Annotated in this window: 54 protein-coding genes (2 of these 54 running past the window's edge); 23 read left to right on the forward strand and 31 right to left on the reverse strand. The window is 35.5% G+C overall.

Annotated features, from left to right (window positions below):
• Positions 1–313: the 3' portion of a DoxX family protein gene (locus LC457_RS15610; protein ID WP_223600716.1), read on the forward strand. 86 nt of this gene lie to the left of the window's left edge; only the last 313 of its 399 coding nucleotides appear in the window; its start codon lies off the left edge, out of view; it ends in the stop codon at positions 311–313.
• 134 nt (positions 314–447) lie between these two features.
• Positions 448–1,002 carry a DUF4256 domain-containing protein gene (locus tag LC457_RS15615; protein WP_223600717.1) on the forward strand — a complete coding sequence of 185 codons (555 nt, stop codon included), beginning with the start codon at positions 448–450 and terminating at the stop codon, positions 1,000–1,002.
• A gap of 25 nt (positions 1,003–1,027) precedes the next feature.
• Here the strand turns inward: LC457_RS15615 and LC457_RS15620 are convergent, their stop codons facing one another.
• Positions 1,028–1,987, reverse strand: coding sequence for a hypothetical protein (locus LC457_RS15620; RefSeq protein ID WP_223600718.1), 960 nt, complete (start codon positions 1,985–1,987; stop codon positions 1,028–1,030).
• 220 nt (positions 1,988–2,207) lie between these two features.
• Between LC457_RS15620 and LC457_RS15625 the strand changes: the two genes are divergently transcribed.
• Entirely contained in the window at positions 2,208–2,867 is a 660-nt protein-coding gene (locus tag LC457_RS15625; RefSeq protein WP_223600719.1) for a hypothetical protein, read from the forward strand.
• Positions 2,868–3,029: 162 nt separating this feature from the next.
• Positions 3,030–3,533, forward strand: a complete 504-nt coding sequence (locus LC457_RS15630) for a hypothetical protein (protein ID WP_223600720.1) — start codon at positions 3,030–3,032, stop codon at positions 3,531–3,533.
• Positions 3,534–3,690: 157 nt separating this feature from the next.
• Here LC457_RS15630 and LC457_RS15635 read toward each other — a convergent pair whose 3' ends face one another.
• A complete protein-coding gene (locus LC457_RS15635; RefSeq protein WP_223600721.1) occupies positions 3,691–4,725 on the reverse strand; it encodes a low specificity L-threonine aldolase in 1,035 nt (344 codons plus the stop codon).
• A gap of 85 nt (positions 4,726–4,810) precedes the next feature.
• On the opposite strand from LC457_RS15635, the gene LC457_RS15640 reads away from it, so the two are divergent.
• Entirely contained in the window at positions 4,811–5,464 is a 654-nt protein-coding gene (locus LC457_RS15640) for a metal-dependent transcriptional regulator (RefSeq protein ID WP_223600722.1), read from the forward strand.
• A gap of 117 nt (positions 5,465–5,581) precedes the next feature.
• Here the strand turns inward: LC457_RS15640 and LC457_RS15645 are convergent, their stop codons facing one another.
• Positions 5,582–6,496 carry a DMT family transporter gene (locus LC457_RS15645; protein WP_223600723.1) on the reverse strand — a complete coding sequence of 305 codons (915 nt, stop codon included), beginning with the start codon at positions 6,494–6,496 and terminating at the stop codon, positions 5,582–5,584.
• 112 nt (positions 6,497–6,608) lie between these two features.
• On the opposite strand from LC457_RS15645, the gene LC457_RS15650 reads away from it, so the two are divergent.
• The gene (locus tag LC457_RS15650; protein WP_223600724.1) at positions 6,609–7,082 is read left to right on the forward strand and encodes an Lrp/AsnC family transcriptional regulator; all 474 of its coding nucleotides are present in this window, start codon (positions 6,609–6,611) and stop codon (positions 7,080–7,082) included.
• A gap of 171 nt (positions 7,083–7,253) precedes the next feature.
• A complete protein-coding gene (gene blaIND, locus LC457_RS15655) occupies positions 7,254–7,994 on the forward strand; it encodes an IND family subclass B1 metallo-beta-lactamase (RefSeq protein ID WP_223600725.1) in 741 nt (246 codons plus the stop codon).
• 80 nt (positions 7,995–8,074) lie between these two features.
• On the opposite strand, the gene LC457_RS15660 is transcribed toward blaIND, so the two are convergent.
• From LC457_RS15660 to LC457_RS15670, 3 genes are read right to left on the reverse strand one after another with little or no spacing between them, the layout of a single operon-like run.
• Positions 8,075–9,214, reverse strand: coding sequence for a hypothetical protein (locus LC457_RS15660; RefSeq protein WP_047374599.1), 1,140 nt, complete (start codon positions 9,212–9,214; stop codon positions 8,075–8,077).
• Positions 9,215–9,240: 26 nt separating this feature from the next.
• Positions 9,241–10,143, reverse strand: a complete 903-nt coding sequence (locus LC457_RS15665; protein ID WP_223600726.1) for a TssN family type VI secretion system protein — start codon at positions 10,141–10,143, stop codon at positions 9,241–9,243.
• 54 nt (positions 10,144–10,197) lie between these two features.
• Complete coding sequence (locus LC457_RS15670; protein WP_223600727.1) at positions 10,198–11,115, reverse strand: type VI secretion system baseplate subunit TssG; 918 nt, start codon at positions 11,113–11,115, stop codon at positions 10,198–10,200.
• Between the two features lie 495 nt (positions 11,116–11,610).
• Between LC457_RS15670 and LC457_RS15675 the strand changes: the two genes are divergently transcribed.
• From LC457_RS15675 to LC457_RS15710, 8 genes are all read left to right on the forward strand, one after another.
• The gene (locus tag LC457_RS15675; protein WP_223600728.1) at positions 11,611–12,402 is read left to right on the forward strand and encodes a S1/P1 nuclease; all 792 of its coding nucleotides are present in this window, start codon (positions 11,611–11,613) and stop codon (positions 12,400–12,402) included.
• Between the two features lie 509 nt (positions 12,403–12,911).
• Positions 12,912–13,778: an RNA polymerase sigma factor RpoD/SigA gene (locus LC457_RS15680; protein WP_002979276.1), complete on the forward strand. Its 867-nt coding sequence runs from the start codon at positions 12,912–12,914 to the stop codon at positions 13,776–13,778.
• 216 nt (positions 13,779–13,994) lie between these two features.
• The gene (locus LC457_RS15685) at positions 13,995–14,603 is read left to right on the forward strand and encodes a hypothetical protein (protein ID WP_223600729.1); all 609 of its coding nucleotides are present in this window, start codon (positions 13,995–13,997) and stop codon (positions 14,601–14,603) included.
• A gap of 15 nt (positions 14,604–14,618) precedes the next feature.
• A complete protein-coding gene (locus tag LC457_RS15690; protein WP_223600730.1) occupies positions 14,619–15,119 on the forward strand; it encodes a GNAT family N-acetyltransferase in 501 nt (166 codons plus the stop codon).
• A gap of 15 nt (positions 15,120–15,134) precedes the next feature.
• Entirely contained in the window at positions 15,135–16,253 is a 1,119-nt protein-coding gene (locus tag LC457_RS15695; protein ID WP_223600731.1) for an FAD-dependent monooxygenase, read from the forward strand.
• Positions 16,254–16,327: 74 nt separating this feature from the next.
• Entirely contained in the window at positions 16,328–18,358 is a 2,031-nt protein-coding gene (locus LC457_RS15700; protein WP_223600732.1) for a S9 family peptidase, read from the forward strand.
• 285 nt (positions 18,359–18,643) lie between these two features.
• The gene (locus LC457_RS15705; protein ID WP_223600733.1) at positions 18,644–18,937 is read left to right on the forward strand and encodes a hypothetical protein; all 294 of its coding nucleotides are present in this window, start codon (positions 18,644–18,646) and stop codon (positions 18,935–18,937) included.
• Between the two features lie 60 nt (positions 18,938–18,997).
• Entirely contained in the window at positions 18,998–19,834 is an 837-nt protein-coding gene (locus LC457_RS15710) for a GLPGLI family protein (protein ID WP_223600734.1), read from the forward strand.
• Positions 19,835–19,943: 109 nt separating this feature from the next.
• Here LC457_RS15710 and LC457_RS15715 read toward each other — a convergent pair whose 3' ends face one another.
• From LC457_RS15715 to LC457_RS15760, 10 genes are all read right to left on the reverse strand, one after another.
• Positions 19,944–20,396 (reverse strand): heme-binding domain-containing protein, encoded by a 453-nt coding sequence (locus LC457_RS15715; RefSeq protein WP_223600735.1) that lies wholly within the window; start codon positions 20,394–20,396, stop codon positions 19,944–19,946.
• A gap of 26 nt (positions 20,397–20,422) precedes the next feature.
• On the reverse strand, positions 20,423–21,049 hold the full coding sequence (locus tag LC457_RS15720) for a DUF3347 domain-containing protein (RefSeq protein ID WP_223600736.1): 627 nt from the start codon (positions 21,047–21,049) through the stop codon (positions 20,423–20,425).
• 28 nt (positions 21,050–21,077) lie between these two features.
• Positions 21,078–23,816, reverse strand: a complete 2,739-nt coding sequence (locus LC457_RS15725; RefSeq protein ID WP_223600737.1) for a multicopper oxidase domain-containing protein — start codon at positions 23,814–23,816, stop codon at positions 21,078–21,080.
• Positions 23,817–23,905: 89 nt separating this feature from the next.
• The gene (locus tag LC457_RS15730; protein WP_223600738.1) at positions 23,906–24,379 is read right to left on the reverse strand and encodes a DUF3347 domain-containing protein; all 474 of its coding nucleotides are present in this window, start codon (positions 24,377–24,379) and stop codon (positions 23,906–23,908) included.
• A 120-nt stretch (positions 24,380–24,499) separates the two neighbouring features.
• Positions 24,500–24,880, reverse strand: a complete 381-nt coding sequence (locus tag LC457_RS15735) for a hypothetical protein (RefSeq protein WP_223600739.1) — start codon at positions 24,878–24,880, stop codon at positions 24,500–24,502.
• 153 nt (positions 24,881–25,033) lie between these two features.
• The gene (locus tag LC457_RS15740; protein ID WP_223600740.1) at positions 25,034–27,271 is read right to left on the reverse strand and encodes a TonB-dependent siderophore receptor; all 2,238 of its coding nucleotides are present in this window, start codon (positions 27,269–27,271) and stop codon (positions 25,034–25,036) included.
• Positions 27,272–27,314: 43 nt separating this feature from the next.
• Positions 27,315–28,124: a 3-deoxy-8-phosphooctulonate synthase gene (gene kdsA / locus LC457_RS15745; RefSeq protein ID WP_047385197.1), complete on the reverse strand. Its 810-nt coding sequence runs from the start codon at positions 28,122–28,124 to the stop codon at positions 27,315–27,317.
• A gap of 277 nt (positions 28,125–28,401) precedes the next feature.
• Positions 28,402–28,926, reverse strand: a complete 525-nt coding sequence (locus LC457_RS15750; protein WP_223600741.1) for a DUF1697 domain-containing protein — start codon at positions 28,924–28,926, stop codon at positions 28,402–28,404.
• A 113-nt stretch (positions 28,927–29,039) separates the two neighbouring features.
• Positions 29,040–30,533 carry a hypothetical protein gene (locus tag LC457_RS15755; protein WP_223600742.1) on the reverse strand — a complete coding sequence of 498 codons (1,494 nt, stop codon included), beginning with the start codon at positions 30,531–30,533 and terminating at the stop codon, positions 29,040–29,042.
• Positions 30,534–30,610: 77 nt separating this feature from the next.
• On the reverse strand, positions 30,611–34,096 hold the full coding sequence (locus tag LC457_RS15760) for a DUF2723 domain-containing protein (protein WP_223600743.1): 3,486 nt from the start codon (positions 34,094–34,096) through the stop codon (positions 30,611–30,613).
• A gap of 222 nt (positions 34,097–34,318) precedes the next feature.
• Here LC457_RS15760 and LC457_RS15765 point away from each other — a divergent pair, with 222 nt between their 5' ends.
• The 5 genes from LC457_RS15765 (at position 34,319) to LC457_RS15785 (ending at position 41,049) form a co-directional block, all read left to right on the forward strand.
• Entirely contained in the window at positions 34,319–35,356 is a 1,038-nt protein-coding gene (locus tag LC457_RS15765) for a PLP-dependent cysteine synthase family protein (protein WP_223600744.1), read from the forward strand.
• A gap of 84 nt (positions 35,357–35,440) precedes the next feature.
• Positions 35,441–36,712: a pyridoxal phosphate-dependent aminotransferase family protein gene (locus LC457_RS15770; RefSeq protein WP_223600989.1), complete on the forward strand. Its 1,272-nt coding sequence runs from the start codon at positions 35,441–35,443 to the stop codon at positions 36,710–36,712.
• Between the two features lie 63 nt (positions 36,713–36,775).
• Positions 36,776–37,654 (forward strand): DMT family transporter, encoded by an 879-nt coding sequence (locus LC457_RS15775; RefSeq protein WP_223600745.1) that lies wholly within the window; start codon positions 36,776–36,778, stop codon positions 37,652–37,654.
• Positions 37,655–37,900: 246 nt separating this feature from the next.
• On the forward strand, positions 37,901–38,662 hold the full coding sequence (locus LC457_RS15780; protein ID WP_223600746.1) for a hypothetical protein: 762 nt from the start codon (positions 37,901–37,903) through the stop codon (positions 38,660–38,662).
• Between the two features lie 197 nt (positions 38,663–38,859).
• A complete protein-coding gene (locus LC457_RS15785) occupies positions 38,860–41,049 on the forward strand; it encodes a radical SAM protein (protein WP_223600747.1) in 2,190 nt (729 codons plus the stop codon).
• 407 nt (positions 41,050–41,456) lie between these two features.
• On the opposite strand, the gene LC457_RS15790 is transcribed toward LC457_RS15785, so the two are convergent.
• From LC457_RS15790 to atpD, 3 genes are all read right to left on the reverse strand, one after another.
• Entirely contained in the window at positions 41,457–42,275 is an 819-nt protein-coding gene (locus LC457_RS15790) for a hypothetical protein (protein ID WP_223600748.1), read from the reverse strand.
• Positions 42,276–42,353: 78 nt separating this feature from the next.
• On the reverse strand, positions 42,354–42,635 hold the full coding sequence (locus LC457_RS15795; protein WP_223600749.1) for a F0F1 ATP synthase subunit epsilon: 282 nt from the start codon (positions 42,633–42,635) through the stop codon (positions 42,354–42,356).
• An 88-nt stretch (positions 42,636–42,723) separates the two neighbouring features.
• Positions 42,724–44,232, reverse strand: a complete 1,509-nt coding sequence (gene atpD, locus LC457_RS15800) for a F0F1 ATP synthase subunit beta (RefSeq protein ID WP_149832333.1) — start codon at positions 44,230–44,232, stop codon at positions 42,724–42,726.
• Between the two features lie 216 nt (positions 44,233–44,448).
• On the opposite strand from atpD, the gene LC457_RS15805 reads away from it, so the two are divergent.
• Complete coding sequence (locus LC457_RS15805) at positions 44,449–45,375, forward strand: bifunctional riboflavin kinase/FAD synthetase (protein ID WP_223600750.1); 927 nt, start codon at positions 44,449–44,451, stop codon at positions 45,373–45,375.
• Positions 45,359–46,402, forward strand: a complete 1,044-nt coding sequence (locus LC457_RS15810; protein ID WP_223600751.1) for an acyltransferase — start codon at positions 45,359–45,361, stop codon at positions 46,400–46,402. The genes LC457_RS15805 and LC457_RS15810 overlap by 17 nt, the downstream gene beginning before the upstream one ends.
• A gap of 16 nt (positions 46,403–46,418) precedes the next feature.
• On the opposite strand, the gene LC457_RS15815 is transcribed toward LC457_RS15810, so the two are convergent.
• Both LC457_RS15815 and LC457_RS15820 read right to left on the reverse strand, forming a co-directional pair.
• Positions 46,419–46,910, reverse strand: coding sequence for a YbaY family lipoprotein (locus LC457_RS15815; RefSeq protein WP_223600752.1), 492 nt, complete (start codon positions 46,908–46,910; stop codon positions 46,419–46,421).
• A gap of 83 nt (positions 46,911–46,993) precedes the next feature.
• Positions 46,994–47,347 carry an MmcQ/YjbR family DNA-binding protein gene (locus tag LC457_RS15820; RefSeq protein WP_213279604.1) on the reverse strand — a complete coding sequence of 118 codons (354 nt, stop codon included), beginning with the start codon at positions 47,345–47,347 and terminating at the stop codon, positions 46,994–46,996.
• 117 nt (positions 47,348–47,464) lie between these two features.
• Here LC457_RS15820 and LC457_RS15825 point away from each other — a divergent pair, with 117 nt between their 5' ends.
• Positions 47,465–48,121, forward strand: coding sequence for an NAD(P)H-binding protein (locus LC457_RS15825; protein WP_223600753.1), 657 nt, complete (start codon positions 47,465–47,467; stop codon positions 48,119–48,121).
• A gap of 101 nt (positions 48,122–48,222) precedes the next feature.
• Here LC457_RS15825 and LC457_RS15830 read toward each other — a convergent pair whose 3' ends face one another.
• From LC457_RS15830 to LC457_RS15875, 10 genes are all read right to left on the reverse strand, one after another.
• The gene (locus LC457_RS15830) at positions 48,223–48,738 is read right to left on the reverse strand and encodes a VOC family protein (RefSeq protein WP_308116421.1); all 516 of its coding nucleotides are present in this window, start codon (positions 48,736–48,738) and stop codon (positions 48,223–48,225) included.
• 75 nt (positions 48,739–48,813) lie between these two features.
• A complete protein-coding gene (locus LC457_RS15835; RefSeq protein ID WP_223600754.1) occupies positions 48,814–49,389 on the reverse strand; it encodes a glutathione peroxidase in 576 nt (191 codons plus the stop codon).
• Between the two features lie 35 nt (positions 49,390–49,424).
• Positions 49,425–50,087, reverse strand: coding sequence for an outer membrane lipoprotein-sorting protein (locus LC457_RS15840; protein ID WP_223600755.1), 663 nt, complete (start codon positions 50,085–50,087; stop codon positions 49,425–49,427).
• A 100-nt stretch (positions 50,088–50,187) separates the two neighbouring features.
• Positions 50,188–50,910 (reverse strand): 3-deoxy-manno-octulosonate cytidylyltransferase, encoded by a 723-nt coding sequence (gene kdsB / locus LC457_RS15845; protein WP_223600756.1) that lies wholly within the window; start codon positions 50,908–50,910, stop codon positions 50,188–50,190.
• Positions 50,911–51,050: 140 nt separating this feature from the next.
• Positions 51,051–52,037, reverse strand: coding sequence for a phosphatase PAP2 family protein (locus LC457_RS15850; protein ID WP_223600757.1), 987 nt, complete (start codon positions 52,035–52,037; stop codon positions 51,051–51,053).
• 270 nt (positions 52,038–52,307) lie between these two features.
• Complete coding sequence (locus LC457_RS15855) at positions 52,308–53,093, reverse strand: GLPGLI family protein (protein WP_223600758.1); 786 nt, start codon at positions 53,091–53,093, stop codon at positions 52,308–52,310.
• Between the two features lie 21 nt (positions 53,094–53,114).
• A complete protein-coding gene (locus LC457_RS15860) occupies positions 53,115–53,387 on the reverse strand; it encodes a hypothetical protein (protein ID WP_223600759.1) in 273 nt (90 codons plus the stop codon).
• 410 nt (positions 53,388–53,797) lie between these two features.
• Positions 53,798–55,051 carry a pyridoxal phosphate-dependent aminotransferase gene (locus LC457_RS15865; protein ID WP_223600760.1) on the reverse strand — a complete coding sequence of 418 codons (1,254 nt, stop codon included), beginning with the start codon at positions 55,049–55,051 and terminating at the stop codon, positions 53,798–53,800.
• 22 nt (positions 55,052–55,073) lie between these two features.
• Positions 55,074–55,985, reverse strand: coding sequence for a hypothetical protein (locus LC457_RS15870; protein WP_223600761.1), 912 nt, complete (start codon positions 55,983–55,985; stop codon positions 55,074–55,076).
• Between the two features lie 18 nt (positions 55,986–56,003).
• Positions 56,004–57,671, reverse strand: partial view of a phospho-sugar mutase gene (locus tag LC457_RS15875; protein ID WP_223600762.1) — the 3' portion only. 48 nt of this gene lie beyond the right edge of the window; only the last 1,668 of its 1,716 coding nucleotides appear in the window; its start codon lies off the right edge, out of view; its stop codon occupies positions 56,004–56,006.

The raw sequence follows: 57,671 nt of genomic DNA on the forward strand, positions 1-57,671 counted from the left end.
AGCAATTGTGCAGCTGATGAAAAGTAAAGATGAACTACTAAATTTCACTAATTTGGGTTATCCTTCCTACTTGATGACCATTATCGGAATATGGAAAATATTGGGCGTTATTGCCATACTGATTCCCAAACGTCTGTTGCTAAAAGAATGGGCTTATGCAGGATTTTTCTTCGTGATGTCAGGCGCTGTAATTTCCCATCTTATTGTAGGTGATACAGCAGGAAGAACTTTTCCCGCCGTATTATTATTAGTATTGGTTATTATTTCATGGTACTTCAGACCTGCAGACAGAAAAATCACTATTATTGGTTAATAATTTTTAAGAAAAAAATCAAAAATTTTATCGCAGATAAAATCCTTGCGCCTTAAAAAAACTTTTATTTGTAAAACTTGCGCCTTTGCGATTATCCAACATTACAAACCAATTCAAGTAAAATAAAATCTGATATGAAAAAGAAACTGACACCAGAACAAATCAACGAGCTTTTACAAACATTAAAAGCCCGTTTTGAAAAAAATATGAATCGTCATAAGGACCTGAAATGGGAGAAAATCCAGCAAAAACTCGAAGCCAATCCCGAAAAAATCTGGTCTTTACACGAAATGGAAACTACAGAAGGTGAACCCGACATCGTAAATTACAATAAAAAAACAGACGAGTACTCTTTCGTAGACTGTTCTCCGGAAAGCCCGAAACGCAGAAGTCTTTGTTATGATTATCCAGCCTGGGATGCCCGAAAAGCCAACAAACCGGAAAGCAACGTCATCGACAAAGCTAAAGAAATGGGTATTGAACTTTTAACAGAGAAACAATACAGAAACCTTCAGGAACTTGGAAAGTTTGATCAAAAGACCTCAAGCTGGATAAAAACGCCATCACAGGTAAGAGAACTCGGAGGTGCCCTTTTCTGTGACAGACGATATAATACTGTATTTACTTACCACAATGGTGCAGATTCTTATTATGCAGCAAGAGGATTTAGAGGAATATTAAAAATATAAGGAGAATTATCTTTATCAGAATACATTAGGAATCTCTCAACCAGGGAGATTCCACACTCCAGAAAATAATTTTCACACCAAGATAATGTTCAGCATATTCTACAAATTCTTCTTTGGTAAAAGGCTTTTTAGTTTTTGGATTTGTATAAGTGAGAGTCGGCTCCTGAACTGCCATGGCGACTAAAGGCAGCTTTCCTTTGTATTGATTAAAGAAAGGATAAGAGTTTTTCATCTGGCCTTTTTTATTCGGAACAATATCTGGCCCTCCAAGTCCTATATTATTTTTATAAGCAAAATCAAACAGTCTGGACATGTATTGATGGTCATTGTCCCATTCACAGGGAAAGAAATTAACATACTGCAATACATTGGATTGATGGAAAGCATTTCTCGCAAACTTCAGATTTTCCAGTTCAGCCTGAAAATAACGGTCACAGCTAAAACCGGTTTTATCTGCTTTCATTTCTATATCTATTGATGTTTCGGGAAGATTAATTCCTTGAATTTTACCATCAAACTTTTGTGCCAATGCTCCTATAAGCTTCTGAAATCTCTCCCGGACAGCAGGATTCCATTGCTGGGTAACCCATCCGCTTCCAACAGGTTTATTTTCCCCCGGATTATCATATTGAGAAACCAATCCTCCTGTATACTCTTTATCATTCAACACATAATCAGGAATATATCTGGACTGTGGCTCAAAAAACCTATCCTGAAGCTGAATAAATAGTTTTCTATTGATCGAAGTTAAATATTCCAGGTCTTTTTCAATCATAGAAAAATCATACACGTCCTTTGAGGTTTCCAAAGCTCTCCAGTTATAAACAATCTGTACTCCTCCGATATCCTGACGGGTAATTATTTTTTCTATTTTCCTAAGATCCCCTGATGAAGTGTAAATATAATTCTGAGGCGTCTGCCCTGATATAAAATGCAGACCAAGCATAAGCAATCCCAATCCCAGCGCTTTGGTAATCTTTTTCATTAAAATCAATTTTGCATAGTCAATCATTTTCCGTGCCTAAAAACATCAGACATTTTTAAGAGCATTAAAAAAAGTATTTTATCATGATCAATATTATTAAAATACAAGTAGTATTGTTATTTTTGGAATTCAAAATTTAATTGTATTAATTTTGGGTATGAAAAAAATATTTATTTTTATATCTGTACTCCTATCTACAGTATTCTACACACAAAAATGCATGGACTTACATCAAAGTATAAATTCTAATGGTCATTTCAATATATCTTTTACAGAAAAACTCTTTGATAATTTCTCTGAAACCATTCCCGAAGTAATCAATATAGAAGAAAATAGTCAGGATAATCTTAAGTTATTTCAAAATAAATTCCCAGACATATATGATGGCAAATGTTTAAAAATAAATATAAAAGGAGAATCAAAAGATTTTTTTTTCTGCGACAAAGATCAAAGAGACCAAATTCCCAAAGACCTTCATAGCACTTTAGGAAAATTTAAACTTGTTTCAATAATAGACAACTTTTATTTTTTCAAGTATTCTGGATTTGAAATCAGTGGTTACCAAATGTATAATGCAAAAGATCGTTTATTCTATTTTTTTGGAAGTAAGCCTATAATTTCGCAAGATAAAAAAATCATTTATTCTTATAATAATGATTACTATGCTTTTGAATTAAATATCTTAAATTTAGATAACTATAATGAATTAACCTATCGTCTAATTGGGGATTTTGATATCAAAGATCTTAAACTCACACAATTAAAAAACACTGACCGTTATTCTATAATAATGAGTCTGATACAAAAATTTATAAGCAGAGATCAGGAGAATAACATTACAGGAACACAGTACTGTGATAGAAAAATAAAAATTAATTAAACATACCAAACAATATTTTTAATTAATATTTTTCCTTAAAATTTATTTTCTGAAATATTAATTTTCATCATAAAATCATTATCTCTTCATATCCTATTTTTAATATACAAATACTATTATTATTTTAGCAGAATAGAAATTTGATTTTTAACAATTAAGGATATGAAAAAATTAATCTTATTGGGTGCTGTATCAGCTTTTTTAATCAACTGTAATAAGAAAACTGAAGCTCCGGCTCCCAAGGCAGTGGCAGATACTATCGCTGTTGAAGAACCTGTAATAGATACTCTTGGACCAAAATCGTTCTGCTATATCGGGGTAACAGGAAAAGACAGTGTTTTTGCTTCCATTGATGACAATTTAGGAACTATCACCGGAAAGTTATCTTATAAAAACAGTGAGAAAGACAGTTCAACAGGAGATGTAACCGGTTTCAAATCCGGAGATACCCTGAAACTGACTTACGAATTTGCCTCAGAAGGTAAAAAAAGCAAAAGAGATATTTACTTCATCCAGAAAGATAATGCTTTGACAGAAGGAATTGGAGATCATAAAGAGGAAGACGGACAGTCTAAATATGCAGATGAGAAAAAAATCACCTATAAAGACGGACAGAAGCTAAACACCGCAGACTGTAAAGTAGTGAGCGAAGCTTTAAAGAAATAATACATTATTATAAAACAAAAAGAGGCTGTCTCAAAACTCCAATAGCGGCCTTTTGTCATTCTGACGAAGGAAGGATCTCTATAATAAACAACTATGTGAGATTCTTCACTACATTGTATTTCGTTCAGAATGACACTTTTGAGACAACCTCTTCATTTTATGGTAATTCTGTTTCAATGATTTCAATAAACTGGTTTACTGCTTCATCACCTGTATTCCAGGAAGTAATAAGACGTATTGCCGAAAAATTCTCATCTACTTTTTTCCAGACAAAAAATTCAAAACTTTCAGACAGTACGCTTATAAGTTCATTGCTTACAATAGGAAAAATCTGATTGGTATAGGTATCTGCAAGAAATGCTACTCCTTTTTTCTGCAATGCATTCTTAATTTTCATAGCCTGCTGATTGGCATGTTTCGCCAGATCAAAATACAGATTGTCTTTCATCAGTTCCATAAACTGTATTCCCAGCAGTCTTCCTTTAGCTAATAGCGCTCCTTTTTGTTTGATATTAAAAGCAAAATCTTCCTGAAGAACTGGATTATTAATGACAATAGCCTCTCCTATCAACGCCCCGTTTTTGGTTCCTCCAAGGTAGAAAACATCCGTCAGAAGAGCTACTTTTTCCAGAGTAAGATCACTGATTTCTGAAGTCAGCCCATGTCCCAGCCTTGCTCCGTCCATAAACAGGTATAATTTCTTTTCTTTACAAAATGCTGAAAGCTCTTCCAGTTCTTTTGCCTGATAAATAGTTCCCAGCTCTGTAGAATTGGATATATACACCAGCTTAGGCATCACCTGATGTGGTACATTACTATGTCCTTCCAAAACCGGAATAATGTCCGACGGTCTTAATTTTCCATCTGCTGTTTCAATGCTCAATACCTTATGTCCAGTGGCTTCAATGGCTCCTGTTTCATTATTCAGAATATGGCCGGGAGCGGCAGAAATCGCGCATTGATATGGCTTTAAAATCGCTGAAATAACAATTAAGTTCGCCTGCGTTCCTCCTGAAACCAAAAAAACTTCAGAATCCTGATTGTTGATTTTTTCTTTAATTAATGTTTTAGCTTTTAATGAATACTCATCTTCTCCATATCCGGCCTGCTGTTCAAAATTACTTTTTGTAAGCGCTTGTAGAATATTCGGGTGACATCCCTCTGAATAGTCGTTTTTGAATGAAAATTTCATAGAGTAAAAGTAAAAAAAGTTAAAATAACAAGAGTAAACTTTTCATTTTATTTTGTTAGATTTGTATTGAAAATCATCTAACATTTTGAAAACAACCCTAACAGAAGAGAATTACCTGAAAGCTTTGTTTCATTTAGTTGACAATGAAGGAAAGGTTACGATTAATGAACTCAGCAAATTTTTGAATGTAAAAATGCCGAGTGTCAATAATATGATGAAAAAGTTTGCAGAGAAAAAGTGGGTCATTTATGAAACCTACAAACCTTTAATCGTTACCGAAGGCGGAAGACGTGAAGCCGCTCTGGTAGTCCGAAAACACAGACTTACTGAAATGTTTCTGGTAAAAAAAATGAATTTTGGATGGGAAAATGTTCACGAAATTGCGGAGCAGCTTGAACACGTACACTCTCAAATCTTTTTTGATAAAATGGATGAAATTCTGGATTATCCTAAATTTGATCCCCATGGAGAGCCTATTCCTGATAAAGACGGAAATATTATTTCCCAGGATCTGCAGAAACTGAGCCACTGTGAACCTGGTGAAAATGTTACTTTTGCCTCGGTTACTTTATCTGACGATGCTTTTTTAACCTATCTCAACGATCGGAAATTGCTCCTCAATACCAAAGTAAAAGTCGTTAAAGTAGAAAGTTTTGATAAATCAATGACTATAGAAATTGATGGCAAAACGGAAATTTTAAGCAAAAAGGCGACTGAAAAAATATTAGTTAAGAAATAACCTTAGCACATCTTAAAATAAACCTCACAGATTATAAAAACCTGTGAGGTTTGTCATTTCATAAAACACTATTATAAGATTCTTGAACTATCTCTTTTCAATTTAAAATAATTCAGATCAATTTGCTTCCTCCGGTATTATTTTAACCTTCTTAGGTTTTATGCTCAACAGAAAAACAGTTGAAATAATAAATATACTTCCAATCCAGTCAATTAAAGAATAAGAAACATTAAGCCAAAACACTGCTAAAATTGTAGCAGAAAGTGGTTCCATAGATGCCAGAAGACTTGTTTTCTGACCTCCGATAATCTGAACTGCTGACAGATAAAAATAAAAAGCGATTAATGTTCCGAATAGTACAATAAATGCAGTATAGCCAAATGTCTGCATATCCCATACTCCCTGAATGTCCCATGGAGCTTTTACAAAACTGAATATGATGCCTGCACAAAACATTCCCCATCCAATGATAAGAGAAGATTTGTATTTTGATAAAAGTTTCACCGGCTGTAATGTATAAACAGCCAATGCAACAGCTGAAGCAAGGCCAAAGAACAAAGCTGTTCCGGAGATAGAAAGACTGGATGTATCTCCATGAGTTACCAGTAAAAAAGTTCCTAAAACTGCTAAAACAATTGCTGCTATTTCAACCAAAACAGGAACTCTTTTATTTTTAAAAGCAAGATATACAGCAATTATAACAGGGCCTGCATACTGAAGAACAGTGGCAGTGGCTGCATTAGAATATTTTATAGCCGCAAAATAGGTATATTGAACTGCCAACATTCCTGTTATGCTGAAAATAACAAGCTGTATGGCATCTTTTTTATTTTTCCAGATCTCAAAAAGCTCGGTTTTATCAGAAAACTTTGCATACAGCAAAAGACATATCCCGGAAATGAGTAAACGTATGGTAATCAGCCATTCAATATTAACTCCCCGCTGCTGAAAAAGAAATTGTGCAAATGTTCCGGCAACACCCCAGAATAAAGCGGCTAATACCGCCAAAGAAAAACCTTTTAGTACATTCATAGTGATAAATTCTATTTAAAATGCAAAATTGCATCAAATACTGCTTGATTTTTCACGAAATTTGAGTATTAATTTGCAATTTTGTTTCACTAAACTCCTTAATTCTAAAAAAATGAATGAACTTGACCAATTTGATTTTCAAATCCTTAAGATCCTGCAAAAGAATAATCTTACTCCACAAAGAGATATTGGAGATCATATAGGTCTTTCAGCTGCTGCGGTACAAAGGCGAATCAAAAGAATGCGGGAAACCGGAATAATTAAAGCAGACATTTCCGTCATTGATACAGAAAAGTTAAAGCACTCTGTTACCCTTATTGTAGAAGTTTTCCTGGAAAGGGATAAAATAGATTTGATAGATCAGGCTCAAACACTGTTTACTTCAGCTCCTGAAGTCCAGCAGTGTTATTATGTTACCGGAGAATCAGATTTTGTACTGGTAGTTGTAGTTCCTTCTATGAAAGACTACGAAAAGCTCACACGGAGAATATTTTACAACAATGAGAATATCAAACACTTCAGAACATTAGTATCAATGAACACAGTAAAGGCAGGGCTTGAAATCCCTATTGATATTTTGTTGTGACAATAAAAACCGTTGATTCTCTGAAGCCAATTTTAACAAAAATCGTTAAAAAACGGTTAAACTCCCCTTCATAAAATACCTGAAAATTAATTTTTAATTAGGTTTGCAAAATATTCTACAGACTTTGTCTTTTCTGACAAATCCCAACATTTAATTATTACTAAAAAAATTATGAAAAAAAGCATTCCGTTTTTTATTATTTCGATGCTGTTAAGCCCATTTGCAAACGCTCAGGACACCAAGGTAAGAGATTTTGTGATTGAACCTCAGATTAAACCTAACTTTTATATTTATAAGACTTTCGGAGTATTTGGAGGTAAAGAATATTCTACCAATGCTGTTTATCTGGTTACCAAAAAAGGAGTTGTCTTATTTGATGTGCCATGGCAGAAAACCCAATATCAAAGCTTGTTGGACACCATTCAAAAACGTCATAACCTTCCTGTTATCGCAGTATTTGCAACGCATTCACATGAAGACAGAGCCGGAGATTTAAGCTTTTATAACAATAAAGGAATTAAAACTTATGCAACAGCAAAAACCAATGAACTGTTGAAGAAAGACGGAAAAGCTACTTCTACAGAAATCATCAAAACAGGGAAACCTTACCATATTGGTGGAGAAGAATTTGTGGTAGATTTTCTGGGTGAAGGACATACAGCCGATAATGTAGTGGTATGGTTTCCAAAATATAAAATACTGGATGGAGGATGCCTTGTAAAAAGCAAAGCAGCAGTTGATCTTGGCTATACAGGAGAAGCCAATGTTGCACAATGGCCACAAACCATGACAAAATTGAAAAACAAATATTCACAGGCCACTCTTGTGATTCCAGGTCATGACGAATGGAAAGGAGGCGGACATGTTGAGCATACGCTTGAGCTTTTAGAGAAAAACAAAAAACAGGAATAATAATTTATTTTTATAAACTTCATATACCATAAAAAAATCCCGAATTTTCATTCGGGATTTATATTTTAATGATGGTTGTATTAGTCTAATACACTCCAACCTCTCTTAGGATTTGTATTGGTAGAAACCTCCTGTTCGTTAACAATGATGTTTTCTTTTCTCTGACCGATGTAATCAAGTTCGCTTAGTTTAGAGAAAATGGTTTCAAGGCTTCTCAGCATCTGTTGAATATAAAGCAACGGCTCACCACAGTTATGATGATCGTAATTGGTCTCTGCCACAATAGAAAGCTGGTTCAATAAAGTATGAGGAGCAATCTCACTCCACTCCAGGCTATAGTTCAGCATTTCTTCCAATTCAGCAGGAACAAGAAGCTGGGTTGAATTATATAAATGAAGAGCCAATCTTGCAAAAGACTCAATCAGAAATACTGGCGGCTGCCAAGGGGTAATATTTCTGAATTGGAAATACATGTCTCCAAAAGTATTCACCATTGTACTGCACAGGAACTTCACGTTTTGTGCCAACGCTGTATTTTGATTTTTATGGGAAGTCTTCTGAATAATTTTAAAAGCATACTGCTGAAGATTCCCGATAGATTTTGCATAGCTGCTGTAATATTCCACTAATGCCGGGTGACTCTGTACAGACGTACAAGGCGGAATAAAGTTGGAATCTACCTGAGCAATATTCCCTTTTAAATCTACTTTTCCAATGATAAGATAATTACCTCCTGAATAGCTGCTGTTAAGAGAAGTTACAGGAAGCAGTTCAATATGATGATTAGGCTGTGCACTTGGATGGCGCGGCGGAATTTCCTCAGGGTCAATATCTCCGAAAGGAACTTTATCAAAAGGATTTACAGAGATTAAGATATAATATTCACCGTCTGCCTGTTCTTCGTTCATGGATTTCGCCAAAGACTTTACGCTGATTCTTCTGTCTGTCAGCTCAATCCGGTAACCCGCCATCGTAACAGCGCTACAACGCTTGATAACAAGCTGTACATCATTGGTTGCCGTATTGTGAACATCAAAAATGGTACGGTCTGTAAATTCATTGGAAATAGGCAGAAGTCCGTAGTTATATGTAGTAATTCCAAGGGAATTGGAATCTCTGATGGTATCAATTAAGAAATTATCCTGATCATTAAGGTGTCTCTGGGAAACCTTCATCCCATCCACCCAGTTGATTGCAAAATGTTTAATAGGCTGTATCATGTTTAATACTTTTTAATTTTTTGTGATTATGATTTTCTTGCGACTCCCTCCTCTTCATGCTGAATGACTCTCTTACAAATCACCACTTCATTTTCAGAAATGCTGTTTGTTGTAATGTCGTGGTCGAAATCTATATATTTTCTGAAACTGAAAAACGATTTTTTAGTGTAAAAGATCCAGTAATAAGGCTCGTTTCCTTCGTCTGAAAGATGAATAACGGAACCCGGATTCTTATGGTTGTAATCATCTACTACCCTGTAGAACCAATCTCCGAAAGTAACCCCCGTTGGAAGTGTTTTTGCCTTGATTCTGAAACGGTTGGTATCTTCTAATTTTTTGCTCAATTCAACATTCAATACCATTAATCTGTCAAAATCTGCTCCTTCAAAATCAGGCAGTTTCTGCTCCGGTGAATATCTCCATGTTTTATAAATATCAAAAGGAATCGTGATAAACTGGATATAACAGTAATAAAATACCATGGGAACTACAAAGATCAGCATACTTGTTGCCGCCATTACAGCATATCCTGTTCCTTTACTCATCCAGTTAAAGATCAGAGTGAAAAGATATCCTCCCAAAGCGATACACGTCAATGAAAGCAGAGACTCAAACAGAATACTCATTGCCAGGGATTCGATGTGCTTTTTGAAATACTTATGCAACAAATTCACATGAATAATCCCGAAAATAAGGTAAACAACCTGTGCGATGAGATACCAGTACGGATTAAAGAGATTTCCGGCAAATCCGAAAAATCCCGGAATAGCCAGGCATAAACTGCACAGAAGCACGTATATAATAATTACTTTAATTTTGATCGCAGGTTTATTTCTACGGATTACACCCAGTATAACCATCATAATAATTGCGATTAAAGGCATTAAGATATACCTTAAAAAAATACCTTTTACTGAAGAAATTTCCATTTGTTTCTTTTCGAATTTATACTTTGTTGGTAGTTGTAAATATAATAAAATAATTTAGAGAAATGTAGAGTATCCAAGGCGGCTGGCATTTCTTCCATCGTCTTCAAGACTGAATGAATATTCCTCTTTTTCCGTAACAAAATTCTCTTCCACATCCACTGTTACCGGAAGAAAATAATCATACAGTGACTGAAGTACATTTCTGAACGGACTTCCTGGTATATACTTCTTCATGTCTTCATAAGGAATAGGGCCAATATTTACCACCCAGTTTCGCTGACCGTCCATATGCGGACCACTTGGAATATAGGTTACTCCTAATCTTGAATTTCCCAATAACATGGAATTATCATTTTTCTCAATCCTATCAATGATGTTGGGTGAAAAAGTAACATTTACCGGTACCTGCAGAAAAGCAGTCATACATCTTTCAAACCATTTTTTATCCCCTCTTATCTGGTGGAAAAAAGGAAGAATATGCATGAAGATATAAGCATTCTGCTTATCCAGCATCTTTATCAGAGGCCAAAGCTCACTTACGGTTTCCAATAAAGAATCCGTATTGCTTGTAATATCAAATTCAGATTCTTTAAGTAAAGCACTGATTTCCGTAAAAAAAACTTCCAGCTCAAAAGGACGAAAAAACTTACGGGCATCATCTTCTACCCTTTTTTGTTTACGGATTTCCCTTACCACAGTATCTACGTTCTTTCTGGAAGCTCCAAGAGACGGCGGGTGGAATAAACCCTCCGGAAGATAGTCATAAATACCTTCCCTGTAACTCTCTATGGTAAATACTTCTTCGTCAAATCCTAAATAACTGCTTGAAATACTCTTAATATCCTTCAGGTAGGCACGGTCGTTCACGCCAACACGCTCAATGAATATATTGCTTACCGCACGATGGTATTTCAATAGATTAACAGCCACAGCTTCAGCCTTAAAGTCTGTTTGCAGCTTATTGTAATGCATATCTACAATATTAGTCTCATACATAGTGTTTCCTCTGATTATGACTTGTAAAGATAATATATCTCATAAGTTTGAAAAAATATTTTGCTAATAATTTTATCCTAAAAATAATAATTTATTGACATTAAAAGGAATAACTTCTAGCAAATTCCGTAAAAATACGGTAAATAAAAGGTTTATTTGTTTTTTTTAATTTAAAATTAACTATTCAGAATCAGATAATTAAAGGTTAAAGTTTTAGGTCGGGGTAAGTTTTTATATTTTAATTCTTCCTTATATATAAGGATACTATTCTCTCTTTCTCCACTCTCCTATCCCTGCTATTATTGATTTCTTATCTTCATCTGACAAAATATAAGTTTTCAAACGTAGTAGAAATACCTCTTTTATGCAGATTAAGTTTTATTAACATTATCTTATAGAATAAATTCAGGATAATGCATGCTCATTCCGAAAGCGGGCCGTATCTTTGCAGACTGAAAATTGTTATTTAAAATGAAAAGTATCTATTCTAAAATTCTGATTTTAGCATTCATGGCCTCTTCACTTTATTCTTATGCATGGGGATTAACGGGACACAGGGTTATTGCAGACATTGCAGAAAACCATCTTTCCCGTAAAGCGAGAAGAGAAATTAAAAAGATCATGGGAAAAGAGCGTCTGGCTTACTGGGCGAACTGGCCGGATTTCATTAAATCTGATACCACAGGAGCATGGAAACAGGCTTCATCATGGCATTATGTAAACATTGATCCGATGACCGACTTTAAAGCTTTTGAACAAAACTTAAAAGCGCAGGCAGGACCAAGCCTTTACACTCAGGTAAACACACTATCCAGCCAGATTAAAGACAAAAACACTTCTGAAAAAGACAGAAAAATTGCTTTAATTTTCCTTATCCATATTATGGGAGATCTTGCACAGCCCCTTCACGTGGGAAGAGCAGAAGATTTGGGAGGAAACAAAATCAATGTTACCTATTTCGGAGACAAAACCAATTTACACTCAGTTTGGGACGGAAAACTGGTAGACTCTCAAAAATACAGCTACACAGAATATTCTAAACTTTTGGATATCAAATCTAAAGAAGAAGTAGCACAGATACAGTCCGGGACGCTGGAAGACTGGTTATATGATTCTCATAAGATTGCTAATAAAATTTATGCACAGACTCCTAACGACTCTAAATTATCTTATGACTACCAGTATAAATTCAATGATACTTTGGAAAGACAGCTTCTATACGGAGGATTGAGACTGGCAAAAGTATTAAACGAACTTTTCTAAATACGGGTTTCGAGTTGCGGGTTCATTAACCAAAGGCGGCTTAAAATTGTATTTCAAGATATAAAAACGGGACTTCGGTTTCGTTTTTTTTGTTTAGGGTTTAGGGTTTAGGGTTTAGGGTTTAGGGTTTAGGGTTTAGGGTTTAGGGAAATTACATTTTTTATTATTGACACATATTTTAATTTTCAAAAAAGAAATTAATACACTCATTATCAATTAATTAATATCATTATTGCAAATCTAAAACCATCCAAACCGGAACAAAATAACTGATTATCAGCACATTATTTAATTCAAAGTAAACTTATACATTTTACTTCGGACATTATACAAAAAAACCGTCTTTTTACAATTTAAATAAAATACTGAATACCAATAAATTAAACCAAAAAATAAAGATATTTACACATTTTACAGTCCACATTATACAAAAAACACTCTATCTCGTGTAACCTTTTTACCTTTTCATACGTATATATTATAGTAACTCTTTTTTGAGGATAAAATAAATGAGACAATTAAAAATCACTAAGCAGGTTACCAACAGGGAAACTGCTTCATTAGACAAGTATTTGCAGGAAATTGGTAAAGTGGAACTGATCACTGCGGACGAAGAAGTAGAATTGGCACAAAGAATACGTGCTGGCGACAGAGCCGCACTTGAGAAATTAATCAAAGCCAACCTTCGTTTCGTAGTTTCTGTATCCAAGCAATACCAAAATCAAGGTCTTTCTTTACCCGATTTGATCAATGAAGGTAACCTAGGATTGATGAAAGCGGCAAAAAGGTACGATGAAACTAGAGGTTTCAAATTTATCTCTTATGCAGTATGGTGGATCCGTCAATCAATTTTACAGGCATTGGCTGAACAGTCAAGAATTGTAAGACTTCCGTTGAACAAAATTGGTTCCATCAATAAAATTAATAAAGCATACGCTCACCTTGAGCAGGAAAATGAAAGACCACCTTCTCCGGAAGAATTGGCTGAAGTTCTTGACATGAGCGAGGAAGATATTAAAGAATCTATGAAAAACTCCGGAAGACACCTGTCTATGGATGCACCTTTAGTAGAAGGTGAAGATTCTAATCTTTATGATGTATTACGTTCAGGAGAATCTCCAAGTCCTGATAAAGATCTGATGCTTGAATCTCTACAAATTGAGATTGAAAGAGCATTGAATACTTTGACGCCAAGAGAGGCTGACTTAGTAAGATTGTATTTCGGACTGAACGGAAAACACCCAATGACTTTAGAAGAAATTGGTGAGACTTTCGATCTTACAAGAGAGAGAGTTCGTCAGATCAAAGAAAAAGCAATTAAGAGACTAAAACACAATACCAGAAGCAAGATCTTAAAATCTTATCTGGGTAAATAATTTTTAGCGTAAAAAATTTTATAGGCGGAGTCTGGTTTCAGGCTCCGTTTTTTTATTTAGATAGTATTCATACATCCAATCCGTAAACTTCTGTAACATTTTTCACCGTTTATTCAACTAATTAAAATCATATCCTTTACTCATTTGCGATAAATTCTAAATGATTAATTTTAGTTGATGGGATATGATGTTGAGAACACCAAAATAAAACAGACTATGAAAAAAATACTTTTCGCTTGTGCGGTAGTTATTTCTTTACTTTCCTGCAGTGAAAATAAATCGCGGCAAGCTCCTACCGTAGAAAATGCAGTTGATAATGCTGAATCTTCAGTTTCTGGAGCTATTAAAAAAAATACCAGATACTCCTCACGTGAAGGAAACCTTGTTCATGAAATCTATCAGGAGCTGATAAAAAATGACAAGGCTTTACAGGATCTTGACAAAAGAATAACGGTTATTAATCAGGAAACGGAGGACGCAATGATCGAATATGATGATGTTATTCAAAAATCAGAAACATACTATAATGATGCAACGGCACTATCAAATTCGGTAACCGATTCTGTTACAAAGAAACAAATTGAAAAAGAGATAAAGGCCAGCTCTGAAAAATATGATATAAAAACACAAACTATCCGAGACCTCATCGTCAAAATAAAAGCAAACAGGACAACAGTTCATAATCAATACCTTGTATTTAAGATCAGAAAGACCCTTCCTGAAATTGAAAAGTATCAGAATGCCCATCCTCTGAAAACAGACAGCCTCAATCAATTCATCAATAAGCAAAACCAACTGCTGGAAGAGTTGAAAAAGTTAAAATAAATACCAACACACCTCATGAAATATACTACAAAATGGCTCACTGATAAAGCCCGCGTTAAAGAACTGGTAGACTTTTTTATTACCCATAAAACAGATTCTTATATTTCCCATGGCGAAATGATGTCCGGCAGAGCCACCGATTCTCATCATTGGAATCCGGATCTTGAACTGATTCTTACTGAGCAGCTGATTACTGATTTTAATTCTGATGGCAGTTCTAAGCTGAATATTCTTATTGCAGAAAATGAAAATGGGGAAATTGTCGGAATGATGGTTTTTAATGTGATCAACAGTCCTTTTAAAAAGTATGCGATTTTAGAAGATATGCTTCTGGATCAGTCTGTAAGAGGCCAGTCACTGGGAAGTAAACTGTTAGAGAAAGCCATCCATGAATCTAAAAACTGGAATATCAGTTTCATCCTATTGGAAAGCGGAGTCAACAACCATGGAGCGCACAACTTTTTTAGTAAGTATGGTTTCAAAAAGGTATCGGAAAGCTATATTTTAACAATATAAATTAAATGATGTCTTATGAGCACCATTTCAATCATCGGAGCCGGAATCGGAGGATTGACCCTCGGAAATATACTGAAACAGCATCAGTATGATTTCAAGATTTATGAATCCGCTCCCGAAATAAAACCCGTAGGAGCAGGAATTATGATGGCAGTGAATGCGATGCAGGTTTTTGATCAACTGGGATTAAAGGAAAAAATTGAAAAAGCCGGTAATAAAATTCATAGAATTGTTATAGCCAACGAATCTTTACAGCCTATCTCCAAAACAGAAAATCTGGAACTTGAGGCTCAATACAATTCATGTAATGTTGCGATCCACCGTGCTGAACTCCAAAAGATCTTAGCTGAAAACCTTTCTCCCGATTCCATTAAGCTTAATCATTCTCTACAAAAAATTGAGAAGAAAGAAAACTATATTTTAAATTTTGAAAACGGAAATCAATTTGAAAGCCAGATTGTTTTTGGAGCTGATGGTATAAAATCCCCTATCCGAAACCAGATTTTAAAAACCGGAACGATCCGTAATTCAGGACAGAAATGCTGGCGTGGTGTTTTAGATTTCGATCTGCCTGAGAAATATCATCAGGAAGCCTTTGAGATGTGGGGAAAAGGAAAACGTTTTGGATTTGTAAAAATTTCTGATAGAAAAGTATACTGGTATGCCTGTGTCAATGAAAAAAGTTTCGGGAGATCTCTTGAAATTGCAGAGATTTTTAATGATTTTGATCCTTTGGTTTTACACCTTATTGAAGCTACAGCAAACGAAAATATTATTTGTAATACAATTTCCGATCTCGCTCCTATTCCCAAATGGTATTCTGAAAATCTATGTCTTATCGGAGATGCTGCTCACGCCACAACTCCTAATATGGGGCAAGGTGCCTGCCAGGCCATTGAAGATGCTTATATCATCGGAAAATTACTTGAGAAAAACCAGGATTTCAATGTTGTTTTTGAAGCATTTCAAAGTATCAGAAGAAAAAAAGTAGATTATATCGTCAACACAAGTCGAAGCATAGGAAAGGTTTCTCAATGGGAAAGAGGAAATTCAATACGTAATTTTCTCATGGGTATGATTCCGGAAAGTATGCATCAAAAAATGGCTAAAAAGATTATAGAACTGGAAATGTAGAAATCCTTTTTAGGAAAAAAATAAAATTTAAAAAATAATATCTGATTTATTAATAACAACTAAAAATTAACAGCATGAAAAAAATCTTTTATGTATTGCTCTTATTCATAGGAGTACATACAGCACGAGCACAGGAGGTCCCGGTACTGGACAGAGGATTATTTTTTGGAAATCCGGAAATTTCCGGAGGACAGTTGAGCCCGGATGGAAAATGGATTTCCTTTACGAAAGAATATGGCGGTATCATGAATATATGGGTGAAAAAAATTGATGAACCTTTTGAAAAAGCCCGCCCACTAACAGACAGCAAACGTCCGATGAACGGATATTTCTGGTCTGAAGATGGAAAGTATATTCTTTATGTAAAAGATGGAAATGGTGACGAGAACATGAATATTTTCGCCGTAGATCCTATGGCAAAAGTAACCACAGGAGTTCCGGAATCAAGGAATATAACACCTCTTAAAGAGGTAACAGCACAAATCTACATGGTAAGCAGAAAAGATCCTGATTTACTGATGATTGGACTGAATAACCGTGATAAAGCATGGCATGATTTATATTCATTGAAGATCTCTACAGGCGAACTGAAAAAGATTTATGAAAATACAGACCGCATCACAAGCTATGAATTTGACTGGGATGAAAAATTAAGAGTGCTGTCCAAAACAGATGATAAAGGAACTACCCAGTTTTTTTATAAAGAAGGAGATAAACTTACTCCTATTTATGAGACTTTAGTAACAGAAAGTGCCTATATCTCAAACTGGAATGAAGATAATTCTAAATTCTATCTGGTAACAAATAAAGGGAATCTTGATAAATCAACCCTATTCCTGATGGATCCGAAAACAAAACAGATTACAAAAATAGAAAGCGATCCTAAAGATAAAGTAGATTTTGGAGGACTGTTTCTGGACAGAAATACAAGGAAGATGATCTACACTTCTTACACCGGAGATAAAACAGAGTATTACTGGAAAGACAAAACATGGGAAGATAATTATAAATTTCTGCAAAGTAAATTTCCTGGAAGAGAAGTTAATTTTTCAAGTTCTACGAATGATTATTCTAAATTCTTAGTTGCTGTTGGAGGTGATAAATATGCTTCTGAAGCTTACTTTTTTGATGCAAAAACAAAACAGTTGCTATTTCAGTATACACCAAGAACAGAATTGAAAAAAGTTGAAAAGTATCTGGCTGCAATGACTCCTATTTCTTATAAAAGCAGTGACGGACTTGAAATTCCGGCATATCTGACTTTTCCTGTAGGTTCATCCGGTAAAAATGTACCTGTAGTTGTTTTGGTTCATGGAGGTCCGAAAGGTCCAAGAGATTATTGGGGATACAATTCAACCGTACAGTTTTTAGCCAACAGAGGATATGCGGTATTACAGCCCAACTTCAGAGCGAGTGGCGGATATGGTAAAAAGTTCCAGAACGGCGGAGATCTTCAGTGGGGAAAACTAATGCAGGATGATATCACCTGGGGCGTAAAGTACCTGATTGATCAAGGAATCGCAGACAAAAATAAAGTAGTAATTATGGGAGGAAGCTATGGTGGATATGCAACACTCGCAGGTTTAGCCTTCACTCCTGATGTATATGCTGCTGGAGTAGATATTGTAGGGCCAAGCAACCTCTTTACTTTATTGGATTCTGTACCTGCTTACTGGGAAGCCGCCCGTGCTTTCCTTTACGGAATGGTTGGTGATCCTAAAACTGAAGAAGGTAAAAAACGTATGCATGATGCAAGTCCTCTATTCAGTGTGGATAAAATCAACAAGCCATTACTGATTGTTCAGGGAGCGAATGATCCAAGAGTAAAGCAGGCAGAGGCGGATCAGATTGTCATTGCACTGCGTGACAAAGGCAAAAAGGTAAATTACATCCTTGCCGATGATGAAGGCCATGGATTCCGTAAGCCGATTAACAGCATGGCCATGTACGCTGAAACCGAGAAATTCCTTGCTGAAGTAATCGGTGGAAGATATCAGAAAGAAATGCCTGATAATGTGGCAAAACGTCTGAAGGAAATGACGGTGGATATTTCAAAAGTAACCTATACACCAAAAAGCGAAAAAACTGCAGGAGCATCTAAATAAAAGTATTTATATTAATTATAGAAAGCCACTTCATTTTATGAGGTGGTTTTGTTTTTAAACAAATAGATTAATCAACACATAATCTTACAACTTATAAGAATAATATTATCTTACTCAATATTTTTAATTAATTTAATTACAAAATAAACAACAAAAATACCATTAATTTAAAATAATTTAAATTAAAACAAATAATCATTGTTAATAATATGAAATTTACATAAAATTGTTTCCAGATTGCAATCTAAAACATTTATTATTTATTAAAAAATTAAAATTTTAACGATGAAAAAAATTATCTTTATTGTTGCCTTTGGTGCAGCTGGACTTATGAGTGCTAAAAATATTACTGCTAAAAAAGTAATTAAAAAAGCTGAAACTATTGAGAAAAAAGCTGTAAACCATAGTAAAGTTTCTCAAAAGACAAAAGCTATTTTTTATAACTGGATTCAAGTAACGTCTCCTTGTGGAGCTGTTTATTATTTAGAAGCTGGTGATTATGATAGCGTGGGAGATTTTACTGATGATGTAATTTACTTTAATGCGCAAAAGTGCGGAACATCTTATCCTATAGCATAACGAATTATAAATGAAGCGGATAGAAGTATCCGTCTTACATTTTAACAAAAAACAAATAGAATGAAATTTATAGTTGTACTATCAGTTACATTTTTCAGCTTTATTAAAGGGCAGGATACTAGATTCCCTGATAATTTTACACTTCAAGCCCCTAAATACCAAGTGAAAATCTATGAAAAAAGTAATCTGAATATTTATTATCAGGTCAAGTTTTCTGATAATATCAATGCTGCTGAAAGCAAGAAGGAAGCACTTTGTATCTTACAAATAGGAAATAGCTATTCTAAATTTAGTGACATTAAGGGTGTTCAACAGGATTCAATATCTGAAAAATTTAGTCATCAGGAAAGAATTGGAGGAAAAGAAATTAACCAACTACTTAAAGTTCGAGAAATATGGTCAAATATTATTTTTAAAAATAAATTAACAGATAGTTTAATTATACAGGATAAAGCCAAAAATAAGTATCAATATGATGAAAAAATACCTTTTTTTACTTGGACTATGAGTGAAGAGAGAAAAAAAATCCTTAATTATGAGTGTAAAAAGGCAACAACACGATATAGAGGTAGAGATTATACGGTTTGGTATACAGATAAAATACCTATTAGTAATGGGCCTTATGTTTTTGGTGGATTGCCTGGTTTAATACTTGAAATTGAAGATAATAAAAAATATTTCCATTTTGAAGCAATTGCAGTCGATCAAAAACCTACTGATATTTATTTACGTAATGATAAAAGCATCTTCAAAGTAAGCAGAGATAAATTTAGAATGATTCAGCAATCATATTATGATAATCCTGGATTTTTTCATGGTAAAGCTTATAATGGTGATGGTAGCCAAATGCCAATAAAATCTAATCCTCTTCCTTATAACCCTATTGAATTAGAGTAAATAAAGAATCAATCTGTAAGATTAAAATACTAATGTACTTAAATTTAAAAAGCAACTCTGATAAATAAAGCCATCTCATTTTCACGAGATGGCTTTTGTTTTTAAGTTCTTATTTTTCCTTTTCAGCCTGCGCCAGCCTTATCCAGTGAACTATTTCTTCTAGCTGTTTTTCGGAAAGTTTCGCTTCCGGATGAAGATAAGTATAAGAAGTAAGCGGCATTTTTTTCTGCTGTATTTGATTCACAATAGATTCTAATTTATTAGTCTGTTTACGATGGCTGTAACTCCCCCATTCATTAAAATTCAATTCTTCTTTGCCGTTTTTAATATGCTTTTCAAGATAATAACTTAAGGGCTGTATATAAGAATAAAATGGATAATGAGTAGAATTGCTGTGACAGTCATAGCAGGAATTTCTAAGAACAGACTGCACATTCTCAGGAAGTTTGTAAACCTTTGAGATATCTGTAGAAGGAACCTGCCCGTAATCAATATTACGGACAGGCTGAATAATCTGAATAAGTAAAAAAATTAGAACAAACCCTAGCAATATGTTTTTCATGTGTCGGTTCATCTCTTTTTACTATTTTAAAATACTTTCTTTACAGATCCGCAGTTAATCATTTTCTGTCCTTCATATGGATTGACAATCTCTTCCGATTCACTGATCCAGGTTCCGCCTTTTCCATTATTGTACATTGGACAGAAGTCCTGGTATAATTTTAATCCGCCAGTTCCCTTTTCTTTTATTAAATCATTAATATCATTACTCAGAGATAGCAGATGTTCTCTCTGATGAGCTATATCATCAGATTTTCCACCGATATGTTCTGCATTTTCTGCTGCACTTTCTACAATATCACGCAATTCAGAATTGCTTTTTGCATCGGTTTTACTGATATCTATTTTCTTTAATATAGAAAACAGACTTTTAGCTGCATCGGAAGCTTTTTTAGAATCATCCTGAGCCAGGGCATTTTTTAGAGGAAGGTAACCTTTGATAATTTGCTGAATCGGAAAAGCTGAAAGCTCGCCGGTTTCTTTTTTACTTTCTTCCGGGCTTTCTTTTACCTCCTGATTTGAGATTTCTGCAGGTTCAGTTTTACCCGTCGTTTTAATTTCCGGTTCTGCTTTCTTCTCAGATATTTTACTGTCGGGTTTATTACAAGAGTATAATGTAGCTCCCACAAACAGTACGGTTATTATATTTTTCATTGTTTCTTAAATAATATGGTTAAAAAAATTAATACGTCAAAGTAACACCTGCACCCCAGCCCATTTCATTATCATAGTTTCCGGAAACGGATAACCATTTTTGAAGAATATACCTCATTCCTGTTGAGAATTCACCATCAGAATTGACGCTGAAGTTTCCTCTCAGTCTTCTTGAAAGTGGAATATCCTCACGGCTCAGTTCTAACAGTACTTTTCCGTTCTGGTCTACACTTGCATCAGCTGTAATCAACATGGGAAGTACATACTGCATACCTACCATGAATGCAAATTTGTTTTTGGAAGCTTTCTGCTGTCCGAACCAGGTCTTTTTCCCATGAAAATCCATACCCATATCCTCTGCCATCTGTCTTTCCATGATCTCATGATTTTTTTGAACTCTTACTCCTACATAGGGAAGCGCCCACTGGAATTTTCCTAAAAACCGTCCTACTTTTGCACTTCCTTCAAAATGATCAAAATTCCAGTTAGAATGAAACTCATTCAGGTTAGCCCATCTCGGTCCGAACATCGTCATCGTTTCTGCATGGATCTTATTGCTTGCTACATCCAGCATCGCCATAGAACTGGTCATTTTATTATCCTGTATAAAGTTCTTCCAGGCTAGTTTTCTGTTCGGAAGCTGTGGATTGGGTTTAGAGTTTTCATAACTGAAGATTCTTCCCATTCCCGCCATCATATGGTATAAAATATGACAATGGAAAAACCAGTCACCATCCTGATTCGCAGCAAATTCTATCGTTACGGTTTCCATTGGCATGATATCTACCACGTTTTTCAATGGAGAATATTCCCCTTTTGAATTGATTAATCTGAAATCATGACCGTGAAGGTGCATCGGGTGGCGCATCATAGAATTATTATACATTTTAATTCTAAGAACTTCTCCTTTTTTTATCAGGATTTTATCTGTTTCCGTTACGGTTTTATTATCCAGCGTCCATAGATAATGGTTCATATTCCCTTCCAGCGTAAACTTCATTTCACGGATGCTGTCTGTAGGAAGAATTGTTTTTTCAGGAGATTTTAAAATATTGTAAGACAATCTTTTAATAGTTTTCTCTTCTCCCATATCCATTCCTGAGTGTTGAGAATGATCCTCCTTTTTATCTTCTTTCGTCTTCACTCCCATCATCTCATTGATGTGTTTTGCTGTAGTTTTTCTTTGATTTTCAGATAATTCCGGGTACATTACTTCGTTCATATCCATCATCTGATTTCCCATCGTCATGGTCATAGGCTTCATATTTCCGCTCATTTCCATCATGCCGTTCATCATTTTCATTCCTTCAAAAAGCATCAGCCTTGGAAGATTGGGAGCTTCTACCTTCTCACCTGAACCCAGCCAAAGGGAAGCGTGTCCTATTCTGTCTTCTGAAGTCGCTCTGAATTCAAAACTTTTATTCTCCGGAATCGTGACTTCAATATCATAGGTTTCTGAAACCCCAACAATCAAACGGTCAACTTCTGTCGGAACTACATCATTTCCATCATTTCCGACTACTTTTATCTTTCCGCCTCCGTAATTCAGCCAGAAATAGGTAGATGAACCTCCGTTGGCCACTCTTAATCTTACTTTATCTCCAGGTTTTAGATTGGAATAATCTGAACTTGGAGTTCCATTGATCAGGAATTTATCATAATAGACATCACTTACATCCATCGCCTCCATCCTTTTCCATTCATTCAATGCTTTTGTCCCTAAATTTCCGGATTTGATGGCTTCCCAGTAACTCTGTACTGCATTTTTCTTTACAGCATACCAGTCTGTATTGGCCATATGAAGTCTTCTTGCAATCTGCATCGGATCATCATCGCTCCAATCTCCCAGCAATACCGGAATCTCAGCATTGTATTCTGTTTTCGGCTCACCTTCTCTTTTCTTGAAAACCAAAATCCCATTCATTCCTATCTGCTCCTGAAGTGCTTCGTGGGAATGATACCAATACGTTCCGTTTTGGGAAACTCTGAATTTGTATAAATGGGTTTCTCCAGGCGTTACGGGTTTTGTAGTAAGATATGGGACTCCGTCATGTTCGTTGGGAAGAATTACTCCGTGCCAGTGCAATCCTGTATTTTCCTTAAGCATATTGTGCAGGTAAATTTCTGCTGTATCTCCTTCCGTAAAATATAAAGTCGGAGCCTGAAGTTTCCCGTTGATCGCAATTGCTCTCCTGTTTTTTCCGGTGAAATTGACAATGGTGTCTTTTACATATAGATCATAACGAACCGTTTTTCCACCGAAAGTAATTCTTCCGTTTTCGGAGTTACGTTTTAAAACAGATTTTTCTTCCTTTGGATTTTCAGCCTGTACATGAGAATGATCTTCTTTCTCTATCAGGTCCATCCCGCATTTAGGACATTTTCCCGGTTTATCCGAAACTACTTCAGGATGCATCGGGCATGTATAAGTAGTTTGAGCTTTAACTGTTGATATAACTTTTTTTTCTGGCTGAACAGAAGGCTTTATTACTTTTGCTTTCTCAATTTTAGTTATTTCCTTTGCTTTATTTGCCTTATTTATTTTTGTTTCTGCAGGTTTTGCCTTCGTTTCTGTTTTAACTACAGGTTTCGCTTTCGGTTTTACAACGACTGTCTTTTTAACCAGAGTCATTCCGCATTTCGGGCAGTCTCCAGGTTTTGAGGACACCACTTCAGCGTGCATCGGACAGGTATAATACGTTTTTGTATTTTGTGCGAAAGTAAAAACAGAGAATAACAGCACCAGAAACATTATCAGTTTTTTCATAATATTTCAAAGTTTTTAGAAGTTGTACAACTTAAAGTTAATTATAACTTAAGCTATACAACTTGTTATTTTAAAGAATAATAGACTAATTATTTAATCTCTGACTTTACGCTTCCGCATGAAAGCATAGACTTCCCGTAGTATGGGTTGGCAATCTGTTTTTCATCGCTCAGCCAACTGCCATCTGCCATTGGGCAATATTGTACATAGACTGGATTTTCAGAAAGTTTGAACTCTTTGGTTAAAGCGATCATATTGTCTGAAAGATTGAAAAAGGTTTCTCTTTGAGCGGTAACATTTCTTGCTTCGGAAATAACAGAAGCATCTTTTCTAAGAACATTAAGATTTCCTTCCGAAACCATTTTATAGTCAATAGCTGAAGCTGTTTTAATGAATTCTGTTGCGGCTTTTGAAGTTTTGTCAGCATCATCTGAAGCTAGCGCTGATTTGATTGCGATATAGTTCTGATACAGCTTAGAAACCTGAGCATCCTTTTTAGATTGTGCTGATAATGAAATGATTGAGAATATAGATAAGGCTGCTGTAATGATATATTTTTTCATTGTTTTAAATTTTAGAATTAATTTTTAATAAAGAATAATTGGTAACGCATCAGGAATATGCGTCAGGACATGTCGCCTGTAATTGTATACGGTAATGATACAGAAAACGACAGACGAATTCTAAATTCTAAAATTACAATGATTGATGTAGATTGGGACCGGCCGGTATTCAGGTGGTCCATTAATCTGGATTTGAGTATACTTGGTTGCTGAAAAAGACTTATCAATAATAGGAAACTGATGTTTCACAGGAATGTCTGAAATCTGGCCTAAAAAGTCAATTTTAAGCAGATCTGATTTCTGGGAATCATCTACTTTTACTACTTTGATCTCTGTTTTGCAGCATTTTTTTTTGTCTTTCACACCGCATTTAGCACAGATACCATCTGTTTTCTGGCTTACAGAAACAAATTCCTTCATGCAATAATGAATGCTAAAAGCTGCTCCGGAAGAAAACCCGAAGTAGAAAATAGAAAACAATATGGCAAGAATCTTTTTCATTGATAGGACAAAGATAAAAATATCTCTGAGACCGTTGTTATAAAATTTGGTAATGTTGTTACAAAATTCGGGTAAAATAAAAAGCTTCCGAATTTTTCCGAAAGCTTTTATTTATTTTTTGAGAGATTAACATCAACCTCATCTTTTAATTTTCTATAGTTTAAATTCTAACTTCACATTGAAGAAACGTCCTGTAAGACGTACCGGAACAGGATACATATAATTGCTGTTATAATCAGTGATCCATTGGTTCGCTACAGTATTGTTAATATTAAATGCATTGAAAACCTGAACGCCTAATGTCAGCTCCTCGAAATTACCCCAGAATCCTGATCTCTTATTTTTTTCTTTTGGATCAATGAATACTTTTGTCAATCCTAAATCTACTCTTTTATAAGAAGGAAGGGTCTGCTGATAATTATATGCCGCATTAAAATCCGGCTGCCCATTACTGTTGAATAGTACAGGAGCACCTGTAGGCAATCCCATAGCATATACTAAAGTAAGGTTTACGCGCATTGACGGGAAGCTTGGCATATAATCCTGATAGAACATCGCAAATCTTAATCTCTGATCTGTAGGTCTTGGAATATCGCCTTTTCCATCAATATTTTCGTACACTCTGGCATAACTCGCAGATAACCATGAATCTACACCAGGTACAAATTCTCCAAATAATCTTGTATCAATACCATACGCATATCCTTTGGAGTTATTCTGCCCGGAATAACGGATCCTCACATTATCCATGTAATACGGAATCAGATTATCCATTTTCTTGTAGTAAAGCTCCGTAGTTAGTTTGAATGGTCTGTCATACATCTGGAACTCATAATCATTGGCAAGAATCACCTGAATAGAGCGCTGTGACTTTATATTGGAGTTAAAATTACCATCCAAATCTTTAATTTCTTTATAGAAAGGCGACTGATAGTAGATTCCTCCTGAAATTTTGAACAACATATCGCTGTCCCAATCAGGTTTTATTGCAAACTGGGCCCTTGGAGAGAATATCGTTTCTTTATTGAAGCTCCAATTCGCAACACGTACTCCGGCATTTACAAATACTTTACTGGCTCCCCAGTAGAACTTCTGTGAATATTGTGCATATGCTGAAACTCTTGTAGGTTCAATATTATTCTGTCCTGCAATATAATAAGCCAGTTTAAGATCACCGGTAGTTCCCGTTCTCGGATCGATAATTTCCGGTCTTGGAAGGCTGTATCCTGCGGAATCTACCAATTTCCATTCATTAGTAAGATCTTTCAGGTTTTCTTTCTCATATTTAAATCCAACTTCAAAGTCGGTGTTTACATTAGGAGAAAATTTGGCTCTGAACTGTGTACCGTATGTTCTTACAAATAAATCATTTCTTGCATGCTCTATCTGTCCGCCAACATCGAAAGAGGTCACAGGCTGCTGTGTTACCGGATCAAACGTCTGAAGTTCATATGCTGACTGAATGGTATAATATTCTCTTTCTCTGTTCTGATAGGCAAAAGCATCCAAAGTAAGCTTCCATCTGTCAGCCGGCTTATAATTCATGGAGAATGTCCCCATCATATTTTTATACTGGTCGTTTTCTTTACCCGCATATCCTATATTTACAGTGATAGGCTGCTGAAGACTTCCGAAAGTAACACTTTTTGCCTTAGGGATCATCTCGTAATCATTTTTGGAATAATATCCGATAAATGACATGGAGAATTTATCACTGACATGATAATTCAGATAAGACTGGAAATCCCAATACGTCGGGTTAAAGTCCGTATCTTCCTTCAAGGTATTAAGAACAAGATTGGTGTTTCTGTATCTTCCTGAAAATAAGGCTGTAAATTTTTTATTTTTTGAAGCTAGGCCTGTTGTCAGCCTACCTCCAATTAAACTGGCCTCTCCTGAAACTTCAAATTTTTCAGGTTCTCGGTAATAGATATTTAAAGCAGAAGACATTTTATCACCATACTTGGCTTCAAATCCTCCTGCAGAGAAATTGACTGCAGAAACCATATCCGGATTGATGATACTCATCCCCTCCTGTTGTGAGTTTCTGATCAGGAAAGGTCTGTAGATCTCAATATCATTGATGTAGATAAGGTTTTCATCATAGTTTCCACCACGAACCATATATTGGGAAGACAGCTCTGTATTGGAGTTTACGGAAGGAAGTGTCTTAAGCAATCCTTCAATTCCACCGTTGATAGAAGCCACAGATTTTGCTTCTTTTGCTGAAATTCTCACATTGGTAAGGTCGTTTGTTCTTCCTGTTGCTTTTTTCTGGAAGACAACTTCCTCTATATCGGTTACTCTAGTGGTCGCTGTATCCTTTTTTCTTTGTTGGGAGAAAATCAGAAACGGGACCATAAGGCTTAGCGGTAAAACTAGTTTTTTCAAAAGAAATGTTTTAGAATTTCTAAAATTAATGTTTTTTTAACAATTACAAAATCGATTCTCTAATTCTTGTCAATTTTTGTAACAAATCTTCTAATAAATCTAATCTTAACATGTTGGCACCATCAGATAAAGCGGTTTCCGGTGTAGGGTGTGTTTCAATGAAAATTCCGTCTGCTCCTACTGCAATTCCTGCTTTAGCAACAGTTTCAATAAGGTCTGGTCTTCCACCTGTAACCCCTGAATTCTGGTTAGGCTGCTGTAAAGAGTGTGTAACATCTAAAATAACGGGAGCATATTCTCTCATCGTAGGAATTCCTCTGTAATCCACGATAAGGTCTGTATATCCGAAAGAATTTCCTCTTTCAATAATCGCTACTTTCTGGTTGTCAGAATCTGTTACTTTCTGAACGGCAAACTTCATTGCTTCCGGTGAAAGGAACTGTCCTTTTTTCAGGGTAACACATTTTCCTGTTTTCGCGGCAGCGATTAATAAATCAGTCTGACGAACAAGGAATGCCGGAATCTGCAGAACATCTACATATTGTGCTGCCAGCGCTGCATGCTCATTTTCATGAATATCCGTTGTTGTAGGAATATTGAATGTCTCTCCCACCTTTTTAAGGATTTCAAGAGATTTTTCTTCACCAATGGTTGTGAAAGAGTCTACACGGCTTCTGTTAGCCTTTTTGAAGCTCCCTTTGAAAATATAAGGAATATTATATTTATCTGTGATATTGATTACTTTTTCAGCAATTCTCAATGCCATATCTTCTCCTTCAATAATACAAGGTCCGGCAATAAGGAAAAAGTTTTTTGAATCTTTGTGCGAAATATTATCTAAATACTGAATCATTTTGTTGTAATTAAAAAGTTCAGTAAAAATACTGAGAAAGTTTCAGATTTGGAAATTATTTGGTTGCTTTAACAGGCTATGGTTGCAATAGTTTTTAACTCTTTTGGATTTTTGGTTATTAATTGATAGATGCTTCGACAGGCTCAGCATGACAATGATACTATCTGTTTTAAAATAAGGGAATCAGACGATAGCCATATGGTAATCAAAAGAAGATTGAATTTCTGGTTATGAATTGACAGATGCTTCGAGAGGCTCAGCATCCGCAATAATTTATTTAGAATTTCTTCAGAATTTTCTCAAATGTATTCACATTCCTGCTGGTCAACTGATCTTTAAGACTTTTCTTTCCCAAAACCTTCCCAAAGGTAGAATCCAATGTATTTCCTTTCGGGACCTGCCAATAAAATATATCATTGATAATCTCAGCCTTTTCGCCTTCTGTCTGGGCTGACTTTTGAAACTCCTCCATCAAAACTTTTTCCACACCCGGAATTCCTACAAAACTATAAATATGGAAGTTTTCATTCTTCTCAAAAGGAATACTGTTCCAGAAAACCTCTGTCTCTGCCTGAGATTTTACAAACAAAAAAGCTTCATAAGAAAAATGTTCTGACATCGCTTTTTCAAGGACAGTCTTTAGCTCTCCCACACTTTTATCTGAAGAAAATACAATATTTCCGGAAGCCAATATTGAGCTCACGTCTTTCATACCGGCATCTTTAAAAACCTGGCAGACATCAGCCATTTTCATATTGGTTCCTTTTACATTGACACCACGGAGAAAAGCACAGTATTTCATTTTTTCAGGGATTAGGGATTAGATACTAGGTTGTAAATTTGAGGGTTTGAGAGTGAAAAAGTTATGAGAACTCCTTATTTTTTAATCTTTAAATACTTAAATATTTCAATCTTTTAATCAACCCTAATGTACAAATTATAGTCTGTTCCGGAAGGTTTCAGATTGTAAATTTTTTCCAGAATCTTATTATCACTTTTCAGATGGTCTTTCACACGGAATTCTTTCAAGAGTCTATAATGAGTTTGATAATACAATGAATTTGCACTGTTCCCTTCGTAAAGGTTTTGATAAGAAAGAAGATATTTCGGTTTTCTTGTTTTTACGGTATTGATCCAGTAGTTTACTTTATCTTTTTTAATCTCTTCCTGAATCTGTTTATCAACCAATCCAACCTCATCAATTGTTTTTAAGCCTGAAAAGTAAGGAACATAACCCGCCGGTTCCAGTAAGATCCATTGATTTTTATCTTTTTCATATTGGTTTAAAAAGGTTCCAATTGTTCTGCGGTAGTTCCACTCTCCGTTTCCTGTTGCAATACAGTGAACAGTCTGGAAAATAAGCATTGGGAAAATATAGAAAATAACAAGTAATGACAACCACAGGTTTCTCTTCTCCTTTTGTTCCAGGACAAAAATAAGAACAGGAACGAAAAGCAGCAGCTGCGGTACCCAATAATACCAGTCGAACAAGCTTTTCTGAGAAATAAAAATAATCTGTTTTACCCATCCGAAAAGATAGATCATCCATAAAAAGTAGTTTCTCTTTTCTCTTTGTCTGATCAGATAAATAAAGCAAAGTAACTCAAAAATCAAGATCACAACAGTCATAGGATTGAAATCTCCGGGAACTTTCAGCATTCCCCAAAAGTTTCCGAAACTCTTAAAAAAGTAACCGATATGCTGTTGGATCGTAAAATTCTCACTATAAAGTAGTTTTTTCGCTGTAATGGTATTGTTAACCAACTCACCAAAGTAAAGCCAGTTGAAAGCAACCGTGGATAAAACACCAAGAATACCTCCAAAAATATAATTCCATCTGATTTTTCTGTTCCAGAAGATATCTACAAGAAATACAATTCCCAGGAATATGACGGTATCAATTCTTGTAAACATGATTAATACCGGAAGAAGTGTCAATACCCATTTTTTCCCTTTATGGAAACCATAATACAGCAATGCCATCTCGAGGAAAAACAGGATTCCGTACTCCATTCCGAGAATTGATATTTTAATGGCTGGCGGTAAAATACCGATCAAAAATATAAAGATTGCTTTATGCCACGGGTTTTTAAGAACCAAATGGGAAAGCAGTAAAGTTCCTATCGTAAATACTATAGAATTAAAAATCAAAAGAGGTTCAATAAAGTTTTCTTTTCCAAAAACAAAATTGAAAAGGTAAGACACAAACACATAAAGATGAGTGGTAGATGCAGAGATTTTGACATCTCCGTTGAATCCGATTACTCCGTAATCCAGTAGATTTTGAGCCACTCTCCAGGTAATAAATGCATCTTCCTGAATATAGTGTGTTAATAAAAAAAGAAATTTAAAAAGAACCGTAACAATTACGGCATAGATTGGGAATTTGCTATTTTGTGTTTCAGCCATTATGTATTTTTACTTTCACAAATATAGCCTTAATCCCAATAATAAAAAAACGGGACCGAAGTCCCGTTTTAAGTATTTTATTTAGTTGCTTTGATAATCGCAGTAGTAATCTGATTTTCTTTTTCTTTTGAATAAGTAGAATCATAAGGTTCCATGACATCAAATAAATACTGATAGAATGGCGTGATCTGCTGTACATTTTCAGACTCTTTCATCGCCTTCTCTTTGCCCATTTCCTGAAGATCTTTGACAAATACATTGAACTTCTTATCAATAGGCTCAATAGATTTTACAAGATAAGCATATGCTTTTTCTTTCTGCCCGATCTTCGTGTAAGCATCCGTTACGGCAGCTACTACAAGAGAATATTCCATAGGCTTTGTTCTCATTTGTCTTCTCAGGTAGCTTTGATCTGCTTTGGAAAGGCTTAAATAATAATCGTATTCTTCAAAGATTCCTTTCTTAAGAACCTCAGCAATCTGAAGACCTTTCTGCTCCTGACCTGCAATGATATATCCTGATACAATAGAGCTTAATGAACGAGGGTCGTTATATTTCTCAGCAGGAATTTCTTTGGCTGCAAGATCCAGAATTTCTAATGCTTTAGCTTTCTGTCCGCTCAACGCAAGTGCTGCTGCAGCTCTGCTCGCTGACATTCTGTAGCTGATGATATTGGAAGTAGCCGTTTCATCAAAATGAGCATTTAAGTCTTTGAAGTTCCCCCATCTGAAGTTTTTCACTACATTATAAAGAGAATTCGTATCTACTCTTCCCATATCTCCATCAGCTGTCGGAGGTGTTTGGATAGGAATTAATCTGTAACTGAATCCGTCAAACTGAAGGTAATCGTTAAGATAGAAAATATTTTCACTGTCATAGATACCTCCTGATGAGAAGTTGATCGGACGTTTCCAGTCGAAGTTCGCTAAAAGATCCATCAAAATCAGGTTGTTCTTATACAATGTATTTCCTTTGTAAGTAATCATAATCTGATTGGCTACATTCGGAAGATCTTCTTTGTTGATGATTCCTGCTTTTAAAGCATTTTCTTTATTGACAGGAAGAATGAATTTGTTTACCGGAAGGATATTGTATTTTTCAAATTTCTCTTCCCCGAAGTACATTTTCAACAATTCGTCTTTTTCAGGAGACTTGAACTTAATGAATTCAATAGCCTGTTTCAGTGTTAAAGAATCCTGAGTAAGGTACTTTCTGAAAGACTGGAATTCTGTTTCCGGTGCTCCCTGTTCTTTCAGCATAGAGAAAACACCTTCCCAATCTTCTTTCTTCATCATATAGATCTGGTCATTTACACCATCTCTGTAATCTTCGTGAGTCAATTGGCTAGGGATTCCCATAGCGTTGTAAGTTCTTCTCTTGATCTGATCAAGGTTCCAGGGCGTTGAAGCAAGGGTAAAGTTCACTACCTTCACATCATCTCTGAATCTTTCTGTTTCCTGGATCGCCCAAACCGGATAAGTATCGTTATCTCCGTAAACGAAAAGGATATCGTTTTTCGGTAATGATTTTAAAACCGAATATGCATAATCGTAAGCGGTATATCTGTTGCTTCTGTCATGAACATTGTAGTTCTGGAATCCCATCATGAAAGGTACACCTAATAAAACCACACCTAGAGCAATGTTAGCTCCGTTTGATTTTATTTTAGACTGCAGGAACCATAGAATTGCTCCTGCTCCCATACCAATCCAGATCGCGAATGCGTAGAATGAGCCTACCATTGCATAATCTCTTTCTCTTGGCTCAAAAGGTTTTACCCCTGTATAGAAAATAATCCCTACACTTGTTAATATAAATAAAGATAACAATGCATAGAATCTTCCGAAGTCTCTGTTTAACTGGAAAAAGAACCCAATCAGACCTAAAATTAACGGAAGGAAGAAGAATTTTACCGTACTTTCATTTTTGAATTTAGCAGGCAGCTTATCCTGGTTTCCTACGTTTACATTATCTATGAAAGGAATTCCGGAAATCCAGTTTCCTTTTGTGCTTTCCATGTTTCCTTCAAGATCGTTCTGTCTTCCTACGTAGTTCCACATCAGATATCTTACAAAGTAATATCCGTTCTGGAAAGAAATGAAATACTCCATATTCTGAAGGAATGAAGGCTTCTGAACATTGATAAGGTTATAAGGTTTTACTTTCAGGTAATCTGAAGCGGTGATCGACTTGTCTTCGTATTTTGCTCTCAGCTCATCAAAAATCTGCTTAGCCTGTGGATTGTCTGCCACATCTTCATTTCCATAATTGAATGTAAAATCAGGGGCACCATACATTGAAATATAGTTAGCCATTACATCTTTATCCTCATTAAACATTCTCGGCATTAAGCTTACCTGAGATTTGTTGAAAACGTAATTGAAACGGTCTCCTGTCTTTCTGTATGTTCCGGTTTTCTCATCTTTTTCATAGATCTCACCGGTTTTTTGTGTCTTAAAGCTTCCGTCTTCATTTTTTTCAATTCCGTTAGCATCAAGGAATGCTGTATAATTCTGTCCATAGATTGTTGGCCAGTCACCATACTGCTCTCTGTTATAATAGTCCAGCATACCAATTGCAGTATCAGGATCATTAAGGTTCATCGGTGGATTAGCATTGGCTCTGATAGGAATAACCATCCAGCAAGAGAATCCGATCATCATGAAAACCACAGATAACGCAGCAGTCTGGTAGATGTTTTTCTTTGCTTTTCTTGCATATTTGATTAAGAAATAGCAGATCGCTACCATTAAAACAAAAGCAGCAATTGTTCCGGAGTGGAAAGGAAGTCCAAGGCCATTTACAAAGAAAATCTCAAGTCTTCCGAACATCGTCATAATCAAAGGGAAGATAATTTTGAAAACAATAATCAAAATTCCCAGTGTAATGAGGTTTGCCCAGATAAAGTTTTTCCAGGTAAACTTATAGTTTCTTGCATAATATACCAGACATACTGCAGGAATTGCCAGCATACCCATCATATGCACCCCTACAGAAAGTCCTAAAACGAAGAAAATAAGAATAATCCATCTTTCACTGTCTCCCGCTTTGTACTCATTTTCCCATTTGGTGATTAACCAGACCAAAAGCGCAATAAACATAGAAGCCATAGAGTAAACCTCTCCTTCTACTGCAGAGAACCAGAAGGTATCTGAGAAGGTAAAGCAAAGTGCTCCTACTGCTCCTGCAAATAAAATAGAGATTTCCTGATGTTTTGTAATTTCTTCAAAATCTTTGTTTAGAAGTCTTCTCACAAAGTGAGTGATCGTCCAGAACAAAAATAAAATAGTCAGCGCACTGAACAATGCAGACATCGCGTTGATCACGATAGAATAATTTTCGCCTTTCCCTAATGCAAAAATGGCTGCCACGGCACCCACTATCTGGAATAAAGCAGCTCCGGGAGCGTGCGTTACTTCAAGTTTTACTGCAGAAGAAATGTACTCGCCACAATCCCAAAAACTGAAATTGGGTTCTATGGTGGACAAGTACGTGAAAAACGCAATGACGAAAATCACCCATCCTAAAACGGTGTTCCATTGCCTAAAAGTCCAATTTTTCATAGTATTAAATCAATTATGCGAAAATAAGGCTTTTATCTTATTTTATGCGGGTTTTAACAAAATTTAAAAATTTTGGCGTAGTATTTGCGAATATAGACCTGTCAAAACTGCAAATAAGAAAATAAGTTTTATAAAACTAAGCCCTAGAAATCAAACAAAAGTTTAGTAATTATTTATTTTTTTGTATTTTTGCAGTCAGATTTTTATTGAAAATAACAAATAATGAGTAATGTTTACGATAATATTCTTGGCCTAATAGGACATACTCCTATGGTGAAGCTAAATACTGTTACAAAAGATATTCCAGCAACCGTTTATGCCAAGTTAGAATCATATAATCCTGGACATTCCACCAAAGACCGAATCGCACTTCACATTATAGAGAACGCAGAAAAAAAAGGCCTTTTAAAAGAAGATTCTGTAGTTGTAGAAACTACATCCGGTAATACCGGGTTTTCTATTGCGATGGTATGTATCATTAAGGGATATAAGTGTATTCTTGCAGTAAGTGATAAAACAAAACCTGAGAAAATTGCTTATCTGAAAGCATTGGGTGCTACGGTGTATATATGCCCAGCCAATGTACCGGCAGATGATCCGAGATCATACTATGAAGTTGCTAAAAGAATCGCCCAGGAAACTCCTAATTCTATTTACATCAATCAATATTTTAACGAGCTGAATATTGATGCGCACTATCAGACTACAGGTCCCGAGATCTGGGAACAGACGAAAGGTAAGATCACTCACCTTTTTGCCTGCACCGGAACCGGAGGTACGCTATCGGGTTCAGCAAAGTTTTTGAAAGAGAAAAACCCTGATATCAAGATTATCGGAGTAGATGCAGATGGCTCTATACTAAAAAGCTATCATGAGACAGGAGAAATTCACAAAGAAGATGTACATCCTTATCAGATTGAAGGAATGGGTAAAAACCTGATTCCTGCTGCCCTGCTTTTCGACAAGGTGGATGAATTTGTAAGGGTAAATGATGAAATGTCGGCGTACAGAACCCGTGAAATTGCTTTAAAGGAAGCTATTATGGGAGGTTATACTACCGGAGCTGTAACACAGGGATTGATGCAGTATGCCCAGTCTCATGAGCTTACAGAAAATGACATGGTTGTTTTAATATATCCTGACCACGGTTCAAGATACATCACTAAAGTTTACAGTGATCAATGGATGGCCGAACAGGGATTTGTCAACAACTGTGTTCACAATTATGACGAAGTTTTCAAAACTGAGTTTATCAAATAAAAACGAATAAAATCACGATACAAATAAAGCCTTTTGCGTATACAGACAAAAAAGGCTTTATTACTTAAAAATTACGATACAATGTTGGATATTTTTGAAAGAATAAAAGAAAATCCAGGACCACTTGGACAATTTGCAGATTATGGTGAAGGCTATTTTATTTTCCCAAGATTAGAGGGACCTATCGGCCCTAGAATGCAGTTTCAGGGGAGAGAAGTAATTTTCTGGAGTGCCAATGACTATTTAGGATTGTGTAATCATCCTGAAGTAATAGAAGCGGATGCTAAAGCGGCTGCAGAATATGGAATGTTCTATCCAATGGGAGCAAGAGCGATGTCTGGAGAAACAGATCAGCACCTTCAGCTGGAAAGAGAATTGGCAGACTTCGTAAAAAAAGAATCAGCATACTTATTGAATTTCGGTTACCAGGGAATGGTTTCTACCATCGATGCTTTGGTGAGCAGAAATGATGTAATTGTTTATGATATGGATTCTCATGCCTGCATCGTGGATGGAGTAAGACTTCATTCCGGGAAAAGATTTACCTACAAGCATAACGATATGGCAAGTCTTGAGAAAAACCTTCAGAGAGCAACTAAGGTAGCTGAAGAAACAGGAGGAGGTATTCTTGTTATTACAGAAGGAGTTTTCGGGATGAGAGGCCAGCAGGGGAAAATCAAAGAAATCTGCGATCTTAAATCTAAATACCAGTTCAGATTATTGGTAGATGATGCCCATGGTTTCGGGACACTTGGTAAAACAGGTGCCGGTGTAGGTGAAGAACAGGACTGTAATGATCAGATTGATGTATACTTCTCTACATTTGCTAAATCAATGGCTGGTTTCGGAGCATTCCTTGCGGGTGACAAAGAAATCATCAGATATCTGAAGTTCAACCTTAGATCACAAATCTTCGCAAAATCTCTTACGATGCCAATGGTAATAGGAGGATTAAAAAGATTGGAGCTGTTGAGATCAAAACCTGAGATCAAAGCTAAACTTTGGGAGAATGTTTATAAACTACAGAACGGACTTAAAGAAAGAGGCTTCAACATTGGAGATACCAACACTTGTGTAACTCCCGTAATGATGCAGGGAACTCCGGTAGAAGCAACTCTACTGGTAAAAGACTTAAGAGAGAATTACGGTATCTTCACCTCTGTGGTAGTGTATCCGGTCATTCCAAAGGGAATGATTCTTTTAAGATTGATTCCTACCGCTTCCCATACGGATGCAGAAATTAATGAAACTCTGGCTGCATTTGAAGCAATTCATGATAAATTAGTAAGTGGTTACTATAAAGAGCAGGAACAAAAATTACTGCAGGAGCAAGGATTAAGTTTTAAACCGATTTAATTTAAAAATAAAAAAACCACTGATTGATTCAGTGGTTTTTTATTTAAATACCGATAACAATACATGAAACTTAGAGGTTACGCATTGGGGATTCTGTCAGCTGTTTCCTATGGGCTGATTCCGATTTTTATTCTGCCTATCAAGCAGGCACATTTTTCATTGGACATTACCCTGTTCTATAGATTTTTCTTTTCAGCCTTAATGGTTGGAGGATATTTGCTGTATTCCAAAGAAAGTTTTAAAATCAATAAAAAAGAAGCGTTAATCCTGGCCATACTTGGAGTCTGCTATGCTCTTTCTTCAGAGTTTTTGTTTTTAGGGTATGATTTTCTTACTGCCGGAATTGCTTCTACTGTTTTATTTATTTATCCGGTTATCGTAGCCTTGATTATGTTTTTCTTTTACAAGGAGAAGCTTACCAGATTATCCGTTGTTTCTTTGCTTCTTGCTTTCACAGGAGTTATTGTGTTGTGCCTGAAAGGTAACGGATTGGAAATTAATTTTACAGGATTGGGAATTGTAATGCTTAGCTCATTATTCTATGCACTGTATATGGTTATTGTTAACAAATCGAATATGAAGGTTTCCGGATTTAAGCTTACTTTCTACTCTATGCTTTTCACATCCACGTTCTTTATGACCAAAGCTGTGGCGGCTCATGAGTCGTTCGCCATTCCTTCAGCAGAAATCTTTTTTAACTTCCTTATTTTTGCATTCCTTACTACAGTGATCTCCAGTCTTTGTCTTGTGTATGCAATCAAATATATCGGATCTACTCCTGTATCTATTCTAGGTGCTCTTGAACCGGTAGTTGCTGTGCTGATCAGTGTACTGATGTTCCATGAAAAGTTCACCAGCAACTTACTGATCGGGATTACTCTTATTTTGATGGGCGTTACTTTAAATGTCATTACAGACCGTAAAAATCTGAATCATGCATAAACTGTAAGGCTTGCCTAGGCATTATCTGCTGGTAATACTTCTTTCTCTGAATAGTAATTTATGATACAAATAAGATCGATTTATTAATTAAAAAAAGAACTTACCTGTATCTTTTTATCTGATTTGAAAAATATTAAAAAATAAGGCCGCCTCTCTGGCATAAAAAAATTTATCTGACTATATTGCAATGGTCTATTGATGGGCATTCCCTCCTATAACAGATCAATGCATTTAGTTTAAAAGCCGATGAAAGAATTACAAAAACTCACGAAAGATCAACTATACAAAAGACTCAAAGAAAAATCCGAAAATCTATATACGATCGCTCACGAAGCTCTGGAAAACAATTTCTTCAATGAAAGCTCTTTAGATGAAGAAAGTCTTGCTGAGTTTCTTGAAATGCTGGATGATGAAACAGCAGAAAAAATAAAAGACGCTTCACTTCACATTAATAATGAAGACGACGCTCCTGAAATTATACTTATAGAGAACGAAAACAGCACTTCACTTGAATTGATTACCGAAGAAAATGAAGGTTATAAAATCATTCTCATAGAAGATGATATTCATTTATCCAAAACCCTTTTTGTTGAAGACTATATCGTTCTCATTACAACAGGTAATATACAGGCAGAAAATATCATCATCAACGGCTCACTTTACTGTGCCGGAAATGTTACGAGCAAAGTATTATTCGGAGCATCAGGCAATGATAATGAAACGTATATCGGTGGAAGTATTATGACTTCTCTGATTGCAGAAAACGGACATTATACTGTTGCTGAGGGAAATATATATTCCAGATATTTAATTAGTTTTCATAATGAAATAACAGGAAAAACAGGAAAGTTCATCGAGAATATCAGCCTGGAAAAACCCAGTGAAATTGGATTACTGAACCCCGAAATTCTGGACGAAGACGGATATTTTGATGAAGATTCTTTTTTAAACTTTATTGATCATAATCCTCCGGATGCCTTATTTGTTAAACCGACTAACTTATTTTGATACATCAATGATCCTAATTTTATCATTCTGTAGGAGTAACTTAAATTTCTGCGGAATGATAAAGTAAGAATAGTTAAACCCCCATAGAAACAGATTCTCAGAAACCAAAGCACTAAAGACTTTTCCTCACTGTTTATAATCAGGAGAAAAAATTTTTTTCTGAAAAAACTTTAGAATAACTTTGCAAAAAATTTCTGTTGAAAGACCTGCTTCTTATTACTCCGCCTTTTACCCAACTCAATACTCCTTATCCAGCAACGGCTTATATTAAAGGATTTTTAAATACCAAAAATATTTCCGCGTATCAGATAGATTTGGGGATTGATGTTATATTGGAATTATTCTCAAAAGACGGAATTCAGAAAGTTTTCAGCAAAAAAATTGATCTTCAGAATATCTCTGAAAATTCTCAGAGAATCTTTGCCTTAAGAGAAGAATATATCAAAACCATAGATCAGGTTATTCTGTTTTTACAGGACAAAACGCCCACGTTGGCAAGACAGATCTGCAGTATGAATTTCCTTCCCGAAGCTTCCCGTTTCAACCAGCTGGACGATATGGAATTTGCTTTTGGAAATATGGGTCTTCAGGATAAAGCCAAACATTTGGCAACTTTATACTTAGAAGACATATCAGATTATATTGTTGAAAATATAGATTCTGATTTTGGTTTCAGCAGATACGCTGAACGTCTCGGAAAAAGTGCCAATTCTTTTGATGAATTATATTCAAAATTATCTGGTGGTCAAACGTTTATTGATGAATTTACATTAAAAATTCTTCGTGAAAAAATAGAAGTGGTTCAGCCAAAATTGGTTTGTTTTTCAATCCCTTTTCCCGGCAATCTGTACTCTGCTTTTAAATCTGCACAATGGATCAAAAAGAATCATCCTCACATCAAAATTGCAATGGGTGGTGGTTTTCCCAATACCGAGTTAAGGGAAATTAAAGACCAGAGAGTTTTTGAATTCTTTGATTTTATTACCTTAGATGATGGTGAACTTCCTATTGTACTTCTTCACCAAAATTTAGAAATTTCCAATGAGGAAGGTGAATTTAAAAGAACTTTTCTCATCGAAAATCAAGAAGTTGTTTATAAGAATAATTCTAAAAGACACGATTACAAACAGGCTGATATCGGCACTCCGGATTATACGGACTTAAGACTCGATCAATATATTTCCGTTATCGAGATCGCCAATCCTATGCACAGTTTATGGAGTGACGGAAGATGGAACAAACTTACCATGGCTCATGGATGCTATTGGGGGAAATGTACATTCTGTGATATTTCATTAGATTATATAAAAATCTACGAACCTATTTCTGCTAAAATTCTGGTAGACCGGATTGAAGAATTGATTAAAACAACAGGTGAAACCGGATTTCATTTTGTGGATGAAGCTGCACCGCCTGCCCTGATGAGAGAAGTTGCTTTGGAAATCCTCCGAAGAAATCTTGTCGTTACCTGGTGGACGAATATCCGTTTTGAAAAAAGCTTCACCCGTGATTTATGCTATCTTCTGAAACTTTCAGGATGTGTTGCTGTTTCCGGAGGGCTTGAAGTCGCCAGCGACCGATTGTTAAAATTAATTGACAAAGGAGTTTCTGTGGAACAGGTTGCCAATGTAACAAGAAATTTTACAGAAGCCGGAATTATGGTACATGCTTATCTGATGTATGGCTACCCTACTCAAACTGTTCAGGAAACGGTTGATTCTCTGGAAATGATTCGGCAAATGTTTGAAATGGGAATTCTTCAAAGCGGTTTCTGGCATCAATTTGCCATGACTGCCCATTCACCTGTCGGAATGAAGCCGGAAGATTTTGGCGTTGTTCCGGTAAAACAAGAAATTCTGTTTGCCAATAACGATATAGACTTTCAGGATAAAACCGGAATCGATCACAGCAAGTTCAGCTTTGGATTAAAAAAATCATTGTTCAATTTTATGCATGGAGTGAATTTTGAATTACCACTTCAGGAATGGTTTGATTTTAAAATTCCAAGAACAACAATTCATCCGGACTATATTCACGACTGTCTTTTAGATGATGGCCAGTTTCAATTGAAGACCAACTCCAAAGTTGTCTTTCTGACAAAAAATGTAATCGCTGAGAATCGCGTAAAAAATAAAAAGAAATATTCTGGTACGTATACATTACTTACATTCCACTTAAAAACCAATATTGTGAAGGTGGAACTGGAAAAGGAAAAGGCAGAATGGCTGATGAATGTACTGGAAGAGAATTCTATTGAAAACGCAAAAAAACCTACTATTCAACAACTTAAGAACCAATTTGAAGAGAATTTTGAAGATTTTGAACTGTTCTGGTTTTCAAAACCGATGCAGCAATTGAAAGAAAATGGAGTGATTTTAAGTTTATAAAAATTTTCATTTTTTTCTCAGGGATTTTTGAAATTACTGAATTTTTTGTAAATTTTTCTTTTCCTGAACAAATAACGTCTGTTTTTATTGAATTATAATCTCCCACAGATTTCACGAATTACACAGATTTTTATTTTGACTTAAGAGAACAAAATCTTCTACTTTTCATACCAAAGGAATCAAATCCAAATTTCTGGCTACTACATAATGAAACGGCGAAATATTCCCCTCCTCCGGAGGGGTGGCAAAAATTCTTTGAATTTTTGACGGGGTGGTTAGTAAAGATTAATGAGGTTTCAATAAGTTTTGGCTAAAGCCAATGGAAATTTTATATTTTAATAAAACGGGCTCCCTTCGTCTACGCTCAGGATATCAACCCGTTTCTATTGATATAAAAAGATATTTTTTTAATTAGGAGTTTCTTTTGAAACAGTACCCACAGATACTTTCTCCTGTATTTTAATAAAATTAGGATCCATGATAGCCATGCGCTCTGCAAGTGCTTTATAAGTTGGAAACTTCAGAATAGAAGCTCTCCCGGACATTTCCTTGTAAATGGTGAAAGATTTTCCGCCTGCGGTCTTTAATTGCTTTGTGGTAGTAATATATCTCCCGATAAGTTTACTTTTAGCATCGTAAATCTCAATATCTATGGATGTTTTATCCATGATGGTATCATCTGAGCCGAAACTTACAGGCAGATTGGTAAAATATCCCACCGGAACGCCATTACTCAGGATCTCTCCCACTTTATTGACCTCAATATTCATCTTATCGATTTTCTTTCTGATGGCATAAGCATCTTTAGTTTTAGTATCCAGCTTTCTTTTGGGAACATTTGAAAAGATTTCGTCAAGATTTTTCACATTGATTCCTTTATTATCAATGATTTTAAGATCCTTAACCGAAGTAAAAACTGCTGACTTCTCTTCACCGGAGAACGCCGAAGGTGATGAATAATCAATCTCAATTGTTTTGTCCCTGTTATATACTCTATTGATGCTGATATAGCTGTCGCGAACAGAATCAACGATACTTTTATCAATGAATTTTATGGTATACATCGGGGTCTCCTTGAGATCCATAAACGTATATTCGCTGGATTTGCTGGACAGTTTCGCTACCGGAATGCCGTCCAGATTGACAATTCCTCTCTTTGTTTTGATATTCTGAGCATGGAGGAAAACACCCAGAACTGTAAAGAATATGACTATGCCTCTCTTCATACAATCAGACTTTTACAAATAAAAAAAGTGTAACACAAAGTTACACTTTCTTGAAAATATATTTAGCTTTTCATTTAATTATTCACAAAGGATAATTCCTTTATCATGATTAAATTCTACAACACCGCTTTTGATAGCATAAGCAAAAACAGAGTCTTTTCCAGCTTCTTTGGTAAAGTTTTTAGCAAAAGCCTCATCAATAGATTTAGCAAAAAGCTTTACATTACCTCCGATCAAAGAAGAAACAATTCCCGCGTGGTTTTTCATGATGTGAAATTCACCATTTTTTCCAGGCAATAATACTGAGTCTACTTCTCCTTCAAAAACTACGTATTCTGGTGTTAAAATTTTTATATTCATTTTAAGTTAGATTTGAAGATTTCAGATTTCAGATTTCAGACAACCTTAAAGTCTCATGTCTGGTATCTTTTATCTTTATGTCTAATTATTAAGCGTTTTCAGCTAACATTTTTTGTCCTGCTTCGATAGCTTCCTCGATAGTTCCTTTCAAGTTGAAAGCAGCCTCTGGTAAGTGATCTAGCTCACCATCCATAATCATAGTAAATCCTTTGATTGTATCTTTGATGTCTACTAATGATCCTGGGATACCTGTAAACTGTTCTGCAACGTGGAAAGGCTGAGATAAGAATCTCTGAACTTTTCTTGCACGGTATACAACAGATTTATCTTCTTCAGAAAGTTCTTCCATACCAAGGATTGCGATGATATCCTGAAGAGCTTTGTATCTTTGAAGAATTTCTTTTACTCTTTGAGCACAGTCATAGTGTTCCTGACCGATAACTTCCGGAGCAAGGATTCTTGAAGTAGAAGCTAGTGGATCTACCGCTGGATAGATACCTAATGAAGCAATCTTTCTGTCAAGTACCGTAGTTGCATCCAAGTGAGCAAACGTAGTTGCAGGAGCCGGGTCAGTTAAGTCATCCGCAGGTACGTATACCGCTTGTACTGAAGTAATTGAACCGTTTTTAGTTGAAGTAATTCTTTCCTGCATCGCACCCATTTCAGAAGCAAGAGTTGGTTGGTAACCTACCGCTGATGGCATACGACCAAGAAGTGCAGATACCTCAGAACCAGCCTGTGTAAAACGGAAGATGTTGTCTACGAAGAAAAGTACATCTCTACCTTGTCCGCTTTCTCCACCGTCTCTGTAGTACTCAGCTAATGTAAGACCAGAAAGTGCTACTCTAGCTCTTGCACCTGGCGGCTCGTTCATCTGTCCGAAAACGAATGCAGCTTTTGAATCTTTCATAGCTTCTAAGTCTACTTTAGAAAGATCCCAACCTCCGTTTTCCATAGAGTGCATGAAATCATCACCATACTTGATAATTCCTGATTCCAACATCTCTCTCAAAAGGTCATTTCCTTCTCTCGTTCTTTCACCTACTCCGGCAAATACAGAAAGTCCTCCGTGTCCTTTTGCAATATTGTTAATCAACTCCTGGATCAATACTGTTTTACCTACACCGGCACCACCGAACAAACCAATTTTACCTCCTTTTGCGTAAGGCTCAACTAAGTCGATTACTTTAATACCTGTAAATAAAACTTCTGCAGAAGTTGAAAGTTGATCAAATTTTGGAGCTGGTCTGTGAATTGGTAGACCACCATCCTTAGAAATATCTTGAAGTCCGTCGATAGCATCACCAACAACGTTGAATAGTCTTCCGTTTACAGCCTCTCCGATTGGCATCATAATAGGATTTCCGAATCCAATTACGTCCTGCCCTCTTTTAAGACCGTCAGTAGCGTCCATTGCGATACATCTTACTGTATCTTCGCCAATATGTTGTTCTACCTCTAAAACTACTTTTTCACCGTTTTCTTTTGTAATTTCTAACGCGTCATAGATTGCTGGAACAGCTTCCACATCTGTGAAGACAACGTCGATTACCGGACCAATAATTTGAGAAATTTTACCTTTAATTTGGTTTGCCATTGCTAAATTTTTTCTTGGTGCAAATATAGTGATTCTTCATAAACCCGCAATTGGTAAAAAAAAGATTTTTATCATGCTTTTGAGAATAGATTATTTTACTATTATACGGATAAAACAATGAAACTGTACTGCAATATTAAGGTTATAGGGATTACACCATTGTTATATTGATACATTGGCACATTATTTCTATATTTGCAGTCAAATTTTTCCGTTTTGAAAGTTTTCAAGAATTTTACAGATTATTCCTCGCAGAAGCCTTTAGCATTGTCTTTAGGAATGTTTGACGGGGTACATCTCGGGCACAAGAGCATTATTGATGAGCTGACTAAAGTAGGTACAGAGAACAATCTGGAAACTGCTATCCTTACTTTCTGGCCACATCCAAGGTTTGTTTTTAATCCTAATGAAGATTTAAAACTTCTGAATACATTAGAAGAAAAAAAGCAGCTGGTTGAAAAATACGGTATTGATAATCTGTTCCTTAAGGAGTTTGATGAAGAATTCAGAAACTTAACCGGAGAAGAATTTGTACGTCAGATTTTAATTGATAAGCTCAACGTTAAATACCTTATTATAGGATACGATCATTCTTTCGGAAAAAACAAAAGCGGAAATTTTGAACTTCTTCAGAAATTATCCAAAGAGCTTGATTTTGATGTGGAACAAATGGAAGCAATTAATATTCACGAAAATAATATCAGTTCTACGAAAGTACGTAATGCCCTTTTAACAGGAAATATTAAGGATGCCAATGAAATGCTGGGATACTCCTACTCTGTTTCAGGAACTGTTGTTCATGGGAAGAAAATCGGGAGAACAATTGGATATCCCACAGCCAATATTGATACGGAACCTATTAAGCTTTTACCTAAGAAAGGAGCTTATATTGTAGAAGTATTCGTAAAAGGCAACCAATACAAAGGAATGCTGAGCATCGGAACCAATCCTACAGTAAATGGCGAGAAATTAACTGTTGAAGTTTATATCCTTGATTTTAATGATGATATTTATGATGAGAAAATTACGGTAAGCTTCAGAGATTTTCTTCATGATGAAATCAAATTTGAAGGTCTTGAAAAACTGATTGAAAGGCTGGATGAGGATAAAAGATTAACACAGGCGTATGATTTCAAGGAGTAATAATTTTGATTTTCTCAGGCTTGTTTTTGCAAGTCTTGTTATTATTACCCACTCCTATGCTCTTTCCGGAGCTACTCAAGGCGATCCTTTATCACAACTTACCAACAGCCAGATGGAATTCTCTTATCTCGGAGTTCATGGCTTTTTCATTATCTCCGGATATTTAATTTTTAAAAGTTTACTGCGCTGCAAAGGTCTTGCTGATTATTACTGGAAAAGACTTTTAAGACTTTTTCCTGCATTATTGGTAGTGCTTTTCCTTACCGTTTTGCTGGCACCTGCAGTGTATGAAAGTTCTGTTCCTTATTTACAGAACAAATCCGTTTACACTTACATTCCTCAAAATTTAACCCTGTTTTTCCGTCAGAAAGGTATTGGCGGTGTTTTTGAAAACAATCCTTACAAACATAGCATCAATGGGAGTTTATGGACCATATGCTACGAATTCAGTATGTATGTAATGGTCTCTTTGCTATTCTTTATCCGTAAAAAAGCTTTTGTAAAAACCGTTGTTATCCTGTTATTTATATCAAGTTATATCTTAACTATTTTTCAGCCTTATTTTCTATATGGAGTATTCGTGAAACTGGGACTGGGAAGTAATCATTTTTACAATCTGATGTGCTTTTTTGCAGGAGGAATGGTACTGACTTACCTCAATGCCAGTAAAAGGACAGAAAACATACTTATTATAGCTTCCTTTATTGTTCTTATTGTAAGTGTATATTTGAATATTTCCCAATATACCTGTTATATTACACTGCCTTTACTGGTTATTCTTATTGGAGAGAGATCTACCCGATATATCAATAAAGTAGGAGAAGTAATTGGAGATACATCTTATGGAATTTATATTTATTCTTTTCCGATACAGCAGGCGCTAGTCTATTTTTTTAAGCTTGACACTGTTATGCTATTTATATTTTCATTGCCACTTTCAATTCTACTTGGATATATTTCCTGGCATCTGATTGAAAAGAGAGCATTAAGTTATAAAGATTTATTTGCTAAAAAGGCTATTCAGTGATGAATAGCCTTTTTATTTATTTTAATACTTTTAAGTAGATTTTCTGAGTTTCATTATTCAGTTTCACAGTAGGAAACTGCTTATCATAATCAATAAATATATCTCCTTTTTCATCAGCTTTTCCGTTGCCATCAGAATCCCAGCTTATTGTTACATAATATTTTGCAGGTCCTGCAGGTTTTGGATTGATCTTGCTTTCAGCATCTTTAGGTATTGGCAGATTGATGGTGAAAGGTATCGATTTCTGCTCGTATTCTTTTTCTGTAATTAAAGTAGCGGGAGCATCAGCCAGCTTTTCGTCCATTCCATATAAGCTTACCTTTAGCAATGCATTCTTTATGGTAAAATTATCTGTTCCTGAAAATTCTATTTTAATATTTTCGGGAAGTGTTTCAGAAGCTGAGACAGCTGAAGCTGGATTTTCAGCAGTACTTTTCTTTACTGGCTTGGTGCAGCTTGACAGCATCAATGTACCCGCTGCTACGAATAATAAAAGGTGGTTTCTCATTTGTTCTTTATTTTGTTACTAGGTAAAGTATATTTCACTGGTCATAGATAACAAATTTCATACCTCAATTTATTCTTACTATCTTATAGAGAATTTACTGCATTCTGAGCCTTCTTTGTCAGGGATTTAAAAACCAAATCATAGGAATGGTCAATGAGTTTAAAGATCAGATCTCTTTTCAAACCATCTGCTGTTACAGAGTTCCAATGGGTTTTGTTCATGTGATAAGCTCCTGTGATCTGAGGATACTGTTCACGGAGTTCTGCGCTCCATTCCGGATCTGTTTTTACATTTATCGATAACGGCTGTCTTTCAAGGCCCATCAGTAAAAACATTTTGGTATCTACTTTCAGTACAAGAGTCTCGTTATCAAACGGAAAGCTTTCCGTAACTCCTTTTTTGGCAAGACAGTAATCTAAAATTTCGTTGGCATCCATGCAATTATTAGTAATGGGTGATAAGCATTAGTAATGATTAAATGATATAATTCTTTAATCTTTAATTCAAATTTAGTAAATTTAAGAAAGAAATAATCTCACAAAACCACAATTATTATGAAAGCTTTGGTAATAGGTGCTACAGGTGCCACAGGAAAAGATCTTGTCAATCAGTTATTGAATGATAAAGAATTTGAGGAAGTGGATATTTTTGTTAGAAAACCTGTAGATATTCAGGATGAAAAGCTTAAAGTTCATATTGTTAATTTTGAAAAGCCTGAAGAATGGAAAGGTATGGTGAATGGAGATGTGGCATTTTCGTGTCTGGGAACCACTTTAAAGGATGCAGGCAGTAAGGAAGCCCAAAAGAAGGTAGACTTTGATTATCAGTATGAATTTGCGAAAGCCGCAAGAGAAAATAATGTGGAAGATTATATTCTGGTATCAGCCTATGGTGCAAATCCGCAATCAAAGATTTTCTATTCCAAAATGAAAGGTGAACTGGAAGAAGCTGTAAAACAGCTGCATTTCAATAAGATCACTATTTTCAAACCGGGAATGCTGGAACGAACAAATTCTGAGAGAACCGGAGAAGTTTTAGGCAGCCGGATTATAAAGTTTGCCAATAAACTTGGGTTATTAGAAAGTCAAAAGCCATTACCCACCAATATTCTTGCAAAAGCAATGATCAAATCTTCAAAAATAAAAAGTAACGGATACTCCAGCATAAAGCTGGGTAACATCTTTTGTTTTGCGGAAAAGACCAATGAATAATTAAAAGATTTGGGGTTCGGGATGCGAGGTAATATGATTCATGCCAAAGATGAAAACCTTCTTATTAATTTCTCTAAACCCTAAATCCTGCAACCTCCTAATTACTTTGTGGTTTTGCTGTTCATTTTCTGTCCTAACTTTTCATATTCAATATCATTAGGCTCCCAAAGTTCTATTTTGTTTCCTTCTATATCCATTATATGAACAAATTTTCCATATTCATAAGTCTCCATTTTATCAACAATGGTAACATTTTCGTTTTTTAGCTGCCCGATCAGTTTTTCAAGGTTTTGTACCCGGTAATTAATCATAAAATCTTTTTCTGAAGGTTGAAAATATTTTGTTTTTTCACTGAAAGGACTCCATTGGCTAAATCCTTTTTTAGAATTATCCGCTCCCTGATACCACTCAAATACAGATCCGTATTCATTGGTAGCAAGTCCCAGATGGCTTTCGTACCATTCTCTCATCTTTTTAGGATCCTTACATTTAAAAAAGATTCCACCGATACCGGTTACTCTTTTCGTTTCATCAGATTTATTTTCTGTAACGGCTTTAAAAGCAAATCCCAACATAAAGGAAGCCAGGATAGAAAGGGTAAAAATTATTTTCTTCATAAGGAATCATTAATGGTTGTAAAAATAAAAAAAGTGGATGTAAACACCCACTTGTAAAAATATACTTTTTTCTCTTTATTTCAGATATTTTGTAATAGCCTGGTCTGTAGGCTTTGTAGTACTTACAAAAGAATCAATCAGTTTTCCGTTTTCATCAACCAGGAATTTGGTAAAGTTCCAAAGGATGGTTGTGTTCTTTACTCCGTTTAACTCCTTTTCTGTTAGATACTTGAATATTGGAGCGGTATCATCTCCTTTCACGGAAACTTTAGCTGCCAAAGGGAATGTCACCCCGTAATTTTTCTGGCAGAAAGCACCAATTTCAGTATTCGTTCCAGGTTCCTGTCCTCCAAAATTATTGGCAGGAAATCCTACCACAACCAGTTTATCTTTATTTTCCTCATATACTTTCTCAAGATCAGCATACTGAGGGGTAAACCCACATTCTGAAGCGGTATTGACAATCAGGATTTTCTTTCCTTTGAAATCTGCAAAATTGATTTCTTTTCCGTCAAGACTTTCTACTTTGAAGTCGTATATTGTTTTTCCCATAAGTTCAGTGGTTTTGGCTTTAGAAATTTCACTTTTTTGGTTGGTGCAGCTTTGCAGGAATGCTATACAGGAAAGCAGCAGTAAAAAAATATTTTTCATTTTTTATCATTTTATGCAGGCGGGCTGCAGTTGAATTAAAATTTAAAAATGTTAGCCGGAAAAACTTTGTTGATTTCTACCTTGTTTAGTAGCATCACATAATCTCCGTCTTTTTTGGTACTGGAAGATTCAATTCTGAAAGGCATAATAATGTTTCCAACTTTTTTAAAATCAGAATAGATCAGTGTTTCATCTTTTTTCACTTCTTTTAAAAGCATATAAGTCTTTGTATCAAAATAATACATATTCTTATTCACATTTTTAGTAAGTTCTACTTTATGGCAGTAGATGTCTCCAACTTTTTCTTTTCCAAGGTATTTGGCATCAAAACCTTTATTTTCCCAATCAATGAAGTCATTATCAAAACTTTCCGGTATATATTCAGGGTATTCCTGAAGTTTATTTGCAGCATAGTTCATTGCATACCCTTTTGTTCCATCGAAACCTTCAATTGCCGTTTCTTTTCCCCCGGTAGTAATTAATGTTTTAGTAAGATTTGGACGCTGCTGATAAATTTTTATCGGATATTCATCTTTGATTCCCAATACCACTTTTCCCTGAAGCAATACAGAATTTAAAAGTTTCCAATTGGTTAACCCTCCGGATAATTCAATGTTTTTGTCTATAATTTCCTTTGCGGTCTGTGCCAATATCACATGCGAAAATATCAGTCCAAATACTAATAGTAACTTCTTCATTAATTTTATTTATAAATTCAAATATAGGGGGATTTATGTAAAATTGCAAAAAAAGGCGAAAGAGCAAATCTGTGAATCTGCTTTTTTACCTCAACATTTTTTAAATCAGCTTTCTTGCTTTTTCCAGGTCTTCCGGTGTATCAATACCTACTCCTATGAAATTGGTTTCTATCATTTTGATTTTCATTCCATATTCCAGGTAACGGATACATTCAATCTTTTCTGAGATTTCCAATGGTTTCATTTCCAGTTTTGAAAACTGCAACAGCGCTTCTTTTCTGAAAGCATATACCCCAATATGTTTAAAATAACTTATATCATAAGAAACTTCCCTGTGAAAAGGAATTACGGAACGACTGAAATACAGCGCAAAATTATTATTATCTGTAATAACTTTTACATTATTCGGGTTTTCAACTTCTTCTTTTTCATGCAGCTGTATTTTCAGAGATGCCAGGGAGATCTCCTGCTGATCATCATGTTTAAAGACTTCAATCAGCTGCTGTAATGGTTCCAGTTTAAGGAAAGGTTCGTCTCCCTGAACATTGATCACAATATCGCAGTCTATATTCTGTACAGCTTCGGCAATACGGTCGCTTCCGGTCTCGTGCTGTCCTGTCATAACGGCTTTTCCGCCATTTTGTACGATTTCATCAAAAATAATTTCAGAGTCTGTTGCTACAAATACTTCGTCAAACAGTCCGGTTTCCACTACGTTCTGATAGGTAGTCGTAATAACGGTTTTTTCTCCTAAAATCTGCATTAGTTTCCCGGGAAAACGGCTTGCTTCGTAACGTGCAGGGATGACAGCGATTATTTTCATTCAATAAAAATATTAAGTAATTCTCTTTAATTCAATAAGTTTCATCTCAGCATTTACAAAAGCTGAAATGTTCCTTTTTATTTAGATCAAATGTAGTGAAAAGTATCTTATTTACTCTACAAAACAGAGATTTCGACAGTTTAAAAAGAGAGTTTTACGCCTACCATATTATATTCCCATTGGCGGGATGCTGTAAAGTTGAGATTGTATTTTGTTTTTCCTATGGTTACTTCTGAGGAAGTATATCTGCTTTTTGAAATGGTTTTTCCAATAAAATATCCCATTAATAAAGCCAGTGGGTAATCTGAAGCCCAGTGAACTTTACTTTGCATCATCTGAAAACATAAGGCTCCTGCTAAGGTGTACCCTACAGGTTTTATCCATTTTGCATCCGGATAATTGTCTGCTATCACAGTGATTCCGGCCATAAAGGTTGTTAAATGTCCGGACGGCATTGCATCGTAATTTGAGGTATTCTTGCCAAATTCTGAAAAGCTTGGAAAAGGATTCCAGGCACCGCCTTTATTACCGTTTATCTCAGCAATAAAAGGGCTTTCTCTCCCGGTAATTCTTTTAAGGGTTTGGGTGAAAACTCCGGAAAGAATTAAACTTTCCATCAAACCACTCGCTGTAGCCTGCGCTCTGTAATCATTTTTAATTAAACCATATGTTCCGAAACCAATTCCCAGCAAGACCAATGTAGAACCATTCCCAATCAGATATAAAGTAGAACCAATATCCTTGGGAATTTTAAAAACACCGCCTATTTTGTTGTAGTTATTATCTTTATCCATTCCCCATCTTTCTCCCAACTCTCTTGAATTGTCAATCAGTTTCTGGTCAAATGGTAAAAGAATCAGAGTAGCTGCAACGGCACCGCCAAGATAATAAGCATGATCTTTGGCAACAAAGTCTTTATTTGTATTGATAAAGTTTCTGGGTAATTTCGTTACAAAATCTAATAATTTGGGCTTTGGGTAAGTTCTGATGGAACCGTCTTTCAAGGTGTAAGTCTGTACTTTTGGCAGCTCAGATTCCTTAGGTAGTTCTTTCATTTTCAATGTATCAACTTCTTGTGAACATACCAATATTGAAACTGGTAAGAGTAGAAATCTCAGTTTTTTCATCGTGCAATTTTCGACTTTATTATATTTAGGTGTGTAAAAGTCTCAAAGATAATTCCTAGATGAGTGTTGTACAAAGTGTTGTTTAATTTTTAATATTTATTTAATTTTTGGCTTAGTTACTCCGTGATCAGGAAACTTCAAGTCGATACTTATAGATATTTTTCACACTGTGTAAAAGTTTAAGTTTAAAACCCTCAGCAGCCTTATCTGGCATGTAATAAGAGTTAGAAACGTAATAAAAAAGCTATCCTTTTGGACAGCTTCATTTTTTTAGTTTTCGATTGAATTATTATCTTTTTTAAAAGCTTCAATCATTTGATCTCTTCTTTCCTTTGTAAGAGTTTTACTTTGTGGATACGGATTATTTTTAAACTCTTCTCTCTTTTTAATATACTGTTCCTTTGTTACCGGAATTCCTTTCTGTAAAGGTTCAATTTCAACAGCTTTTTTTACAATTCCAACTGCTTTAAATGAATGATATTTATTTTCATCGCTAACTTCTAAAATTAAACCAGTCAGACCTTTAAATCTATATGGTCCTTCAGAAATTGGAATATCTTTAGTGTACCAAGCTGTGAAAACTCTATTACCGAATTTTGTAGTAGCTTTATTACACTTATAACCAAGAATGGTTTTTACATCTTTATAATTAGTGTCCCAGTTCAAATAAGTGTTTTCAAATGTAAAGAAGTCACGATTTATATTAGATGTAAAGTAAATTTTCGAATCTTCCCTATATACAGAATATCCCACTTTATATTTTGGTAATTCAGCAGCTTTAATTTCAACGTTACTCGATGTTTGAGCGGCAACAGTTGCTTTTTTTACAACTTCTCTCGCAGCTGCATATTGTTGACTGTAAAATATAGAAGAATTAGAATTAAAGTCTAAAAGCATTATCTCTTTGTACCTATGATTCGGATCAATATCTGTTGTGTCTCTAACAAAAGAATATTCGTACTGAACTTCAAGCTCAGAAATTGACTTGTTAGCTTTTTGTTGAGAAAATAAACAAGTAAAAGAAAGTAATAAAATTATTAAAAAGTATTTACGCATCCTAAAGTTTAATTTATTCAATTACCACATTCCTGCCATAATAGGGTTAGTAAAAGGAGCAGAACATTCATCCTCCATTTGTTGCAAGTCAGTCAAAAAACAATCAGGTGCATCGTTTGGACCAACGTCAACGGTTTGTGTATATCCACAAGATGATGTAAGGGTAATTGGATGATAGTAAAACATTGCAGCAGAAGTAGCCTTTACTTCCTTAGTTTCTGCCTTAACTTCAGCGCTCTTTGCGCTTACTAATCCTGCAACACAAATTGTTGCTAATAAAATCATTTTTTTCATAATTGCTGTTTTTTTAGTGATTAGTTATTAATTAAAAAATCAACTTGAAAGTATAAAATGAATCAAACGACAAAAGATTTATTTTTATGTTAAATCGCTCGATATCATATACTTTTACATAATTATAAATAATGATTTATTTTCATTTACGGTAATCCGTAAGGTTATAACAAAAGATTTTTTCAGGAGTATTTAAGCTTGGTTTAAAACGTCATTAAACTAAAAAAACACTTAACATAGATGTCATTATACGAATGTTTGAAAAGCTATTTTTAGGACTTTGGTTTTCGCGATCATAATTTAATCAATAAAAGCTTCGACTCCGCTCAGCATGACACAATTAATACTCATTTTGGGATTTAACGATACCATGCCGGACAGAGTCGTAGCATATATTTTTTATGTAAAGACTACTTTAAATTATTCAAAGCACTTTCCAGTTTTGGAAGCATTACTTTGATCTCATCGGTAGCCAATCCACCTACAGAAGCACGGAACCAAGGTTCTGATTTGTCTTCTCCGAAGGCGGAGAATGGTACTAAAGCTACCCCTGCTTCATTGATCAGGTAAAATACAAGGTCTGAAGAGTTTTCAATCACAGTTCCATCCGGTTTTGTTTTTCCGATATAGTTTAACTTAATGGTAAGATAAAGAGCTCCCATTGGTTCAATACTGTCTACTGAAAGTCCTTTTCCTTTTAAATCCTGAACTCCGTTGTGAAGAACTTTTAAGCTTTCTTCAAGTTTACCTTTAAAATCCTCAACGAAAGAATCTACATTTTCTGAGTTTTCATAGAATTTAGCGGTTGCTTCCTGCTCTGGTTTTGGTGCCCATGCTCCAACGTGAGTAAGAAGTGCCTTCATTTTATCAAGGATATGCGCAGGTCCGAATCCCCATCCTACACGTACTCCTGTTGCTGCAAGGCATTTTGAAATACCGTCGATATAGATCGTGTAATCTTTCATTTCAGGGAAAAGAGAAACCGGATCTACGTGTTCAGCACCGAAAGTAAGGCAAGAATAGATCTGGTCATACATTAAGTATAGCGGTTTTTCGTCTGCTCCTCTTTTTTTGTTTTCAGCGATCACCAATTCACAGATTTCTGAAAGCTGCTCTCTTGTAAACATAGTTCCCGTAGGGTTCAATGGAGAACACAATGCCAATAATACAGCCCCATCCAAATGAGGTCTTAAATCATCTGCTGTTGGAAGGAAGTTAGTTTCAGGTTTTGTTTTTACTTCTACAGCATTGGCAGAAGTAAGATAAGCATAGTGATTGTTGTTCCATGATGGTGTAGGATAAACTACTTTATCACCTTCGTCTACAATTGTTTTGTATACGGCATAGATCAAAGGTCTTGATCCGGCAGTGATCAAAATATCCTCTGGAGAATAGTCCAGATTCCATCTTTTTTTAAGGTCTTTGGAAACTTCTTTTCTTAAAGATAAAAGTCCGTTTGCAGGCGGATAATTCGTCAGATTATTCTGATATGCTTTCTGAATCTCTTCCTTCAGCAATGCCGGAATAGGATAGATATTAGAATTCAGATCACCAATAGTAAGATTGGCAATTTCTGCTCCTTTTGCTTTTAGATCATTTACTTCGTTACCAATTTTTACAATTTCAGAACCGATCAGGTTCGCTGCTAATTTTGAAACTTTCACTTTTTCTTATTTTAAATTTATATTATCTTTCTCCATTGATCTTCTCATATATTTCATCTACCGGCATTTGTGTATCAAAAAGGGTTATTGCTTCTTTTACTTTTTTTGCCGTATTGGAATTCGGATATTTTTTAATTATCCTGTTGAATTCCGCTCTGTTTTCATCGTTTAGTTTTCCGGTTCCTTTGTCCATGTCTCTTTCAAAGGTTGGCGTGTTATCCATTCCCAAAAGATAATCAGACAAATATATTTTATAATCCTGTTTGACAGCCTTTATAAGATTGCTCTTAGGATATTTGTTCATAAAGTTTTCCCAGAACATAAGCCTGTCTCCCAGCTGTTCCCAGGTAATTATCAATCCAGCATCAGCTGCATAATTGGATTCACTTTCTTTATCAGTCTGTGAAATATAGACTTCATAATCAGGAGTTACTTTATTCTTAAACATGGAAGAATAATATCCCGGAACGGTCCAGATTTCAGTCATTCCTTCTCCAACTTCCCTGAACTCAAGGCCTTCTTTTTTCAGTTCTGAAGCTAATTTTTTAACATTGTCCGGTAAGTTGTACTGATCCTTATCATAGTTATAATAATTTACATATTTATCTAAAATATCAGTATGCAGGTTCATCAGACATTCTGTATACTTTCCTCTTATTTTTAAATAATCTTCGTATACATTGTCATTCTGCTCCGGACTGTTTCCAGCCATTTCTTTTTCGATTTTTGTACGGTACCATTGAAGTGATGTGATATAATCCTCCGTTTTATGGGCGGGAGAACATGCTGTATCTATCGGTTTGTACTGATCTTCTTTGGTTTCTGTAGTAGCAATCGAATCATTTTCAAGTTTGGTCTCTGAAACTGCAGTTTCCTTTTTACAGGAAACTACAGCTGCAGAAAGTAGGCAAACTGCTATTATTTTTTTGATCATCTGCTGTTTTAGGTGAAATTAATCCAGTTTCAAATCTGTTTTAACGGCTCCGATTTTAGCTTCCAATGATTTTAATTTATCTCTGAAATCCGCTTCTGAAGTAACAGAATCTTTTACAGAAACATAAAACTTAATTTTAGGTTCTGTTCCTGAAGGTCTTACGCATACTTTTGTTCCATCTTGGGTGTAATAGATCAATACGTTAGACTTTGGAATATCATTCATTACTTTTTTCTCGTTGGTAGAAATGGTAAGGCTTGTCTGTTCTTTGAAATCCTTTACTTCTTCCACTAATGATCCTGCAAGTTCTTTTGGAGGGTTTTCACGGAAGTTTTTCATCATATTTTCAATCCCTTCAGCGCCTTCTTTTCCTTTTCTTACAATGTTGATTAATCCTTCGTAATACATTCCAAGATCTTCATAGATCTCGATCATGTACTGATACATTGTTTTTCCGTTGGCTTTGCACCATGCTGCAATTTCACAAGCTAAAAGGATGCTTCCACAAGAATCTTTATCACGAACGAAATCTCCGGTCATAAATCCGAAACTTTCCTCGCCACCACACACAAATTTCTGTGTTCCTTCTGCTTCGCGGATCATTTTTCCAATCCATTTGAATCCGGTAAGACCTACTTTGCACTCAACTCCGAATTTTTGAGCAATATCAAAGAAAATATCTGACGTTACGATCGTAGAACCGATAAATTCTTTTCCTGTAATTCTTTCCTGCTTTCTCCATTCATTCAGGATATAATAAGTAAGGATCGTATTGGTTTGGTTTCCGTTCAACAGCTGCATTTCACCATCAAGATTTCTTACCGCAATTCCCAATCTGTCCCCATCCGGATCTGTTCCGATCACGATATCTGCATTGGTAATTCTTGCAAGATCCATTGCCATTTCCAATGCCGCAGGCTCTTCCGGATTTGGAGAGTCTACTGTTGGGAAATTTCCACTCGGAATCATTTGTTCTCTTACAAGATCAACTTTCTTGAATCCTGCTTTTTCAAGAGCTTTTGGAATCGTTGTATAGGTTGTTCCGTGAATAGATGTGAAAACAATATTTAAATTTTCTTTTCCAACATTCTGATAAGTAGAGTTTTCAATACATGCATCGATATATACATCATCCTGCTCCTCTCCTATCCATTCGATCAGATCATCATTTCCGTTGAATTTAATTTCTTCAAATTTCACAGAATATACTTCCTTAATAATGGCTTCATCATTAGGCGGAACAATCTGCGCTCCGTCATTCCAGTATACTTTATAACCGTTATATTCCGGCGGGTTGTGAGAAGCTGTCAGTACAATTCCTCCGTTACATTTTTTATCACGAACGGTGAAAGACAATTCCGGAGTGGGTCTGTGATCTTTGAAAAGCAGTACTTTAATTCCGTTTGCAGTCAAAACATCAGCTACCAGCTTTCCGAATTCTTTTGAGTTATTACGAACATCATAAGCGATAGCCACTTTAATTTCCTCACCTTTAAACTGTTGAAGCATATAGTTCGCCAATCCCTGTGTAGCCTGTCCTAATGTATATTTATTCAAGCGGTTGGTTCCTACTCCCATTATTCCACGCATACCTCCTGTCCCAAATTCCAATTCTCTGTAGAAAGAATCTTCCAGATCCGGAGAATTGCTGTCGATCAATGACTGTACAGCATCTCTCGTTTCTTT

It is taken from the genome of Chryseobacterium sp. GVT01B (assembly GCF_019970045.1).
Lineage (GTDB): Bacteria > Bacteroidota > Bacteroidia > Flavobacteriales > Weeksellaceae > Chryseobacterium.

What these genes read in the sequence shown, in the direction of transcription:
- LC457_RS15735 (WP_223600739.1), bottom strand. Translation starts at nt 24,880, where the DNA reads ATGAAAAAGATTCTTGCCATATTGTTTTCTATTTTCTACTTCGGGTTT.
- LC457_RS15820 (WP_213279604.1), bottom strand. Translation starts at nt 47,347, where the DNA reads ATGGATGCCAACGAAATTTTAGATTACTGTCTTGCCAAAAAAGGAGTT.
- LC457_RS15705 (WP_223600733.1), top strand. Translation starts at nt 18,644, where the DNA reads ATGAAAAAAATTATCTTTATTGTTGCCTTTGGTGCAGCTGGACTTATG.
- atpD (WP_149832333.1), bottom strand. Translation starts at nt 44,232, where the DNA reads ATGGCAAACCAAATTAAAGGTAAAATTTCTCAAATTATTGGTCCGGTA.
- LC457_RS15615 (WP_223600717.1), top strand. Translation starts at nt 448, where the DNA reads ATGAAAAAGAAACTGACACCAGAACAAATCAACGAGCTTTTACAAACA.
- LC457_RS15725 (WP_223600737.1), bottom strand. Translation starts at nt 23,816, where the DNA reads ATGAAAAAACTGATAATGTTTCTGGTGCTGTTATTCTCTGTTTTTACT.
- LC457_RS15620 (WP_223600718.1), bottom strand. Translation starts at nt 1,987, where the DNA reads ATGAAAAAGATTACCAAAGCGCTGGGATTGGGATTGCTTATGCTTGGT.
- LC457_RS15850 (WP_223600757.1), bottom strand. Translation starts at nt 52,037, where the DNA reads ATGAAAAAACTGAGATTTCTACTCTTACCAGTTTCAATATTGGTATGT.
- LC457_RS15695 (WP_223600731.1), top strand. Translation starts at nt 15,135, where the DNA reads ATGAGCACCATTTCAATCATCGGAGCCGGAATCGGAGGATTGACCCTC.
- kdsA (WP_047385197.1), bottom strand. Translation starts at nt 28,124, where the DNA reads ATGATTCAGTATTTAGATAATATTTCGCACAAAGATTCAAAAAACTTT.
- LC457_RS15690 (WP_223600730.1), top strand. Translation starts at nt 14,619, where the DNA reads ATGAAATATACTACAAAATGGCTCACTGATAAAGCCCGCGTTAAAGAA.
- LC457_RS15660 (WP_047374599.1), bottom strand. Translation starts at nt 9,214, where the DNA reads ATGATACAGCCTATTAAACATTTTGCAATCAACTGGGTGGATGGGATG.
- LC457_RS15685 (WP_223600729.1), top strand. Translation starts at nt 13,995, where the DNA reads ATGAAAAAAATACTTTTCGCTTGTGCGGTAGTTATTTCTTTACTTTCC.
- LC457_RS15730 (WP_223600738.1), bottom strand. Translation starts at nt 24,379, where the DNA reads ATGAAAAAATATATCATTACAGCAGCCTTATCTATATTCTCAATCATT.
- LC457_RS15860 (WP_223600759.1), bottom strand. Translation starts at nt 53,387, where the DNA reads ATGAAAAAAATGATTTTATTAGCAACAATTTGTGTTGCAGGATTAGTA.
- LC457_RS15835 (WP_223600754.1), bottom strand. Translation starts at nt 49,389, where the DNA reads ATGAAAAATATTTTTTTACTGCTGCTTTCCTGTATAGCATTCCTGCAA.
- LC457_RS15830 (WP_308116421.1), bottom strand. Translation starts at nt 48,738, where the DNA reads ATGAAGAAAATAATTTTTACCCTTTCTATCCTGGCTTCCTTTATGTTG.
- blaIND (WP_223600725.1), top strand. Translation starts at nt 7,254, where the DNA reads ATGAAAAAAAGCATTCCGTTTTTTATTATTTCGATGCTGTTAAGCCCA.
- LC457_RS15825 (WP_223600753.1), top strand. Translation starts at nt 47,465, where the DNA reads ATGAAAGCTTTGGTAATAGGTGCTACAGGTGCCACAGGAAAAGATCTT.
- LC457_RS15680 (WP_002979276.1), top strand. Translation starts at nt 12,912, where the DNA reads ATGAGACAATTAAAAATCACTAAGCAGGTTACCAACAGGGAAACTGCT.
- LC457_RS15855 (WP_223600758.1), bottom strand. Translation starts at nt 53,093, where the DNA reads ATGCGTAAATACTTTTTAATAATTTTATTACTTTCTTTTACTTGTTTA.
- LC457_RS15720 (WP_223600736.1), bottom strand. Translation starts at nt 21,049, where the DNA reads ATGAAAAATATAATAACCGTACTGTTTGTGGGAGCTACATTATACTCT.
- LC457_RS15750 (WP_223600741.1), bottom strand. Translation starts at nt 28,926, where the DNA reads ATGAAATACTGTGCTTTTCTCCGTGGTGTCAATGTAAAAGGAACCAAT.
- LC457_RS15795 (WP_223600749.1), bottom strand. Translation starts at nt 42,635, where the DNA reads ATGAATATAAAAATTTTAACACCAGAATACGTAGTTTTTGAAGGAGAA.
- LC457_RS15780 (WP_223600746.1), top strand. Translation starts at nt 37,901, where the DNA reads ATGAAAGAATTACAAAAACTCACGAAAGATCAACTATACAAAAGACTC.
- LC457_RS15840 (WP_223600755.1), bottom strand. Translation starts at nt 50,087, where the DNA reads ATGAAGAAGTTACTATTAGTATTTGGACTGATATTTTCGCATGTGATA.
- LC457_RS15630 (WP_223600720.1), top strand. Translation starts at nt 3,030, where the DNA reads ATGAAAAAATTAATCTTATTGGGTGCTGTATCAGCTTTTTTAATCAAC.
- LC457_RS15645 (WP_223600723.1), bottom strand. Translation starts at nt 6,496, where the DNA reads ATGAATGTACTAAAAGGTTTTTCTTTGGCGGTATTAGCCGCTTTATTC.
- LC457_RS15635 (WP_223600721.1), bottom strand. Translation starts at nt 4,725, where the DNA reads ATGAAATTTTCATTCAAAAACGACTATTCAGAGGGATGTCACCCGAAT.
- LC457_RS15670 (WP_223600727.1), bottom strand. Translation starts at nt 11,115, where the DNA reads ATGCATTACAATAAGCTGCAAACAGACTTTAAGGCTGAAGCTGTGGCT.
- LC457_RS15775 (WP_223600745.1), top strand. Translation starts at nt 36,776, where the DNA reads ATGAAACTTAGAGGTTACGCATTGGGGATTCTGTCAGCTGTTTCCTAT.
- LC457_RS15710 (WP_223600734.1), top strand. Translation starts at nt 18,998, where the DNA reads ATGAAATTTATAGTTGTACTATCAGTTACATTTTTCAGCTTTATTAAA.
- LC457_RS15700 (WP_223600732.1), top strand. Translation starts at nt 16,328, where the DNA reads ATGAAAAAAATCTTTTATGTATTGCTCTTATTCATAGGAGTACATACA.
- LC457_RS15790 (WP_223600748.1), bottom strand. Translation starts at nt 42,275, where the DNA reads ATGAAGAGAGGCATAGTCATATTCTTTACAGTTCTGGGTGTTTTCCTC.
- LC457_RS15760 (WP_223600743.1), bottom strand. Translation starts at nt 34,096, where the DNA reads ATGAAAAATTGGACTTTTAGGCAATGGAACACCGTTTTAGGATGGGTG.
- LC457_RS15625 (WP_223600719.1), top strand. Translation starts at nt 2,208, where the DNA reads ATGGACTTACATCAAAGTATAAATTCTAATGGTCATTTCAATATATCT.
- LC457_RS15665 (WP_223600726.1), bottom strand. Translation starts at nt 10,143, where the DNA reads ATGGAAATTTCTTCAGTAAAAGGTATTTTTTTAAGGTATATCTTAATG.
- LC457_RS15765 (WP_223600744.1), top strand. Translation starts at nt 34,319, where the DNA reads ATGAGTAATGTTTACGATAATATTCTTGGCCTAATAGGACATACTCCT.
- LC457_RS15650 (WP_223600724.1), top strand. Translation starts at nt 6,609, where the DNA reads ATGAATGAACTTGACCAATTTGATTTTCAAATCCTTAAGATCCTGCAA.
- LC457_RS15810 (WP_223600751.1), top strand. Translation starts at nt 45,359, where the DNA reads ATGATTTCAAGGAGTAATAATTTTGATTTTCTCAGGCTTGTTTTTGCA.
- LC457_RS15815 (WP_223600752.1), bottom strand. Translation starts at nt 46,910, where the DNA reads ATGAGAAACCACCTTTTATTATTCGTAGCAGCGGGTACATTGATGCTG.
- LC457_RS15715 (WP_223600735.1), bottom strand. Translation starts at nt 20,396, where the DNA reads ATGAAAAACATATTGCTAGGGTTTGTTCTAATTTTTTTACTTATTCAG.
- LC457_RS15755 (WP_223600742.1), bottom strand. Translation starts at nt 30,533, where the DNA reads ATGGCTGAAACACAAAATAGCAAATTCCCAATCTATGCCGTAATTGTT.
- LC457_RS15870 (WP_223600761.1), bottom strand. Translation starts at nt 55,985, where the DNA reads ATGATCAAAAAAATAATAGCAGTTTGCCTACTTTCTGCAGCTGTAGTT.
- LC457_RS15675 (WP_223600728.1), top strand. Translation starts at nt 11,611, where the DNA reads ATGAAAAGTATCTATTCTAAAATTCTGATTTTAGCATTCATGGCCTCT.
- kdsB (WP_223600756.1), bottom strand. Translation starts at nt 50,910, where the DNA reads ATGAAAATAATCGCTGTCATCCCTGCACGTTACGAAGCAAGCCGTTTT.